At 63.5% G+C, this 47,701-nt stretch carries 41 protein-coding genes and 1 tRNA gene (1 of these 42 only partly in view); 30 read left to right on the top strand and 12 right to left on the bottom strand.

Annotated elements, in window-relative coordinates; all coding sequences use genetic code 11:
* Positions 1-380: 380 nt before the first annotated feature.
* Both AB4Y81_RS08285 and mshA read right to left on the bottom strand, forming a co-directional pair.
* The gene (locus AB4Y81_RS08285) at positions 381-2,069 is read right to left on the bottom strand and encodes a formate--tetrahydrofolate ligase (protein ID WP_441995652.1); all 1,689 of its coding nucleotides are present in this window, start codon (positions 2,067-2,069) and stop codon (positions 381-383) included.
* Positions 2,070-2,172: 103 nt separating this feature from the next.
* The gene (mshA, locus tag AB4Y81_RS08280; RefSeq protein ID WP_018776639.1) at positions 2,173-3,417 is read right to left on the bottom strand and encodes a D-inositol-3-phosphate glycosyltransferase; all 1,245 of its coding nucleotides are present in this window, start codon (positions 3,415-3,417) and stop codon (positions 2,173-2,175) included.
* Between the two features lie 111 nt (positions 3,418-3,528).
* Between mshA and AB4Y81_RS08275 the strand changes: the two genes are divergently transcribed.
* Positions 3,529-4,047, top strand: a complete 519-nt coding sequence (locus tag AB4Y81_RS08275; RefSeq protein WP_039242338.1) for a GNAT family N-acetyltransferase — start codon at positions 3,529-3,531, stop codon at positions 4,045-4,047.
* A gap of 13 nt (positions 4,048-4,060) precedes the next feature.
* On the opposite strand, the gene AB4Y81_RS08270 is transcribed toward AB4Y81_RS08275, so the two are convergent.
* Positions 4,061-5,440, bottom strand: coding sequence for a family 4 glycosyl hydrolase (locus AB4Y81_RS08270; RefSeq protein WP_064721606.1), 1,380 nt, complete (start codon positions 5,438-5,440; stop codon positions 4,061-4,063).
* Positions 5,441-5,487: 47 nt separating this feature from the next.
* On the opposite strand from AB4Y81_RS08270, the gene AB4Y81_RS08265 reads away from it, so the two are divergent.
* Genes AB4Y81_RS08265 through tsaD form a run of 6 tightly spaced genes read left to right on the top strand, consistent with a single transcriptional unit; the run spans position 5,488 to position 10,839 of the window.
* The gene (locus AB4Y81_RS08265; protein ID WP_434327071.1) at positions 5,488-6,582 is read left to right on the top strand and encodes a PfkB family carbohydrate kinase; all 1,095 of its coding nucleotides are present in this window, start codon (positions 5,488-5,490) and stop codon (positions 6,580-6,582) included.
* A 57-nt stretch (positions 6,583-6,639) separates the two neighbouring features.
* Complete coding sequence (alr, locus tag AB4Y81_RS08260) at positions 6,640-7,893, top strand: alanine racemase (protein WP_275775629.1); 1,254 nt, start codon at positions 6,640-6,642, stop codon at positions 7,891-7,893.
* Positions 7,890-8,516, top strand: a complete 627-nt coding sequence (gene tsaE, locus AB4Y81_RS08255; RefSeq protein WP_441995651.1) for a tRNA (adenosine(37)-N6)-threonylcarbamoyltransferase complex ATPase subunit type 1 TsaE — start codon at positions 7,890-7,892, stop codon at positions 8,514-8,516. The genes alr and tsaE overlap by 4 nt, the downstream gene beginning before the upstream one ends.
* Complete coding sequence (gene tsaB, locus AB4Y81_RS08250) at positions 8,497-9,168, top strand: tRNA (adenosine(37)-N6)-threonylcarbamoyltransferase complex dimerization subunit type 1 TsaB (protein ID WP_018776633.1); 672 nt, start codon at positions 8,497-8,499, stop codon at positions 9,166-9,168. The genes tsaE and tsaB overlap by 20 nt, the downstream gene beginning before the upstream one ends.
* Positions 9,169-9,181: 13 nt before the next feature.
* Positions 9,182-9,685, top strand: a complete 504-nt coding sequence (gene rimI, locus AB4Y81_RS08245; protein ID WP_039242331.1) for a ribosomal protein S18-alanine N-acetyltransferase — start codon at positions 9,182-9,184, stop codon at positions 9,683-9,685.
* Positions 9,682-10,839 carry a tRNA (adenosine(37)-N6)-threonylcarbamoyltransferase complex transferase subunit TsaD gene (tsaD, locus tag AB4Y81_RS08240; protein WP_441995650.1) on the top strand — a complete coding sequence of 386 codons (1,158 nt, stop codon included), beginning with the start codon at positions 9,682-9,684 and terminating at the stop codon, positions 10,837-10,839. Before rimI ends, tsaD begins: the two co-directional genes overlap by 4 nt.
* 11 nt (positions 10,840-10,850) lie before the next feature.
* Here tsaD and AB4Y81_RS08235 read toward each other — a convergent pair whose 3' ends face one another.
* Positions 10,851-12,002, bottom strand: a complete 1,152-nt coding sequence (locus AB4Y81_RS08235; protein WP_026266994.1) for a glutamate--cysteine ligase — start codon at positions 12,000-12,002, stop codon at positions 10,851-10,853.
* 200 nt (positions 12,003-12,202) lie between these two features.
* On the opposite strand from AB4Y81_RS08235, the gene AB4Y81_RS08230 reads away from it, so the two are divergent.
* From AB4Y81_RS08230 to AB4Y81_RS08220, 3 genes are read left to right on the top strand one after another with little or no spacing between them, the layout of a single operon-like run.
* Positions 12,203-13,357 carry a GTP-binding protein gene (locus AB4Y81_RS08230; protein WP_110503847.1) on the top strand — a complete coding sequence of 385 codons (1,155 nt, stop codon included), beginning with the start codon at positions 12,203-12,205 and terminating at the stop codon, positions 13,355-13,357.
* A 30-nt stretch (positions 13,358-13,387) separates the two neighbouring features.
* Positions 13,388-13,510 (top strand): type B 50S ribosomal protein L36, encoded by a 123-nt coding sequence (gene ykgO / locus AB4Y81_RS08225; RefSeq protein ID WP_011775528.1) that lies wholly within the window; start codon positions 13,388-13,390, stop codon positions 13,508-13,510.
* A 38-nt stretch (positions 13,511-13,548) separates the two neighbouring features.
* Positions 13,549-14,361 carry a shikimate 5-dehydrogenase gene (locus tag AB4Y81_RS08220; RefSeq protein WP_018776628.1) on the top strand — a complete coding sequence of 271 codons (813 nt, stop codon included), beginning with the start codon at positions 13,549-13,551 and terminating at the stop codon, positions 14,359-14,361.
* A gap of 13 nt (positions 14,362-14,374) precedes the next feature.
* Here the strand turns inward: AB4Y81_RS08220 and AB4Y81_RS08215 are convergent, their stop codons facing one another.
* Positions 14,375-15,610 carry a THUMP-like domain-containing protein gene (locus AB4Y81_RS08215; protein ID WP_441995649.1) on the bottom strand — a complete coding sequence of 412 codons (1,236 nt, stop codon included), beginning with the start codon at positions 15,608-15,610 and terminating at the stop codon, positions 14,375-14,377.
* Between the two features lie 67 nt (positions 15,611-15,677).
* On the opposite strand from AB4Y81_RS08215, the gene AB4Y81_RS08210 reads away from it, so the two are divergent.
* The 7 genes from AB4Y81_RS08210 (at position 15,678) to AB4Y81_RS08180 (ending at position 26,386) form a co-directional block, all read left to right on the top strand.
* Positions 15,678-16,040 carry a hypothetical protein gene (locus AB4Y81_RS08210; protein WP_018776626.1) on the top strand — a complete coding sequence of 121 codons (363 nt, stop codon included), beginning with the start codon at positions 15,678-15,680 and terminating at the stop codon, positions 16,038-16,040.
* Between the two features lie 191 nt (positions 16,041-16,231).
* A complete protein-coding gene (groES, locus tag AB4Y81_RS08205) occupies positions 16,232-16,528 on the top strand; it encodes a co-chaperone GroES (RefSeq protein ID WP_018776625.1) in 297 nt (98 codons plus the stop codon).
* An 84-nt stretch (positions 16,529-16,612) separates the two neighbouring features.
* Positions 16,613-18,226 (top strand): chaperonin GroEL, encoded by a 1,614-nt coding sequence (gene groL / locus AB4Y81_RS08200; protein ID WP_018776624.1) that lies wholly within the window; start codon positions 16,613-16,615, stop codon positions 18,224-18,226.
* Positions 18,227-18,479: 253 nt separating this feature from the next.
* Positions 18,480-20,579 (top strand): acyltransferase family protein, encoded by a 2,100-nt coding sequence (locus tag AB4Y81_RS08195; protein WP_441995658.1) that lies wholly within the window; start codon positions 18,480-18,482, stop codon positions 20,577-20,579.
* The gene (locus AB4Y81_RS08190) at positions 20,576-22,651 is read left to right on the top strand and encodes an acyltransferase family protein (RefSeq protein WP_441995648.1); all 2,076 of its coding nucleotides are present in this window, start codon (positions 20,576-20,578) and stop codon (positions 22,649-22,651) included. The genes AB4Y81_RS08195 and AB4Y81_RS08190 overlap by 4 nt, the downstream gene beginning before the upstream one ends.
* A 210-nt stretch (positions 22,652-22,861) precedes the next feature.
* Entirely contained in the window at positions 22,862-24,373 is a 1,512-nt protein-coding gene (guaB, locus tag AB4Y81_RS08185; protein WP_441995647.1) for an IMP dehydrogenase, read from the top strand.
* Between the two features lie 114 nt (positions 24,374-24,487).
* A complete protein-coding gene (locus AB4Y81_RS08180) occupies positions 24,488-26,386 on the top strand; it encodes an ABC transporter ATP-binding protein (RefSeq protein ID WP_018776620.1) in 1,899 nt (632 codons plus the stop codon).
* On the opposite strand, the gene AB4Y81_RS08175 is transcribed toward AB4Y81_RS08180, so the two are convergent.
* From AB4Y81_RS08175 to AB4Y81_RS08165, 3 genes are read right to left on the bottom strand one after another with little or no spacing between them, the layout of a single operon-like run.
* The gene (locus AB4Y81_RS08175) at positions 26,383-27,033 is read right to left on the bottom strand and encodes a hypothetical protein (protein ID WP_052247246.1); all 651 of its coding nucleotides are present in this window, start codon (positions 27,031-27,033) and stop codon (positions 26,383-26,385) included. The genes AB4Y81_RS08180 and AB4Y81_RS08175 overlap by 4 nt on opposite strands.
* Positions 27,030-27,668: a hypothetical protein gene (locus AB4Y81_RS08170; protein ID WP_018776618.1), complete on the bottom strand. Its 639-nt coding sequence runs from the start codon at positions 27,666-27,668 to the stop codon at positions 27,030-27,032. The genes AB4Y81_RS08175 and AB4Y81_RS08170 overlap by 4 nt, the downstream gene beginning before the upstream one ends.
* A gap of 49 nt (positions 27,669-27,717) precedes the next feature.
* Positions 27,718-28,644 (bottom strand): WXG100 family type VII secretion target, encoded by a 927-nt coding sequence (locus AB4Y81_RS08165; protein WP_441995646.1) that lies wholly within the window; start codon positions 28,642-28,644, stop codon positions 27,718-27,720.
* Between the two features lie 221 nt (positions 28,645-28,865).
* On the opposite strand from AB4Y81_RS08165, the gene AB4Y81_RS08160 reads away from it, so the two are divergent.
* The 7 genes from AB4Y81_RS08160 to AB4Y81_RS08130 all read left to right on the top strand — a co-directional run bounded on the left by AB4Y81_RS08160 (position 28,866) and on the right by AB4Y81_RS08130 (position 39,908).
* Positions 28,866-29,999 carry a GuaB3 family IMP dehydrogenase-related protein gene (locus AB4Y81_RS08160; protein ID WP_018776616.1) on the top strand — a complete coding sequence of 378 codons (1,134 nt, stop codon included), beginning with the start codon at positions 28,866-28,868 and terminating at the stop codon, positions 29,997-29,999.
* A 161-nt stretch (positions 30,000-30,160) separates the two neighbouring features.
* Entirely contained in the window at positions 30,161-31,915 is a 1,755-nt protein-coding gene (locus AB4Y81_RS08155) for a glycerol-3-phosphate dehydrogenase/oxidase (RefSeq protein WP_018776615.1), read from the top strand.
* A 47-nt stretch (positions 31,916-31,962) separates the two neighbouring features.
* On the top strand, positions 31,963-32,451 hold the full coding sequence (locus tag AB4Y81_RS08150) for a PTS sugar transporter subunit IIA (protein ID WP_018776614.1): 489 nt from the start codon (positions 31,963-31,965) through the stop codon (positions 32,449-32,451).
* Positions 32,452-32,523: 72 nt separating this feature from the next.
* Entirely contained in the window at positions 32,524-33,390 is an 867-nt protein-coding gene (locus AB4Y81_RS08145; protein WP_064721616.1) for an SURF1 family protein, read from the top strand.
* Positions 33,387-33,887, top strand: a complete 501-nt coding sequence (locus AB4Y81_RS08140; protein ID WP_018776612.1) for a DUF3817 domain-containing protein — start codon at positions 33,387-33,389, stop codon at positions 33,885-33,887. Before AB4Y81_RS08145 ends, AB4Y81_RS08140 begins: the two co-directional genes overlap by 4 nt.
* Before the next feature lie 109 nt (positions 33,888-33,996).
* A complete protein-coding gene (guaA, locus tag AB4Y81_RS08135) occupies positions 33,997-35,586 on the top strand; it encodes a glutamine-hydrolyzing GMP synthase (RefSeq protein ID WP_441995645.1) in 1,590 nt (529 codons plus the stop codon).
* 161 nt (positions 35,587-35,747) lie between these two features.
* Complete coding sequence (locus AB4Y81_RS08130) at positions 35,748-39,908, top strand: AAA family ATPase (RefSeq protein ID WP_441995644.1); 4,161 nt, start codon at positions 35,748-35,750, stop codon at positions 39,906-39,908.
* A gap of 14 nt (positions 39,909-39,922) precedes the next feature.
* Here the strand turns inward: AB4Y81_RS08130 and AB4Y81_RS08125 are convergent, their stop codons facing one another.
* The 3 genes from AB4Y81_RS08125 to AB4Y81_RS08115 all read right to left on the bottom strand — a co-directional run bounded on the left by AB4Y81_RS08125 (position 39,923) and on the right by AB4Y81_RS08115 (position 41,836).
* Positions 39,923-40,711: an RcpC/CpaB family pilus assembly protein gene (locus AB4Y81_RS08125; RefSeq protein ID WP_441995643.1), complete on the bottom strand. Its 789-nt coding sequence runs from the start codon at positions 40,709-40,711 to the stop codon at positions 39,923-39,925.
* A gap of 70 nt (positions 40,712-40,781) precedes the next feature.
* Positions 40,782-41,054 (bottom strand): FmdB family zinc ribbon protein, encoded by a 273-nt coding sequence (locus tag AB4Y81_RS08120; RefSeq protein WP_018776608.1) that lies wholly within the window; start codon positions 41,052-41,054, stop codon positions 40,782-40,784.
* Between the two features lie 167 nt (positions 41,055-41,221).
* Complete coding sequence (locus AB4Y81_RS08115; RefSeq protein WP_441995642.1) at positions 41,222-41,836, bottom strand: 5-formyltetrahydrofolate cyclo-ligase; 615 nt, start codon at positions 41,834-41,836, stop codon at positions 41,222-41,224.
* Between the two features lie 99 nt (positions 41,837-41,935).
* On the opposite strand from AB4Y81_RS08115, the gene galU reads away from it, so the two are divergent.
* The 5 genes from galU to AB4Y81_RS08090 all read left to right on the top strand — a co-directional run bounded on the left by galU (position 41,936) and on the right by AB4Y81_RS08090 (position 45,425).
* The gene (galU, locus tag AB4Y81_RS08110; RefSeq protein WP_018776606.1) at positions 41,936-42,871 is read left to right on the top strand and encodes a UTP--glucose-1-phosphate uridylyltransferase GalU; all 936 of its coding nucleotides are present in this window, start codon (positions 41,936-41,938) and stop codon (positions 42,869-42,871) included.
* A gap of 5 nt (positions 42,872-42,876) precedes the next feature.
* The gene (locus tag AB4Y81_RS08105; protein WP_441995641.1) at positions 42,877-43,503 is read left to right on the top strand and encodes a GNAT family N-acetyltransferase; all 627 of its coding nucleotides are present in this window, start codon (positions 42,877-42,879) and stop codon (positions 43,501-43,503) included.
* Positions 43,504-43,633: 130 nt separating this feature from the next.
* Entirely contained in the window at positions 43,634-44,509 is an 876-nt protein-coding gene (locus AB4Y81_RS08100; protein ID WP_441995657.1) for a hypothetical protein, read from the top strand.
* Between the two features lie 6 nt (positions 44,510-44,515).
* The gene (locus tag AB4Y81_RS08095; RefSeq protein ID WP_441995640.1) at positions 44,516-45,316 is read left to right on the top strand and encodes an SDR family oxidoreductase; all 801 of its coding nucleotides are present in this window, start codon (positions 44,516-44,518) and stop codon (positions 45,314-45,316) included.
* A gap of 36 nt (positions 45,317-45,352) precedes the next feature.
* Positions 45,353-45,425, top strand: a tRNA-Ala gene (locus tag AB4Y81_RS08090).
* A 132-nt stretch (positions 45,426-45,557) separates the two neighbouring features.
* On the opposite strand, the gene AB4Y81_RS08085 is transcribed toward AB4Y81_RS08090, so the two are convergent.
* A complete protein-coding gene (locus AB4Y81_RS08085) occupies positions 45,558-46,688 on the bottom strand; it encodes an ATP-binding protein (RefSeq protein ID WP_441995639.1) in 1,131 nt (376 codons plus the stop codon).
* A 149-nt stretch (positions 46,689-46,837) separates the two neighbouring features.
* Between AB4Y81_RS08085 and AB4Y81_RS08080 the strand changes: the two genes are divergently transcribed.
* Positions 46,838-47,701 carry the 5' portion of an FG-GAP-like repeat-containing protein gene (locus AB4Y81_RS08080; protein WP_441995638.1) on the top strand. 831 nt of this gene lie beyond the right edge of the window, so the window shows 864 of its 1,695 coding nt (coding positions 1-864); the start codon lies at positions 46,838-46,840; the stop codon falls past the right edge of the window.

Here is a 47,701-nt window from a genome sequence, read left to right as displayed (position 1 = left end):
CTCACATCCCTGGGGTTTCGTGGCGACGCTTACTCACATCCCTGGGGTTTGGTGGCGACGCTTACTCACATCCCTGGGGTTTGGTGGCGACGCTTACTCACATCCCTGGGGTTTGGTGGCGACGCTTACTCACATCCCTAGGGTTTGGTGGCGACGCTTACTCACCCCTTCAAACGCGTGCGGGAGGGTTTGGCTGAAGGGCGTGGGGTGTGCGGGAGGGTTTGGCTGAAGGGCGTGGGGTGTGCGGGAGGGTTTGGCTGAAGGGCGTGGGGTGTGCGGGAGGGTTTGGCTGAACGGCGTGGGGTGTGCGGGAGGGTTTGGTTGAAGGGCGTGGGGTGTGCGGGAGGGTTTGGTTGAAGGGCGTGGAGTGTGAGGAAGGGTTAGAAAAGGCCCGTGGGGTTGCCGTCGGCGTCGACGTCCATGCGCATCGCTGCCGGTTCCTTCGGGAGCCCGGGCATGGTCATGACGGCCCCGGTCAGTGCCACGATGAAACCGGCACCGGTTTTCGGGATGAGGTCGCGAACGTGCACCCGGAAACCCTTGGGTGCCCCGAGCCTGGAGGCGTCGTCAGTGAAGGAGTACTGGGTTTTCGCCATGCAGACGGGAAGGCCGGACCAGCCGTTCTTCTCAATCTCCGCAAGGCGTTTGAGGGCCGGCACGGAGAACTCCACGCCATCGGCCCCGTATATCTCCTGCACGATCGTCCGGATCTTGTCCTCCACAGGCAGCTCCAGCGGGTAGAGGTGATGGAAACCGGACGGCGCATCGAAGGCAGATGCCACCTTGGCGGCCAGTTCGTCCCCGCCATCCCCGCCTCCACCGCGGCCCCAGACGTCTGCGACGGCGGCCTCCACCCCTTCCGCTGCACACCATGCGAGGAGCCAGTCGAGTTCTTCCGCAGTGTCGGTGGCGAACTTGTTGATGGAGACAACCGGAGCGATACCAAATTTGGCCACGTTCCGGACATGCCTCTTGAGGTTCTCCACTCCGGCAGCCATGGCATCCATGTTGGGCTCGCCGAGGTGTTCCTTGGGAACCCCGCCTTGCATCTTGAGGGCCCGGATGGTGGCAACAACCACGACGGCGGATGGCGCCACTGCTGCGATCCGCGCCTTGATGTCCATGTACTTTTCGGCGCCAAGGTCCGCCCCGAAGCCGGCCTCGGTGACCACCACGTCAGCCAGCTGCATGGCCGTCCTGGTGGCGATCAGCGAATTGCATCCATGGGCGATGTTCGCAAACGGACCCCCATGTACCAGCGCCGGAGTTCCTGCGATGGTCTGGACAAGGTTTGGCTTGATGGCGTCCTTCAGGAGCATCGTAAGTGCGCCTTCAACACCGAGATCCGCCACGGTGACCGGTGCCCGCTCATAGGTGTACCCGAAAGTGATCCTGCCCAGGCGGCATCGGAGATCGTCCAGGTCCGTGGCCAAGCAGAAGACGGCCATGATCTCGGACGCCACGGTAATGTCGAATCCATCCTGCCGTGGCACGCCCTGCGCGGGGCCACCAAGGCCGATCACCACTTCCCGCAGGGCACGGTCGTTCATGTCAAGGACGCGTTTGAACGTCATGCGGCGGGGGTCGATTCCCAGCTGGTTCCCTTGGAAGATGTGGTTGTCCACCAAGGCCATGAGGGCATTGTTTGCTGAGGTGATCGCGTGGAAATCCCCGGTGAAGTGCAAGTTGATGTCGTCCATCGGCAGGACCTGGGAGTAGCCACCTCCCGTAGCCCCGCCCTTCATCCCCAGGATCGGCCCCAAGGAAGGTTCCCTAAGCGCGATCATGACTTTGTGTCCGGCGCGGGCCAGGGAATCGGCGAGTCCTACGGTGGTGGTTGATTTGCCTTCTCCGGCGGGAGTGGGGGACATGGCTGAAACAAGAACCACTTTTCCCGGCACCTTGTCGGCAGGGAACGCCAGCTTTCCAGGGTTGATCTTGGCTTTGTAACGCCCGTACAGCTCAAGGGCATCCACGTTGATGCCCGCTCTTTGGGCGATCTCCTCAATGGGGAGCATGGCGGCATTGCGGGCAATCTCAAGATCACTCATGGCCTTGTTTTCAGACATCGTTGTCCTTCGGCTGGATGTTCCCGTGTCACGGCTGACGCTTATGGCGCGCTAACGCTGTGCGCGACAATCTACCAGCCGCGAGGCCCGACGCTGAGGGACCTCAGGTCCTCGGAAGCAACAGGCCCCCGACGGCTTCACGGTAGCTGTCCAAGGTGATCGCAGCTGTGCGCTGCCAGCCGAACGATTCGGCATGGGTGGCCGCGAGCCGGCCCATGTCCTCGCGGGTCTGGACGTCGTCGTAGAGGTCCTCGAGGGCATCGGCCCAGTCCGTGGGGTCGTGTCCGTCCACCAGGATTCCGGTGCGGCCGTCCGAGATTGCCCGGGACAGACCACCGACGTTGGTGGCGACTACGGGTGTACCGCACGCCTGTGCTTCCAAAGCCACCAGGCCAAAGGACTCGCTGAACGATGGCATCACGACGACGTCGGCCGAGCGGAACCACCCGGCGAGTTCGGGCGCCACCACCGGCGGACGGTGGGTGACGACGTCGTCGAGTCCTGCTTCGTGGATGATCTGTTGGAGGTTGAAGTCCTTGGCGCCGCTCAACGAGCCCAGGATGGTCATTTCCAGGTCGATGTCCGGCCTGCGCTTGCGGAGGATTCCGGCGGCCTTGACGAAAATCTGGGGACCTTTGAGCCGCTGGATCCGGCCGGCAAACAGAATGTGGAAGCTCTCCGGCCGCACCTCCAGCCGGGCGCGTGACTTCTTTCGGAACGACGGCGTAAAGACGTTGAGGTCTACGCCGGGCGGAGCGATGTCGATCCGGTCGCGGTCCGCCCCGTAGTGCGACACGAGTTCATCGGCTTCAGCTGGGGTATTGGCTATCAGGCGGGCCGCGCCATCGACGATCCGCTGCTCGCCGTTCTCGCGGCGCCGCGGCTCCGGGTGTTCGCCGGGTTGCAGCACGAGGTTCTTTACCTTCGCCATGGTGTGCATGGTGTGCACCAGAGGAACTCCCCACAATGAGGCCAACTCAAGCCCCGCAACGCCTGAGACCCAATAGTGCGAGTGGATGGCGTCGTAGCGGCCATGCAGTTGCCGGTTCCGGATATTGTCGATCTCCACCACCATGTGGTGCAGGAGTTCGGGCAGTTCTTCCTTGGGTATCTTGCGGCGTGGTCCGGCCTTGACGTTGTGGACGCACACGCCGGGACCGGGATGCTCGACGGCGGGCTGGCTGGCTTTGGTGGCGCGCGTGAAGATCTCCACTTCAACACCCGACTCGGCAAGTGCCATGGCCAAGGCCCGGACGTAGACGTTCATCCCACCGGCGTCACCGGCCCCGGGCTGCTCCATGGGGGAGGTGTGCAGTGACAAGAACGCCACTCGACGGACCATCGGCATCGCACTCCCTCCTGACTTTCACCGCACGTGGCTTTTGCCCTGCAGAAAACACTACTCCTGCCAAACCGTGCCTCAATAAAGCGGCCCCGCTATGTGGACAAGGCTGCTAGCGTGTGGGCTGTGAGCCAAGAACAAAGCTTTGACATCCGCATCGCAACACCGGGCGACTGGGCCGGCATCTGGTCCATCCTGGAACCCGTGATCCGGGAGGGCGAGACCTTCACCTGGGACCGCGGCACACCGGAGGACGAGGCGAAGGCGAAGTGGACCAAGGAAGAGCCCGGCCAGACGTTTGTGGCCGTCGACAGGGAATCCGGCAAGATTCTCGGGACCGGCGAATTCCACCCCAACCAGGGCGGTGGTGGCAGCCATGTCGCCAACGCCGGTTACATGGTGGCGGCCAACCACTCGGGCCAGGGCATTGCGCGGGCGCTCTGCGCGTACTCGCTCCAGGAAGCCAAAGCTGCGGGGTTCTACGCCATGCAGTACAACGCGGTGGTGGAGAGCAACGTCAGGGCCGTGTGGCTGTGGCAGTCCATGGGATTCCGGATCCTTGCCACGGTGCCGGAGGCCTTCAACCATCCGGAGATCGGCTACGTGGGCCTGCACGTGATGTACCGCAAACTCTAGCCTTGTCCCGCCCTTACCCCCAGAGCCCGGCCATCCCGGGGAATGCCTCCTCATAGCCTGCCAGCAGCTGCGTGCCCAGCAGCTCCGATCCCACCAACGGGTGCGACGCAAACGCCTGGACGGCTGCTTCCCGGTCGTGGTCACGGACGGCGCGGATCGTCAGCCGCTCCACCTCCTTGACGCGCTGCATCAAGGTGAGGAACGGGCCCGGCGGCCTTTCCTGCGCGACTGCCACGGCGCCGTCGGGCGTCACCTGGGAGGGGACTTCGACGACGGCGTCCGGCGGCAGCCCGGGAACGGCCACCTCCGCCGGGTGAAGACTGCCGGTGGGCAGCACGGGAGCGTTCGGCACGTTGAGGATGAGCTGGGCGGTCCCGCCGCCCGAGAGGGCCCGCATCACGGACAGAGCCACCCTCTCGTAGCCGCCTCCAGCGAGATCGGACTCGTCGCGCTGTTCCCCGTGGGTGCGGGCTTCGGCGAGGTACCCCTCTTCGCGGGATCGCCGGGCTGCATCCCATAGCGCATAGGCGTCCTCCGCCCGCAGCAGATCGGGGTAGAGCGAATGCTGCTGTTGGTGGATGGACGCCCCACGCGTTTGCCGTTGTCCACGGATAGCCTGGGTGGCCTGCGACGTCTGGTAGTAGTAATAGAGGTACTCGTTGGGCAGACAGCCGAGCTTTTCCAAGGTGTGCTGCCCGAACAGGCGCCCCTCTTCCATCGACTCAAGGGCGGCAGGATCCGCCAGCAGCCCGGGCAGGAGGTCCGCGCCACCTGGTGCAAGCCGGTAGAGCCAGCCGAGGTGGTTCAGCCCGTAGTAGCCCACGCCGTCGAGGTTTCCTTCCTCCAGCGGGACACCGGCTGCCCGGGCCGCCCGCTGGGCCAGGCCCCCAGCGGAATCACAGATCCCAATCACCCGGTTCCCAAGCAGCGGCACCAATGCCTCGGTGACCATTCCGGCGGGGTTGGTGAAGTTGATAAGCCATGCACCGGGGCAGTGACGCCGCATGGCCTGGGCGAGTTCGAGCATCCGGGGGATGGATCGCAGGGCGTAGGAAATCCCGCCTGCTCCGGTGGTCTCCTGGCCCAGCAGCCCCAGATCAAGTGCAACACGCTCATCGGCGATCCGGCCGGCCGTTCCGCCAGGCCGGATGGCCGCGAAAACCACGTCGGTTCCCGTGAGCGCCTGGCCAAGGTCGCTGCAGGCGACGACGGCGGGACCGGAACCGGGGCCTGTGGGCATATCGCGGAGTACGGCCTGGATTGCTTGGAGCCGTTGCCCATCGACGTCGAAAAGCACCAATTCGCTGACCAGGCCGGCGAAGGGGCCAGTACACAACGCCCGGTACACAAGGGGAACCCGGAATCCGCCACCGCCGGCGATCATAAGCCGCATGATCCGAGTCTATGCAGCTCCGCAAGCTGCAGCGTAGTCTGCCGTTCATGGACGCTATGCCGCAGCGACGATTCGACCCCCTTGCCTCCGTAAGGTCAGACGCTGACGCCGGGTGCGACCTTCTCCTGACCGGCACGGTTTTCCAGGACATCATTTTCACCGGCCTTCCCCAGGCGCCGGAACCGGGCACGGAAGTGTGGAGCGAGGGCATGGGAAGCTGCCCGGGAGGGGTGGCCAACCAGGCCATTGCGGCAGCGCGGCTCGGGTTGCGGACCAACCTTGCAGCGACCTTCGGAGACGACGGTTACGGCGACTACAACTGGCAGATCCTGGAGAAGCAGGAGCACGTGGACCTGTCGTTGTCGCAGCGGGTTCCCGGGTGGCACTCACCAGTGACTGTTTCCATGTGCGTGAACCAGGACCGCTCCATGGTCACCCACGGCCATCCCGCCCCGATCTCTGCTTCCCAGCTGATTGGCCAGCCTCCGCGGGCGCTCGCAGCCGTTGCGGACCTGGAGGAGGAGATGGAGCCGTGGATGCTGGCCGCAATGAAATCCGGTACCAAGCTTTTTGGGGTGGTGGGGTGGGACCCTACCGGGAAATGGTCGGAGCGCCGGCTGGACCAGCTGGGAAACTTTTATGCTTTCCTGCCCAACGCTCCCGAGGCCATGGCGTTCACCGGCAAATCCGACCCCTGGGCGGCGCTGTACTCGCTGGCTGACCGCGTGCCGGTAGCCGTCGTGACCTTGGGTCCCCAGGGGGCAGTGGCGGTGGACTCGGAGAGCGGCGAGGAAGAGTGGGTGCCTTCCTTGCCGGTCCCGGCTTCTGATCCAACGGGAGCAGGGGACTGCTTCGGTGCGGCCTTCATCGTGGGGTGCCTCGCAGGATGGCGGCTGGGTGACCGCCTGCGCTTTGCCAACCTGTGCGCTTCGCTTGCCGTCCAGGAGGTTGGCGGGTCCCTGGCCGCACCCGGCTGGGGAGACATCGCGGACTGGTGGCAGCGGGCGAACGCGCGGAAGGAGCGGCAAAGCAGCCAGTGGCTGAGGCGCTTCGCGTTCCTGGAACCGATCGTGAAGGACATCCCCGCTGAAGCCCAACGACGCGCCCGGGCCACCATCGCGCACTTGTCGGATGCCCAGTAGGGGTGAACGACCGTGCGCAGTTAACCCGAATTCGCCGGCACCACTAGAATCTCTAGGGTGACTTATGAAGCAGCAGCAGATATCGGGATCGGCGAAAAGGCCTCAATAGCCAAGTCGGCGGTCCTGGAACGGTCCGCGGTGATCGATCTCGAAGCTGTACGCCACAACGTGCGGCAATTCGTCGCCATCGCCTCTCCTGCCGCGGTCATGGCCGTAGTGAAGGCCGACGCGTATGGTCACGGAGCCGTCCAGGTTGCGCGGGCAGCCCTCGACGCCGGTGCGGCGTGGCTCGGGGTGGCGCACATTTCCGAGGCCCTTGCCTTGCGGGCCGCCGGTATCGACGCTCCGTTGCTTGCCTGGCTGCACACCCGCGAGAGCAACTTCCAGGCAGCCGTCGCCGCGGGCATCGACGTCGGTATCTCCGGCTGGGAGCTGGATGCCGTAGTTGCGGCAGCCCGCGAACAGGAACGGCCTGCACGGGTACACCTCAAGGTGGACACCGGCCTGGGTCGCAACGGCTGCACCATTGCCGACTGGGATCAACTGCTGGGCCAGGCCATGGACTACCAGGACCAGGGCCTGCTGCGCGTGGTGGGGATCTTCTCTCATCTCGCCGTGGCCGATGAACCGCACCGCCCCGAAACCGATGAGCAGCTCGCTGTCTTCCGTGAGGCCATCGCCATGGCTGAAGACGCCGGTGTGGACACGGAGGTCCGGCATATCGCCAACACTCCCGCTGCGTTGTCGCGCCCGGATTCGCACTTCGACCTGGTGCGCGTGGGCCTCGGCGTCTACGGATTGTCGCCCTTCGAAGGCGCGACGTCGGCCGAACTTGGCTTGCACCCCGCCATGACCGTCCGCACGCTCCTGTCCAATTGCAAGCAGGTCCCGGAAGGGCAGGGCGTCTCTTACGGCCTGAACTACCGCACCATCGAAGAAAGCACCTTGGGCCTGGTCCCGTTGGGCTACGCAGACGGGGTTCCGCGGATCGCCACGGGCGGACCGGTCCGCGTCAATGGCGTCAACTACCCGGTAGTGGGCAGGATCGCCATGGACCAGATGGTCATCGACCTGGGCCCTCTGACTCCTGAGGCAGCCGCGGAGCTTCGGGGCGCCGAAGCCGTCATGTTCGGCAATGGCTCCGATCACGGCCCCACGGCCGACGATTGGGCCGCAGCTGCCGGAACCAACAACTACGAAATCGTCACGCGTATCAGCCAGCGGGTGCCTCGCAGCTACGTCAATGAAGTACCCTCCCAGCCGGCATCGCAGACCGACGTTGCCACCGACGCCAAAGCAGCAGCGCTGTGAGCGAACCCCTGTGGGAACGCACGTTGAAGGTCACGACGGCGGAGCAGACACACGCGCTCGCAGCAGCGCTCGGTGAGGTACTTGAGGCCGGCGATCTCCTTGTCCTGACCGGGGAACTGGGAGCTGGAAAGACCACGTTCACCCAGGGGCTGGGGGAGGGCCTGGGTGTAAGGGCCGGCATCATCTCGCCGACCTTTGTGCTGGTCAGGATCCATCCGAACCTCCCTGCCGGTCCCAGGCCGGGTGGGCCTGACTTGGTCCATGTTGACGCGTACAGGCTGGACTCGGCCGCAGAGATCGACGACATCGACCTCGAAAACACCATGGACACCGCCGTCACGGTGGTGGAGTGGGGGCGGGACCGGGTGGAGCATCTCTCGGACAGCCGCCTGGAAGTGGAGCTGCACAGGGCCGTGGGCGGCGGCGCCTCGGCAGGAGCGGTGACGGATGACGTCCTGGACTTTGACAGCGATGACGACGACGAGCCCCGCACCATTGTGTTCCGGGGATTCGGTCCACGGTGGGCGGATGAGCCACGGCTCCTGGCCACCGCAGGGCAAGCGGACACGCAGGAAAAGACACCGCACACGAGGGAGACCACTGATGTTGATCCTGGCCATTGATACTTCCGCCGTTGCCAGCGCAGCCCTGATCTCCGACGACGCCATGGAAGGCGTGGTGGATTCCTTCGCTACGGAAGATACCCGTAGCCACGCCGAAGTGCTTGCCCCTGGTATTGAGAAGCTGTTGACCGGAGCAGGCGTTACCGGCGCGGACATCGATGCGATCGTCACCGGTGTTGGCCCGGGCCCGTTTACCGGGCTCCGCTCCGGTATCGCGACCGCCCGCACCTTGGCCTTCGTGTGGAACAAACCGTTGTACGGACTGATGAGCCTGGACGCCATTGCCCTTGAGGTGGCTGAATCCACAGCAGCAGTTCCCGGGTTCCTGGTGGCAACGGACGCCCGGCGCAAAGAGGTCTACTGGGCCCGGTACTCCCTAAAAGAGGGCCAGCTGCCGGATCTCGTGGATGGACCGCACGTGGGCTTCGCCTCCGAACTGCCCGACTTGCCGGTGTTCGGTGCCGGCGCCGGTCTGTACGCGGATGTGCTCAGGGCCGATGAAGACTTTGCGTCCACGCAGCCCGACGCCGCTTCCCTTGGCCAGTTCGCCCTTGCCCGGCTCGCATCAGGCCGGCCCCTTCTGGATTCGACCCCTCTATACCTGCGGGAATCCGACGCCCAAGTACCGGGACCCCGGAAGCGCGCACTGTGATGGGACGGGAACTGTGAAATTGTCACCCAAACTGGAGCTCGCCGGGGTTTCCCTGCGCGACATGACCGAAGCCGACATCCCGGCCGTAGAGGCTTTGGAGCGCCGTTTGTTCCCCGTGGACGCATGGCCGCTGCAGATGTTCTTCGACGAACTGGCCCAGCCCGAAACCCGCCGTTACGTGGTGGCCGAGGCCGCAGGGGAGATCGTCGCTTATGCGGGATTGATGTGCATCGAGCCCATCGCGGACGTCCAGACGATCGCCGTCGTGCCTGAATTCGAAGGCCGGGGCATCGGCTCCGCGGTCCTTGCGGAGCTCATCGATGAGGCGCGGCGACGCCGCGCGGCAGACGTGTTGCTGGAAGTGCGGGCGGACAATCCCCGCGCGCAGCAACTCTATGTGCGTTTCGGGTTTGAGCAGATCCACGTCCGTCCCCGCTATTACCGCGACGGAACAGACGCCTTGATCATGAGGCTGACCTTGAACGAACAACACCCTTCCGAAGGAGCCCCAGCGTGAGCGGCCTTAATCGACAGCAGCCGCTGGTGCTCGGCATTGAGTCGTCCTGCGACGAGACCGGTGTGGGCATCGTCCGCGGGACAACGTTGCTGACCAACACTGTGTCTTCCTCCATGGACGAGCACGTGCGTTTTGGAGGCGTCATCCCGGAAATCGCTTCGCGGGCGCACCTGGACGCCTTCGTGCCCACGTTGCAGGAGTCGCTGCTTGAAGCCGGGGTCACCCTGGACGATATCGACGCCATTGCCGTGACGTCCGGCCCGGGCCTCGCCGGGGCGCTTATGGTGGGCGTTTGTGCTGCGAAGGCCCTGGCGGTTGCCACGGGGAAGCCGCTCTACGCGATCAACCATTTGGTGGCGCACGTTGGCGTTGGCCTGCTGGATCAAAGGCGAGCCCCGGAAGGAAAGCCCGACGCCGGTGCTGCCGCCGGCCTGGGTGCGGGGCAGTTGCCGGAGAACCTCGGGGCGCTCCTGGTGTCCGGGGGCCACACTGAAATCCTGCGCATCCGGAGTATCACGGACGATGTCGAGCTGCTGGGTTCAACCATCGATGACGCCGCCGGGGAGGCCTACGACAAAGTGGCGCGCATCCTTGGTCTGGGCTATCCGGGCGGACCCGCAATCGACAAACTGGCACGCCAGGGCAACCCCAAATCCATCCGCTTCCCGCGTGGCCTGACGCAACCCAAGTACATGGGGACCGCCGAGGAGAAGGGGCCGCACCGTTATGACTGGTCTTTCAGCGGTCTGAAAACTGCCGTGGCCCGCTGTGTGGAACAGTTCGAGGCCCGCGGCGAGGAAGTGCCGATGGCTGATATCGCTGCCGCGTTCCAGGAAGCCGTAGTGGATGTCATCACCTCAAAGGCCGTTCTGGCCTGCAAAGAGAACGGCATCACGGACCTCCTGCTGGGCGGCGGCGTCGCTGCCAATTCCCGGCTCCGGGAACTGACCGGACAGCGCTGTACCTCGGCCGGGATCAGGCTTCACGTTCCGCCGTTGGATCTGTGCACGGACAACGGGGCCATGGTGGCGGCGCTGGGCGCCCAGCTGATCATGGCCGGCATCGACCCCAGCGGAGTGGAGTTCGCACCGGATTCCTCCATGCCTGTCACCACAGTGTCAGTACCTGCCCAGACCGCCGGCCCGGGCAGGTAAACCGGGAACCGCTAGGCGTCGGGACCTTTTCGCATCTGCTGGACGAGGTCCATGACCACTGCCTGCAGGTCGCCGTTGTGTTCGGCGGCGACGCGGCGCTGCCGCTGGTAGCTGGCACCGCGTTCGACGATCTTCAGGACATCGGCCAGTTCTTCGGAGCAGCCAAGCTTGGCTGCCACAGGCTCAAGCCGCGCGACGGTTTCGGCCAGGTGCTCGGTAACGAGCTGCTCGTTGCCAGCGGCATCGAGGATGATGATGGCTTCCATGCCGTAGCGGGCAGCGCGCCACTTGTTTTCCTGCACGTGCCACGGAGGCATGGTGGGGATGCTGCCCCCGGCATCAAGAATGGAGGAGAATTCGTCCACCAGGCACTGGGTCAGGGCCGCGATGGCACCGACTTCCTCAAGGGTTGCCAGGCCGTCACAGATGCGCATTTCGATGGTGCCAAGGTTGGCAACCGGGCGGATGTCCCAGCGGATTTCGGAGGTTGAGTCGATCACTCCGGTGGTGAACATGTCCTGGACGTAGGACTCGTACGCCTCCCAGGTTTCGAACTGGAACGGCAGGCCGGCTGTCGGAAGCTGCTGGAACATGAGCGCGCGTTGTGATGCGTACCCTGTTTCCTCACCGGCCCAGTAGGGGCTGGAAGCTGACAATGCCTGGAAGTGCGGAAAGTAGTTGACCAGGCCATCCAGGACGGGGAGGACTTTTTCTTTCCTGTCGATGCCCACGTGGACGTGAACGCCGTAGATGACCATTTGGCGTCCCCACCATTGGGTCCGCTCGATCAGTTTGGCGTACCGCTCTTTGTCGGTGACCGGCTGCAGCAGGGGAGGGCTGAAGGGGTGGCTGCCGGCGCAAAACACTTCGACACCCATGGGATCGGTGACTTCGCGCACTGCGGCGAGGGACCGGCTGAGGTCCTCTTTGGCTTCGTTGACGGTCTCGCAGATGCCAGTGACGAGTTCCACCGTGTTGAGGAGCAGTTCGCGCTTGATATGGGGGTGTTCGTCGTCCTCATTGAGGTCCGGGTGGTTTGCCGCAACGCCTTTCAGGACGTCGTTCGCGACGGATACCAGTTCCCCTGTGCGTGCATTGACGAGCGCCAACTCCCATTCCACACCCAGTGTCGATTGCCTGGATGGCGCAAAATCAATCTGCACGTAGTCCCCTCGGTTTGTACTGTCCGGCTATGTGTACTGTCCGGCAATGTGTTGTTTCGGCCGGACACGGTTCCCCGCTGCGGGGCCGCCAGCGGTCGGATCAAGTCTAATGCAGCCGGAACTCGCATGATTGCGGCGGGTGCGCGGGAGAAATTACCCGCCATTTGCTAATGCGAACCATTCGCATTAGAGTGTGTGCCATGCACCTCACGATCGTCAGTTCCCTGGACAGCCAATGCCGTGAGGCAGCCACCGAAAGGCTGGGGCGGACCCATGCCAATTCCGTGGTGGTCCTCCACGATCTCCTGGATGGCTCACTGGTCCTGCGGCGCGTTTACCGCAACGGTCGGTTGTTCGAACGCGGGACGACGGTCCTGGAGCACGGTTGCCTGAGCTGCACCGTCCGGCTTGACGTGGTCCCGACGGCGGAACGGCTCGCCGCATGCGGCTTCGACCACGTCGTCCTGGGCCTGCCGCCAGGCGTCGCAGCCGGAATGGCCGTGGCGGAGCTCCGGAGTGGGCTCAGCCGCCCGGCGGTCATCGACAACGCCGTGCTCGCCTTGGACCCCGCAGAGTTGGACGACCACATCTGGGACCGCCACACCCTGTTTGAGTCCGGCTTCACGTCCATGCCCCAGGACGAGCGGACCAGTGGCGAATTCCTGGTCGGCGAATTCGGGCACGTGGACACTGTGATGGCCTATCCGGGATTGGGTGCCGTGCTGACGGGGGATCCCCGCGAGGGTTCGCCGCAGTGGGTGTCGGGGGTGGAGTTGCTTGGCGAATTGGCACCCCATGCAACCGTTGCCGCAGCGGCCGATGATTTCCGGCCGGGCTGCTTCGACCCCGCCGAAGCAGCTGCCCGCAACCGTCCCGGCGTCGTGCGTGTGCCCCTGGCTGAAACGGAAGGTTCCTTCCGGACCGTGCTCCATCGGGCTGCCCGGCCACTTCATCCGGGCCGTTTCAGGGAGGCGCTTCCGCGCTTGGCTGTCGGCATGCACTGGATGCGGGGCCGCCTGTGGATCGCCTCCGCTCCCACCAAGCGGATAGCTGTCCAAGGCATAGGTCCACGGATCTGGCTCGAAAGCACGGGCAACTGGATGGCCGATTCCACGGAAGCAGCCCCCATGGGAGAAGGCCTGCGCGGAGAAGTGGGTGCCGACGTCGACGCTTTCCTCGACTGGCACCCCAGCCACGGGGACCGCGGAACCGTCCTGGCCATCACTGGGCGGTCCGACGATGTTGACGCCGCGGAAATCCGTGAACTCCTGGAAGGCTGCCAGCTGACGGAGGCCGAAATGGCCATGGATGCCGACGCGTGGGATGACCCCCTGGAACTCAGCGACGCCCTCTAAGCCAAACACCAACAAAAAAGGAGAAACACCATGAAGGTCCGAAACTCGCTGCGTGCACTCAAGAAGATCCCCGGGGCGCAAATCGTCCGCAGGCGTGGCCGCACGTTCGTCATCAACAAGAACAACCCGCGCATGAAGGCCCGCCAGGGCTGACCGCACGGAAGCCTGGAGGGGCGTTGTTTAATGGGTGGATGCCCATCCTGAACAAAGACATGTCATTGTGCATTTCGCTCGCGGCCCGGCCCAGCAACATCGGGACGAGGTTCCATAACTATCTGTACGATCTGCTCGGCCTGAACTTTGTCTACAAGGCATTCGCCCCCGCGGACATCACCCTTGCGGTGGCGGGCATCCGCGGCCTCCCGATCCGGGGTGCCGCGGTGTCCATGCCCTACAAAGAGGCAGTCATTCCGCTGGTTGACGTCATGGATCCGTCGGCCAAAGCCATCGATTCGGTGAACACCATCGTGAACAACGACGGCGTCCTCACCGCCTACAACACCGATTACATCGCGATCGCCAGGCTTCTGAAGGACCATGAAGTCCCCAGCGGCCATACTGTCCTGCTCCGCGGCGCCGGGGGAATGGCCAAAGCTGTTGCGGCCGCCCTGAGGGACGCCGGGTTCACTGCCGTCACCATCGTGGCCCGCAACGAAACCACCGGCCGAGCGCTCGCCGACCTCTACGGCTTCGATTGGCAGGACGACGTCAACGGAGCCACCGCGGACCTCATCATCAACGTCACCCCGCTGGGCATGGCCGGCGCGGACGAAACCGCCCAGTCCTTTGACGACGCCACCATCGCAGCCGCGCAGGTGGTGTTCGATGTGGTGGCCCTTCCCTCCGAAACGCCGCTCATCACCGCCGCGCGCGCTGCGGGCAAGCCGGTCATCACAGGAGCCGAGGTCATCGCCATTCAGGCCGAGGAACAGTTCGTCCTGTACACCGGCGTTCGCCCGACGCCCGGCCAAGTACGGGAGGCCTCGGAATTCTCGCGTCGCTGACGCCGCAGGCCTGCTAAGCCTGGGCGGTCACCGGTTCCACCACGACAGCCACTCTTTCCTCGCCGATCCTGGTGAGGACAAGGGTGGCTGTTTTCGCATCTTTGCCCTTGGCGGGTTTGGCGGGGAGCAGCTGCTTCCGCAGTTCCTCGGGTGTCACTGCCGTGCCGCGCTTCTTGATATCCAGCACGGTGATGCCGTTCGACTTCACCCAGGCCTTGAGGGCCTTGACGTTGTACGGCATGACGTCCAGCACCTTGTAGGCCCGGGCAAACGGAGTGTCGTGGAGTTCCGGGGCGCAGATATACGCGATGTGCTCGTCCACCAGGTGCCCGCCCAGCCGCTCGGCGACGTCGGCCACCAGGCCTGCGCGGATCACCGCACCGTCGGGTTCGTAGAGAAAGCCTTCAACAGGCCCGACGGCGGCTGCCGGGCCACCGCCGAAGTCCTCGCCGCTGGTGATTTCGGCGGCGCCTTGGCTGCCAAGGAGCAATGCGGCGCGGCGGACGCCCGGGCGGGCTACTGCGTTGAACCAGAGAGTGGCCTCGGTGACATCGCCGCCCACGGAAACCCATTGGGCCTCGCAGCCCGAAGGCACCGTGTCGTGGGGGATGCCCGGGCCCATCTTTACCCCTACTGCACGCCCGGTGGCCGCCACGCTCTCCACGAAGGACAACGGGGGCGAGAACGCCTCCGGGTCCCAGATTCTTTTGGTTCCCGACGTGGACGTGGTGCGTCGGGCAGGGTCCATCCACACGCCGTCGATGCCCTCGAGGTCCATTGATTCCGCGTCCGAGTGCACCACCGTTGCATGCGGGAAAGGCATGAGGTTGATCATGGCGCAGGCAGCGGTGGTTTCGTCCATCTCCACAGCGGTGACAGCAATGTCCATGGAAGCCATCGCCATGGAATCGGCGCCGAGGCCGCAGCCGAGATCGGCCACATGGGTGATGCCGGCCTGGGCAAAACGTTCGGCGTGGCGGGCGGCGACGTTCAGCCGGGTTGCCTGCTCCAGGCCCGCCTGGGTGAACAGCATCTGCCGGGCGAATTCGCCGAACTTCGCCTCAGCCCGGGTCCGTAAGCGTGATTGGGTCAGGACGGCGGCCACGAGTTCCGGGGAGTGGCCGGCCTTGCGGAGGCTGGCATTGACGCTGAAGGCATCAGCCTCACGGTAGGGTCCCAGCGAGGCAAGAAGCTCCCAACCTTCAGTGGTCAATAAAGGTGCGATCTGTTCCTGCGGTGCATGAGGCATGGGAACAAGCCTAGCGTCGCGCGTCATGGCTGCGTGACTGGGGAATCAGCCGGATAGGGTTGTTTTCATGGAAGACAACGCAGCACCACAGCCCTCCCGCCTCACCACGTATGCCCGTCCCGCCCTGATCGCGGGCGCTGTCATCGCGGTGGTCTGCATAGGCTTGCTGATCGTTATTTTCGCGCTGGATTCCTTCAACGCAGCGGCCTACTCCGTCAGCGGCAAGAGCGTGAACGATGCGACGGATGAGGCACGCGACATCCGCGACCTCTACGCCGGTGCGCGCCTCGGCGGGATCATCGCGCTGGTGGTTTCCGGCGTCGTGGCGGTGGCTTCGGCGGTGGTGCTTTACCTGAACCGCGGCAGCGCTTCCTTGGATGAGGACGACGACGGCGAAGACTACGACCTTGATGACCTCCGGGACCAGTGACAACGTTCACCGATGACGAAATGCTGGCACTCACCTTGACCGAGTGCTAACGCCTTACATAGAGTCTAGTTAGCACTCTCCCCTTGAGGGTGCTAATCACGCCAGGCGTCCACCGGCACCGCGACGACGGTTGTACGCCACGGCACCCTAGTTCTTAGTCCATGAATCAGCTCATGAAAAGGAGAGTCCGAGTGTCGGTCTCGATTAAGCCTCTTGAGGATCGTATTGTTGTTCGCCCGCTCGAAGCAGAGCAGACCACGGCTTCCGGCCTGGTTATTCCGGACTCCGCGCAGGAGAAGCCGCAGGAAGGCGAAGTTGTTGCAATCGGCCCCGGCCGCTTCGATGACAACGGCAACCGCGTACCGGTTGACGTAGCTGTTGGCGACGTCGTCATCTACTCCAAGTACGGTGGAACCGAAGTCAAGACCGGCGGCAGCGAGTACCTCGTTCTGTCCGCCCGCGACGTCCTTGCGATCGTCGTAAAGTAACTTCCTGGAGCCCCGCACCGCCGTCGCGTTGGAATCATTCCGAGCGTCAGCGGTGCGGGTTTTCTGTCTCGAAAGGACACAACCATGGCAAAGCAGCTTGCTTTTAACGATGCTGCCCGCCGGTCTCTTGAGGCCGGTATCGACAAGCTCGCCAACACTGTCAAGGTGACGCTGGGCCCGCGCGGCCGCAACGTCGTCTTGGACAAGAAGTGGGGCGCCCCCACGATCACCAACGATGGTGTCACCATCGCCCGTGAAGTTGAGCTTGACGACCCCTACGAGAACCTTGGCGCCCAGCTTGCCAAGGAAGTAGCCACCAAGACCAATGACGTTGCCGGTGACGGCACCACTACGGCAACCGTGCTGGCCCAGGCCCTGGTCAAGGAAGGCCTGCGCAACGTTGCTGCCGGCGCAGCTCCCGGCGAGATCAAGCGCGGCATCGAAGTTGCAGTGGAAGCCGTCGCTGCACGCCTCCTGGAGAATGCCCGCGAAGTCGAAGGCACCCAGGTAGCCAACGTCGCAGCCATCTCCGCGCAGAGCGATGAAGTCGGCGAGCTCCTCGCCGAGGCCTTCGGCAAGGTAGGCAAGGATGGTGTCATCACCATCGAAGAGTCCTCCACCACGCAGACCGAGCTGGTCCTGACCGAGGGCATGCAGTTCGACAAGGGCTACCTCTCCCCGTACTTCGTCACCGACGCAGAACGCCAGGAAGCTGTCCTCGAAGACGCCCTCATCCTGATCAACCAGGGCAAGATCTCCTCGCTGCAGGACTTCCTGCCGCTGCTCGAGAAGGCCCTGCAGGCCAACAAGCCCCTCTTCATCATCGCTGAGGACATCGAAGGCGAAGCCCTTTCCACCCTGATCGTCAACCGTATCCGCGGCACGCTCAACGTCGTTGCCGTCAAGGCTCCGGGCTTCGGCGATCGCCGCAAGGCCATGCTCCAGGACATCGCTACGTTGACCGGTGCGCAGGTAGTTTCCCCGGACCTGGGCCTGACGCTGGACTCCGTTGGCCTCGAGGTACTCGGTACCGCCCGCCGCATCACGGTCACCAAGGACAACACCACCATCGTTGACGGTGCCGGTTCGGCCCAGGACGTTGCCGACCGCGTTGCACAGCTCCGCGCTGAGCTGACCCGGACGGATTCCGACTGGGACAAGGAAAAGCTGCAGGAACGCCTGGCCAAGCTCGCTGGCGGCATCGGCGTCATCAAGGTTGGCGCAGCCACTGAGGTTGAGCTGAAGGAAAAGAAGCACCGCATTGAGGACGCCGTTTCCTCGACGCGTGCAGCCCTCGAAGAAGGCATCGTTTCCGGTGGCGGTTCCGCCCTGATCCACGCCCTGAAGGCCCTGGACGAGTCCCAGGCGGTCAAGGACCTCGAAGGTGACGCTGCGGCCGCTGTAGGCATCGTTCGTCGCGCACTGGTCCAGCCGCTGCGCTGGATCGCGCAGAACGCCGGCTTCGACGGTTTCGTGGTCACCGCCAAGGTTTCCGAACTCGAAGCCAACCACGGCTTCAACGCCAAGTCCGGCGAGTACGAGGACCTGATCGCCGCCGGCGTGATCGACCCCGTCAAGGTCACCCGCTCTGCACTCCGCAACGCCGCTTCCATCGCTGCCTTGGTTCTCACCACCGAGACCCTGGTTGCCGAGAAGCCCGCTGAGGAAGAAGACGCGCACGCAGGCCACCAGCACTAAGCGCCTGTCCCGCGGAAACCCCGGTCGCACCTAGTTGTGACCGGGGTTTCTGCTGTTAAGATCCTGTGCGATGCATCACAACTTCCGGGCCGGCGTATCGCTGTGGCCGCAGGGATCCGAATGACGCATCGGCACAGGTCACACACAGGAAGAGCTGCAAGAATGGATGGCTGAACCGGGCCCGGGGGAGGTGCGGAAGGCGGTCAGCAGCATCCTCGAACTGGGGGCGGGTGGGCTGAACCGCGTATTATGGATGCTTTGTGCCAGCCGCTTTAAGGAACTGCCTAACGTGACTACCCCAGCGATTACAGCCCCTGCCCACCGCGGTAGGCGGGCTTCCGGTCCCGTTGGAAAGTCCAAGTTCCGCCCTGAAATCCAAGGTCTCAGGTCACTGGCCGTCCTCATGGTGGTGAGTTATCACATCTGGATCGGCCGGGTTTCCGGAGGGGTGGATGTCTTCCTCCTCATCTCCGCGTTCCTCATGACCCTGCAGTTCACGGGCCGTTATAAACAGGGCCGCCCCATGGACCTCCTGCGGCACTGGCTGCACCTGTTCAGGCGGCTGCTGCCCGCCGTCGTGGTTGTCCTTCTGGGAACGCTGACAGCCACCTTCGTCCTCCTGCCACCTACCCGGTGGGCTGAAATTGTCCAGCAGGCCTGGGCGTCCTTGTTCTACTACGAGAACTGGCTGCTCCAACAGCTTGCGGTGGACTACTACGCCACGGACCACAGCATGGCCAGCCCGGTGCAACACTTCTGGTCACTGTCCATCCAGGGCCAGGTGTTCATCATCTGGCCGGTGATCTTCGCAGCGGTCGCGCTTCTGTGCCGCCGCTTTGCCCTCAGGTACCGGGCGACCCTCGTGTACGTCTTCGCCATAATTTTCCTGGTCTCGTTCGTCTACTCCATCATCTTCACGGCCACGAACCAGGCTGTGGCGTACTTCGATACCTTCGCCCGTCTGTGGGAATTTGCCTTGGGCACCTTGCTGGCCCTGGTGCTGCCGGGCTTGAACTTCTCCAAACCCGTCCGCGTACTGATGGGCTGGATCGGCGTCATTGCCATGCTCACCTGCGGCATCGTGCTGCAGGTCCAGACGGCTTTCCCGGGTTTCGTGGCATTGTGGCCCACCCTGGCAGCCGTCGCCGTCATCGCGGCAGGCCAGACCGGCAGCCGCTTCGGTGTCGACCGGATCCTGAGCTCCAAGTTCCTGGTCCGCCTGGGCGACAACTCCTACGCCTTGTACCTCTGGCACTGGCCCATCCTGGTCATCGCGCTGGGATGGAGCGGCAAAGAGCACGCTGGATGGCTTTCCGGCACGGCCATCATCGCCCTCTCGCTGACGCTGGCGTTCCTCACCACCAAGTACATTGAGAAGCCCTTCCGCCAGTGGAAGTGGCCCGAGATGAAGCGCCGCCGTTCGTTCATCGCGATCGTCGCCTGCCTTGCCGTGGTCACTGCGCCCCTGATGGGCTTTCAATACAGGCAGGACCTTGAACAGCAGGCCGCTGAAGCCCGGATGGTCTTCGACAATCCCGGCGCCAAGGCACTGCTGCCCACGTATGTGAACGAGGTTGCCCCCARCGCCCTCACCCAGCCCACCGCGGAACGGATCGGGCGCGACTGGGCCAAGCTTCCGGACGGTTGCTCCGGTGATACCAAACCGGAGTCGCAGCTGCTGCGCGACAACTGCCAGCAGAACAACGTGGGCTCTGATGCCACCAAGACTGTCCTCGTCCTGGGCAACTCGCATTCCCAGCAATGGCTGGCCGCGCTGGGCCAGATGGCTGAAGAACACCACTGGCGCTTGTATGCCTTGCTGTACGGGGCCTGCCCGTTTGCAACCGACGATTCCGATGTCGAGCCCGAGTGCAATGAGTTCAACAGGGAAGTGCGCAAACACATTGAGGAGCACGCCCCCGACGCCATCTTCACGGTGGGCACCAAGGCCGAACCCTCGGAACCGGACGAGAAGCTGACGCATGGATTCGAGGAACTCGTCTCGGAAGTCACGGCCCGCGGCACTGAGGTCGTCGCAGTACGGGACAATCCCAGGTTCACTTACAGCCTGACGGACTGCACCCTTTCGAAGGGAGTGGACAGCCCGGACTGCCGGCCGCTGAAAGCGGACGTACTGGCAGAGCCGAGCCCCTTTGAGGAAGTCATGGGCAAGTATCAGGACCTGTTCCTGATCGACATGACAGACCTGATCTGCATCGGCCTCTATTGTCCGCCCATCATCGGCAATACCTTCGTCTACCTGGACGACAACCACTTGACCAAGACCTATGTGAAGAGCATGACGGACATGCTTGATGAGAGGTGGTTTGCCGCGACGGGGTGGCAACGATGATGAACACCCGCACCAGCACTCGCAGCGTGGATAAAATCACGACGCCGGAACGCGGCTTCCGTCCGGAAGTCCAGGGCCTGCGCGCCCTGGCTGTGCTCATGGTCGCTGCCTACCACATCTGGCTTGGCCGGGTCTCGGGCGGGGTGGACGTGTTCCTCCTCATCTCGGCTTTCCTTCTGACGTTGTCGTTCACGCGGAAGCTCGAAGCCGGTTCGCCGCTGAAACTGCTGCGGCACTGGCTCCACGTGTTCAAGCGACTCCTGCCCGCCGTCGTCGTGGTTTTGCTGGGTGTTCTGCTGGCGACCTGGGCATTCATTCCGCAGAGCCGTTGGCCGGATGTCCTGGCCGAAGCCTGGGCGTCCCTGTTCTACCGGCAGAACTGGCAGCTAGCGGACAATGCCGTGGATTACTACGCGCAAGACCACTCCGGTGCCAGCCCGCTCCAGCACTTCTGGTCCCTGTCTGTCCAGGGCCAGGTGTTTGTCCTGTGGCCCCTGGTCTTCGCTGCCGTGGCGCTGCTGCAACCAAGTCTGGCCCGGCTTCTCCCGAAGGGGCGGACGCTGAGTCACCGGAGCCTGCTCTTCTTCGCGTTCGGCGCGGTCTTCCTGGCCTCCCTGGTGTTTTCCATCGACCAGACCGCCAACAACCAGGAGTACGCGTACTTCGATACCCGTGCCCGGCTCTGGGAGTTCGCACTGGGTTCCCTGCTCGCCCTGGCACTCCCGTACCTGAAGCCCGGGCGCAGGCTCCGGGTGTTCCTCGGTTGGGCTGGAATCTCCGCCATGCTCGCCTGTGGCCTGGTCCTGACAGTTGACCGGTCCTTCCCGGGATTCATCGCGTTGTGGCCCACGCTTGCCGCCGCCGCTGTCATCGTCGCCGGGCAGAGCGGCAGCCGTTTCGGCGTCGATCGCCTCCTGAGCTCACGGCCGTTGGTCCTGGTGGGTAACAACTCCTACGCCCTTTACCTGTGGCACTGGCCGGTCCTGGTGTTCTTCCTGCTGGTCAGCGGCACCACGGCTCCGAGCCTCTTGCAGGGCCTGGGCATCATGGCGGCGTCCATGCTCCTTGCGATCGGCACCACCAGGTTCGTGGAGGAGCCCATGCGCCGCTGGCAGTGGCCGGACGTGCGCTCCTGGCGCGCCGCCGTCGTGATAGCCGCCTGCGGTGCGTTGCTCGCCATGCCGGTGACTGTTTGGCAGGGTGCCATCGCCGCTGAAGATGCGGCGATTGCCGGCCAGCCCAAGGAACTGACGCCAGGGGCTGCAGCCTTGTCGCCGGAATTCGTCGGGCAGCCGGCCCAGGAGGCCATGATCATTCCGGCCCCTGCGGCCATGAAGGACGAGTGGGCTGACATCGACGGCTTGTGCACCGGAGACAACGGGCCCAGCGACCCCTTGCTGCAGGGCTGCCTCCAGAACGACGAACCCGACGTCGTCACCAAGGAAATAGTGGTCCTCGGTGATTCGCACGCCCAGCAGTACATGGCGGCGCTCGGCCCCATCGCCAAGCAGCACGGCTGGGAAGTGGTGACGTTGCTCAAAGGCAGCTGCCGCTTCGGCGCCGAATCCGTCGAGCGTACCGACGAGTGCAATGAATTCAACAAGGCCAGCGCCAACTACGTGATGGAACACAAGCCTGACGCCGTATTCACAGTGGCGTCGCTGACGCACGCCGATGCCCCGTTCGAGACGGAGGTGCCCGGCTACCTCGAAGGCATCAAACCGTTCACGGACGCGGGGATCGATGTTGTGGGAATCCGCGACAATCCCAGGTTCAGCATCAACATGCCCGAATGCGTGCAGAAAAAGGGCCCCGACTCGCCCGATTGCAAGGCGCCGCTGGAAGAGTCCCTTGCGGAATCTTCACCGTTGGATGATTACGTCGGAAAAGTCGACCGGCTGTACTTGATGGACGTGAGCGACTTCATCTGCGAGCAGGGCACGTGCCCGGCAGTCGTGGGAAATGTCTATGTCTACAAGGACGACAACCACCTCACCAAGACCTACGTGCAAAGCATGATCCCGATGTTCGAGGAGCGGCTCCTGGCGGCCACCGGCTGGTCACGCAGCTGATTTTCGTTCCCCGGGGACTTGAAAACCGGCGACGGCGGCCTGCCGCCAGTGCTGTTGCTCACACTCCGGCGTTACGGAATATGGCGATTGCCGCGGAGGTTCTACTATTTATTCAACACTTATGCACAGGCCAGTCCCGTAATGACGGGCTGGTCATCAGTTGCAACCCCTACCAGTTAAGCCCCCGGAACCAAGGTAAGAGGCGCACTCATGACCCAGCCCGAACACAATCCCTTCGGCCTTATCGGCCTGACCTACGACGACGTCCTGCTGCTTCCCGGACACACGGATGTCATCCCGTCCGAAGCGGACACGTCTTCCCGGATCTCCAAGCGCATCACCGTGCAGACGCCGCTGCTGTCCGCCGCCATGGACACCGTGACCGAATCCCGCATGGCCATCGCCATGGCGCGGCAGGGTGGCTTGGGCGTGGTTCACCGCAACCTCGCCATCGACGACCAGGCGGAGCACGTTGACCGCGTCAAGCGCAGCGAGTCCGGCATGATCACCAATCCGTTGACCATCGGTCCGGAAGCCACCTTGCAGGAACTGGACGAGCTCTGCTCCCGGTACCGCGTGTCCGGCCTGCCGGTTGTTGACACCGACGGCCGCCTCCTGGGCATCGTGACCAACAGGGACACCCGATTCATCCCGGAATCGGACTTCCCGTTCCGTAGTGTCAGCGACACCATGACCAAGATGCCGCTCATCACCGGGCACGTGGGCATCAGTCGCGACGAAGCCTCGCACAAGTTGGCCACCAACAAGATCGAGAAGCTCCCGCTGGTGGACGAACAGGGCCGGTTGAAGGGCCTCATCACCACCAAGGACTTCACGAAGGCCGAGCAGTACCCGCTCGCCACCAAGGACGATGAAGGCCGCCTGCGGGTCGGCGCTGCCATTGGCTTCTTCGGTGACGGCTGGGAGCGCGCCATGAAGCTCATCGACGCCGGCGTTGACGCACTTTTCGTTGACACGGCCAACGGCCACTCCCAGGGCGTCCYGGACATGATCCGCCGCCTGAAGTCCGATCCCGTTGCAGCACACGTTGACGTGATCGGTGGCCAGGCCGCCACCCGTGAAGGTGCGCAGGCTCTGATCGACGCCGGTGCCGATGGCATCAAGGTTGGCGTCGGACCCGGATCCATCTGCACCACCCGCGTTGTTGCAGGCGTGGGCGTTCCGCAGATCACCGCAATCCATGAATCCGCCAAGGCTGCCATCCCGGCAGGCGTCCCGCTGATCGCCGACGGCGGCCTGCAGTACTCGGGCGACATCGGCAAGGCGCTGGTCGCCGGCGCCGACACCGTCATGCTCGGATCCCTCCTGGCAGGTTGTGAGGAGTCCCCGGGCGACCTCATTTTCGTCAACGGCAAGCAGTTCAAGAGCTACCGCGGAATGGGCTCGCTGGGTGCCATGCAGTCCCGTGGCAAGAACACGTCCTACTCCAAGGACCGCTACTTCCAGGCTGATGTTTCCGGCGATGACAAGCTCATTCCGGAAGGCATCGAGGGCCGCGTTGCCTTCCGTGGCCCGCTGGCATCGGTCGCCTACCAGCTGGTTGGCGGTCTCCGCCAGACCATGTTCTACACGGGTGCGCCCACCATCCCCGAACTCAAGGCCCGGGGCAAGTTCGTCCGCATCACCCCGGCAGGCTTGAAGGAATCCCACCCGCACGACATTCAAATGACCGTGGAAGCCCCCAACTACGGCTCCCGCTAAGCACCTCCTGTTCCCCGCGGATTACCGCGGGGAACAGTTGTTTAACCACCCGACTGTGTAACCGCCCGGTATCCGCCCGACGGTAATGTCGGCCCTCGGGAATAGGCTGGGCACATGTCAGAGAAGTCCGCGCAACCGCGGCACCCGGAGTCGATCCCGCTGAATCCGGGCCAACCGGGAAAAGCGCCGCCCCGTAAGCTGGCCCTGCGGCCGTACGCACGCGCCGTCGGGCAGGTCTTGAAGGTGAGCTTCAAGGCCTCACCGGTGGCGGTCATCATGAAAGTCCTTGGCTCGGTGATCTCAGCGACCCTGCCGCTTGTCACCACGTACTTTGCAGCGTTGACCACCACGGCCCTGGCTGCCGGCTACGCAGGGGACCCCGACGCGGGCCCCCGCGCAGTGCTTTACGTCGTCATCACAGCTGCCCTGGGCCTGTTCTGGGGTGCGTTCAGCAGTGTGGACCGCTACATCCAGCAGCTGATGAGCTTCAAGGTGGGCGCCATCGTGGGCGACCTGATGTACCAACGGTTCCTGGCACTGGAATTCTGGCGCTACGACGACAAAGAGACCGTGGATCTCTACGACCGCGCAAAGCGTTTCTCCGACTCCTATGCGCGGGTCCTGGACCGGATTGCGGCCATCTTCACCCAGCTCGTCTCGGTGATTCTAGCCGTCGGCGCGTTGCTGTTGGTGAGTTGGTGGATTGCCGTGATCGTGCTGGTGGCGATCGTGCCCAGCGTCTACCTCCAGTTCAAGCTGTCGCGTGAACAGATCGCCCACTGGAACACCCAGGTGGATTCGCGCAGGCAGCGCCGGATGATCGAGCAGAACCTGCTGCGGCCACAGCACATCGCTGAAATGCGGCTGTACGGCATTGTCGGCTATCTCATGGAACTTCGCTCCAGGTTGAGGGATGCCGACGAACGCAGGCGCCTGGACTTCCAGAAACGGTACATCCCCAAGCAGCTGGCTGCCGACGCCCTGCAATACGGCGCTGAAGTGGTATCGCTGGTGTGGGTTGTGGGGCAGATCATTGCCAGGGCCCAGCCGGTGGGACAGTTCCTCTACGTCCAGCAGATCGTGAGCCGTGCATTGTCAACGGCGAACAACCTGGTGTCCTCGCTCAGTTCCATTGACGAGGACCTGGCCAACCTGAAGGACTACGAGCTTTTCATGGCGTTGCCGGTGCCCAGCGGAAACGAACAGCCCTTGGAAGTGTCGCCCACCACCGTGGAACTGCGTGATATCCGCTTCAGCTATACGGGAAGCGACATCGAGGTCATCAAGGGTATTTCCATGACCATCAAGGCGGGGCAGCACATCGCCATCGTGGGGGAGAACGGCGCCGGGAAATCCACGCTGATCCGGATCCTGGCCGGGCTCTACCGTCCCGACTCCGGCCAGGTCTTGTTGGACGGGAAGGATCTGGCCGGAATTGACGTGACCAGCTGGCACCGGCACCTGGCAGTCCTGAGCCAGGAATTCCTGAAGTACGAGTTCGCCACGGCCGCAGAGAACATCTACCTCGGCGACGTCGACTTGCCCCGGGACGATCTGCGCATCCGGAAGGCGGCATCCGACGCGGAGGCCATGGAGTTCATCGACAAGCTGCCTAACGGGCTGGAAAACCATGTCAGCAACTGGATGGAAGATCCACGCGGGCGGAAGGGAAGCGGGCTCTCYGGCGGCCAGTGGCAGCGGCTGGCAATGGCCCGCAACTTCTACCGTGACGCCTCATTCATGGTGATGGACGAGCCCACCTCAGCCATTGATGCCCTGGCCGAGCACCGGATTTTCACGAGGCTCTTCGCCGATCGCAACAGCACCATCATCGCCATTAGCCACCGCCTTGCCACCATTGAGAAGGCGGACATCGTCTACATGCTGGAGGACGGTCGAATCGCCGAACAAGGTACGCATAGGGAACTGGTGGCCCTGCGCGGACGGTACTTCAGGATGTTCGAGTCCCAGCTTTCGGTGGATGAGGCCAGCCGGGAGAGTCCCGAGGCTTAGAGCGGGCCGTAGCCGGCATTGCCCACGGGATCGCGCCAGGTGGCAAGATCCTGTTCCAAAAGCGCCCGGAAGCGTGGATCACTAGCAGCTTTCCGACGCAGGGATTCCCGTGAACGGCCCATGATGGTGGCGGGGACGAGGATCGCGGCCACCAAAAGGAAGATCATGAACGCAAGAACCGTTGCCAGTGTCAGCAGCGTCCCGGGGTCCTGCCACGTTGAGGGTTTGGCTGTGAAAGCGAACAGTCCCGCGAAGACGACCAGGACAAACGCTACGAAGGAGAGCGCCCCCCGCAGGCTCCCGGGCCCACGATTGACCAGCGCACGGCTTGTCCGCGGCAACCGGTCCCGCACCCGGACGTAGAAGACGCCGCAGAGCACTGCGACTGCCGCGCCGGGAAGGCTGAGGGCGGCAATAGTCGCGAAGGTGCCAAGCCGGACCGCGAGGACGACGCCCAAAAGGACGAGGACTGCTCCGATTCCGGTCCCGGCAGCCCAGGCACCCATGTAGGCGCCGCGCGCGCCGGCGATTTCGCGCAGGCGGGAGCGCGCATTCGCCGGAGTGATGGCGGAGAGCTCAGGGGAAAGCCAATAGTCCAAGGGGCGGTCGGAATGGAAAAGTGGAGCGGGGCCGGACTGGTAGCTCACGCGTTCTGCTGCTCCAGTCCTGCGCGGATCCGGGAATCGAGCTGCTCACTCGCGAGGGCCGACGAGTCGAGGTTTTCGCCCTCGCCTTCAGCGATGGACAGGGAACCGTCGGCCTCCGCTTTGACGTGGACCGCGCGGGAGGTTCCGTCCTTAAAGTGCCGGCGCGTTGTGGCGGCCGCGGGGTATCCGTCCGGTGCTTGCTTCAGGTAGTAATCGGCCATCTGGATGGCCGTGGTGACCATGCCTTCGGAGCCCGTAATGGGGTGCAGCTCGTGAACGCCGTACTTGCTCAGGTTGAGCAGCAGTGCGCCCTGCTCTGCGCCAAACATGAAGGAGACATGTTCCGAGGACGGGGTTACGAGGGCCGTTTCCAGCCACGACGTGGAATCTGCAAGCACTGCTGTCACCGTGGCAGCCGGGCCGACGGGCTGGAGTGCGTCGTTTTCGATCTTCATCAATCCACGCTCCAACAGCGTGGATACCCCTGCCTGTTCCAGGGGAGCCCCGGCTGCGTGGTCGAGGCGGAAGAGGGTCTGGCACCTCAGCGCGCCGTCGGTGCCAGCCAGTGCAATAAGTGCGATGAGCTCATGTTCGGTAATGAGCAATGCCTGGGTTTCTTCGGTCTGCGTGGTCATTTCTGCCTTCTCTTGAGCGGTTCTGTGTCCAGTCTAGGAAGTCGCGGGGTCATGTGAGCCATCCCCAGACTTTCTTGGCGCCGTCGGCTATTGCTCCGGCGGCGTCCTGCGCTCCCTCCCACACATGTTTCGCGCCATCAGCGATCATGGAAGACGCGGAATCGTAACCCATGTTGGTGGCCAATAGACCCAGGCCGCCCCACGCGATACCGGCGATGGCGCAGGCAGGGCCGATAACCGGGACGAAACTGCCCACGGCCAGGGCAGCGGAGATGCCGCCGTCCACGGCCATTCCGGGGTGTCCCGTCTGGATGCCTTGATAGACCTGCAACCCGCCGGTCACGACGCCCAATCCTCCCGAGACACGGCCGAGCATCGAACTGCCGTTGAGCAGTTGGGTGCCCCTGACATACCCGGCGCCGGCAGCCTGTCCGTACTGGGCACTCAGCCACGGCCACCTCGTCAGTTCAGTCACCAATCCGCCCCTGGCCATCTGGGCCAGGATGGAGTCCGCCACCACGCCGTTGGCAGTCACGAGGGCGTTTCCGGCCCACCATCCCTGGCTGCCGCTGACGCCGAGCACGCCTTCCAAGCCAGTGGTGGGGGCGACTTGGCTTCCATTGGTACCGGGTACCTGTGGGACGTTCGGTCCGCCAGACCCACCGGGACCGCCAGATCCGCCCGGTCCGAAGCCGGCAACGCCGCCATCAGCACTGGCCTTCTGCTGTTCATCGGCCTGGGTGCGGAGCATCTTGGACGCGTCATCCAGGGAACGGGAGGCTTTGTGCAACATGGGGCGCAGGGTGCTGCTCCATTCGCGTCGGAAGCGCTCGCCGTCGTTTCCTTTCCACGCCACGCTGGTGATCAGGCTGTTGACCTGGAGTTCCTGGTTCTGGAGCCGGCTCCCGGCTTGTCCCATCTGCTTGGACAACGAGCGGAGCTGTTCGATGTCGGCTCCGTAGAATCCGGGCGCCATGGTTCCCCCTTGCATGGTGTGGTGTGTTTCCGCAGGCTATCGGATTTGTCCGGGATCCTGCCATGGGCACCTCTGCCCATGTGGAAACTGCCAGGCGCGCACGGCAAGTAGCCAGCGCACCCGGAACCGGCCGGGCTTTCAATGTCTTCTTGGCGCATTGTGAAGTGTCCACGCCATTTGCCGAATCGGGGTTCGGCAAGGGGTCCAGTAAAGTAAGAGCCGTGACTTATGAGATTGAGATTGGCCGTGGCAAGCGTGGGCGTCGTGCCTACTCCCTGGACGACATTGCGATCGTCCCCAACCGCCGGACCCGCGATCCCAAGGACGTCTCCGTCTCCTGGCAGATCGACGCCTACAAGTTCGACATTCCGGTGATCGCAGCGCCGATGGACTCGGCCATGTCGCCGGAAACCGCCATCGCCCTGGGCCGTTTGGGCGGCCTCGGCGTCCTGGACCTCGAGGGCCTGTGGACCCGCTACGAAGATCCCCAGTCCGTGCTGGATGAGATCTCAGCGCTCGCCGGCGAAACCGCGAGCCCTGCCGTTACCCGGCGCATGCAGGATCTCTACAAGGCACCCATCCAGCCTGAACTCATTACCAGCCGCCTTGCCGAGATCCGCGCCTCCGGCGTCACGGTGGCAGGCTCCCTGACGCCGCAGCGCACCCAGGAGCACTACAAGACCGTCCTCGCCGCCGGTGTGGACATCTTTGTCATCCGTGGCACCACGGTCTCCGCCGAGCACGTCTCCAAGAACCACGAGCCACTGAACCTGAAGCAGTTCATCTACGAACTCGACGTTCCCGTGATCGTCGGCGGTGCCGCCGGATACACCCCGGCGCTGCACCTCATGCGCACCGGCGCTGCCGGCGTCCTGGTCGGTTTCGGCGGCGGTGCCACCACAACTACGCGCCGCGCCTTGGGCATCCACTCGCCGATGGCGTCGGCCATCAGCGACGTCGCCGCCGCCCGCCGTGATTACCTCGATGAGTCCGGCGGCCGTTACGTGCATGTCATTGCCGACGGCGGCATGGGCGCCTCGGGCGACATCGTCAAGGCAGTTGCCATGGGCGCCGACGCCGTCATGCTGGGCAGCGCACTGGCACGGGCCGAGGAAGCCCCCGGCAAGGGCTGGCACTGGGGCCAGGAAGCCCACCACCTTGAACTCCCGCGCGGCGACAGGGTTAACGTTGGAACTGTTGGCCCCCTGGAAGAAGTTCTCTTCGGTCCCGGACACCACACCAACGGCACCTCCAACCTCATTGGTGCCCTGCGTCGCTCCATGGCGACCACCGGCTATTCGGACCTGAAAGAGTTCCAGCGGGTCGACGTCGTCGTTTCGCCGTACCTCGGCTAGGCCTAAAACAGAAGGAGGCCCCGGGAACAGACCACACGCTGCTCCCGGGGTCTTTTTTTGCCGGATTCTGTCCGGATGCACCTCATCGGCAGCCCTGCCCAAGGCGACGAGCAACAAGTAGGGTAGGGGATTACCAGCTGTTGCGTTTGAGGAGGGGTCCGATGAGCAATGTCGCAGGCGGTCCGCAGGTGAATTCTCCGGGGGCACTGAGCCCGGAATCCCGTGCCGCATCCATTGATGTCCTGAAAGCCACTGCCGAGCCAGGCAAGGAGTTGGACATCCTGATTGTCGGTGGCGGCGTGGTGGGCGCTGGTGCTGCCCTGGACGCGGTCACGCGCGGGCTCACAGTTGGCATCGTCGAAGCCAGGGATTGGGCGTCCGGCACGTCATCCCGCTCCTCAAAGCTCATTCATGGTGGCCTCCGCTATTTGGAGATGCTGGACTTCGGGCTGGTCCAGGAAGCCCTGCAGGAACGCGGATTGCTGATCCAGCAGATCGCACCCCACCTGGTCCGGCCCGTTCCGTTCCTCTACCCGCTGACCCACCGTTTCTGGGAACGCCCCTACGTGGGCGCAGGCATCATGCTGTACGACACCTTGGGTCTGACGTCCGGCCACAGCCGTGGTGTCCCCATGCACAAGCACCTCTTCCGACGCGGCACCCTGCGTGCGGCTCCCAGCCTCAAAGACGATGCCTTCGTGGGATCGATCCGTTACTACGACGCCCAGGTCGATGATGCCCGGCTTGTGGTCAACCTTGTCAGGACAGCGGCGCATTACGGGGCACACGCGGCCAACAGGGTCCGCGTGGTCGACTTCCTCAGGGAGGGCGAACGCGTGGTGGGTGCCAAGGTGGAAAACCAGGAGGACGGCAGCGTCTTCGAGATCCGGGCCAAGCAGGTGGTGAACGCCACCGGCGTGTGGACAGACGAAACGCAGGCCATGGTCACAGACCGTGGCCAGCTCAAGGTCCGTGCCTCCAAGGGAATCCACCTGGTGGTGCCACGGGACCGCTTCCAGTCCACTGTGGGTCTGATCCTTCGTACTGAAAAGTCGGTGCTCTTCGTGATTCCCTGGGGCCGGCACTGGATTATCGGTACTACCGACACGGACTGGACGTTGGATAAGGCCCATCCGGCTGCCTCCAGCAAGGACATTGACTACGTGCTGGAGCACGTCAACAAGGTACTCAAGCGTCCCCTGACCCGTGAAGATGTTGAAGGTGTCTATGCGGGACTCCGTCCGCTTCTGGCAGGTGACAATGACTCCACCGCCAAGCTGTCCCGCGAGCACGTAGTGGCCCACCCCGTCCCCGGTCTGGTGGTGGTGGCCGGTGGGAAGTACACGACCTACCGTGTCATGGCCAAGGATGCCGTGGACGAAGCAACGAGGGCCATGGACGAGCGTGTCCCTTCCAGCTGCACCGACACCATTCCTTTGCTGGGAGCGGAGGGATTCAAAGCGGCCTGGAACCGGCGGGGGAGGTCCGCCGAGCAAGCAGGTGTGCACGTGGCACGCGTGGAGCACCTGCTCAACCGCTTTGGGTCCATGGCATCGGAAGTCCTCGCCACGATCTCCGACAGGCCAGAACTGGGCGAGCCGCTTCCGGGCGCCGACGACTACCTGGCAGCCGAAGTCGTCTACGCAACAACCCATGAAGGCGCTCGGCACGTCGACGATGTTTTGACCCGCCGTACCCGGATCTCCATTGAAGCGTGGGACCGGGGTGTGTCTGCGGCGCCCGTAGTGGCTAAGCTGATGGGAGAAATCCTGGGCTGGAGCGATGCTCAGCGTGAAAGCGAGATCAAGCACTACCTTGCACGTGTGGAGGCTGAACGACTCAGCCAGCAGCAACCCGATGACGAATCGGCGGATGCCGCACGCATGGGAGTGGATGACATCGTTCCCCTCCGCTGACAGGCGCAGGGAGTTGAGGCCGGGAGGCCACATGGAGGGAACACGACTTGGCTGAACCACTGGACCGATATGATGCGGAACTGACCACCCCGGACACGGTCATTCTTGAACTTGTTGCCGAGGACAAGATCGACGCCGCAGCACAGTTGGCTCAAAAGCTCCATCAGGCCGGACGGATCTCGGACCTTGATGGTTTCCTGGAGCAGGTACATTCGCGAGAACACCAGCTGGCCACCGGGCTTCCCGGCGGAATCGGTCTTCCGCATGCCCGCAGCGAATTCGTGGACCGGATCTCCATCGCCGTAGGCGTCACCAAGTTTGGCCATGCGCTGGACTTCGGGGCTGCAGACGGCCCTGCCACACTGATCCTCCTCATCGCCACACCGGCCAGCTCCTTCTCGGACCATCTTGAAGTTCTGGCCACGCTTGCGCGTTCCCTCTCCAAGGAATCATTCAGGGAGTCCCTGCGCCGTGCGCACGATCCCGAAGTGATTTCCGAGCTCATCAACTCCAGCCTGGTCTTCTTCGACCACTAAGGATTGGTGCCCCTCCAGGCGGCCCCAGCCCTCGTTTCGTTGTTCTACAGCCGGACGAAGTACGGTTAAGGGGTGTTGAAAACCGCTCTGAAACCCCGCTGGATCGCAGGACTGGTCTTTGCGCTTCTGTTGTCCGGGGTGTTCGTGCTGCTTAGCCAGTGGCAGCTCAGCCGGTCCACCCAGCACGAGAGCCCTGCTGCTTCCACCACTGAAGAAGTCAAACCCCTGGTCGACGTCCTGAAGCCGGGCCAGTTCTTTCCCGGCTCTGTTTCCGACCAGATGGTCACCGCCACCGGCTCCTACGATCCAGGCAAGCAGGTCCTGGTCGAGGGCAGGCTTTACAACAACCAAAAAGGTTTCTGGATCGTCACGGCCTTCGAGGTCAACGGCGCTCCTACGCTGAAGGGTGTCGCCGCCTCGCCGCAGACCTGGATTCCCGTAGCACGCGGCTGGGTGGCTGATGCCGCCCAAGCGGGCCCGCCGCCGTCGGGCACTCTTACGCTGACCGGTCGCCTGATACCGTCCGAAGCGCCCGTACCAAATGTCGACGCCGGCCCGGGCCGCGCGTCGGCGGTCTCCACCGCGGAACTCATCAACAGCTGGGATGTTTCAAGCTACCCCGGTTTCATTGCGGCCACATCCGAGGTGGCTGGCGGTGTGAGCGTCCCACTGGGCGACAACGTCAAAGCCCTCAATATTCCACCCCAGCCACCGGCAGAGCAGATCAACTGGCTGAACCTCTTCTACGCCGTGGAATGGGTGGTGTTCGCCGGATTCTCCGTCTTTATCTGGTGGCGGCTGGTGCGTGATGACTACCGCCGGGACCTCGAGGACGACGAGGACGACGACTACTACGATGAGGTCCCTGAAGACCCCCATGCCTTGCCCGCAACTACCGAACCTTCAAGTCCCGACCCAGAACATAAGGTGCAGCAATGATTGAGCCCAAACCTGCCATCCAGCCTGAGCAGTCAGGACCGAAGCCCAAAAAGCGGCGGTTCGGCGGGACGGAAGCGCAGATCCGTTCGGCCTTGAAGTTCTACAAAGTCATGGCCTACCTGACTGGTGCCATGCTGCTCCTGCTGTGCGCTGAACTGATCGCTCGGTACGTTTTCGGTGTTTCACTCTTCGCCGGCGGAACCAACGCCGTGACGGGCCAGCCCTTTGGCTTTGGCTTTGCCGAATCCGAGCCCAAGGGCGTCATTGGTGGATTCAACATCTCCACCACGGTGCTGATCGTGCACGGCTGGATGTACGTGGTTTACCTCGTCTCCAACTTCCGCTTGTGGTCGTTGATGCGGTGGCCGTTCTCCAAGATGGTCCTGCTGGCATTGGGCGGCGTGATTCCGCTGTTGTCCTTCATTGTGGAGAAGAAGTTCCACGCACAGGTGGAAGCAGAACTGGCAGCCAATCCCCAGGCTTCCAAGCGCTACTAGGCGCCACTGGCCGTTCCCGATGTGAGATGCCTAACGGGAGTGCCCGTTTTGGCCTCCGGCCGCCCTTGTCAACGTGCGCGGGGGCGGTCCGGCAAAGTAGTCTTGGTTGGTGACTACTCCCACCGCACCCCAGACTTCCCAGAAGCCGGTGCTGGTTGTTGACTACGGTGCCCAGTACGCGCAGCTGATTGCCCGCCGCGTCCGTGAAGCAAATGTGTATTCGGAAATTGTTCCGCACACCTTCACCACCGAGCAGCTTCTGGCCAAAGACCCGGCAGCCATCATCCTTTCCGGCGGGCCCTCCAGCGTCTACGCTGAGGGCGCACCGTTCGTAGGCGCCGACCTCTTCGAGGCCGGGGTTCCCGTTTTCGGTATCTGCTACGGATTCCAGGCCATGGCAAACGCCTTGGGTGGCAAAGTGGCCCAGACCGGGCTGCGTGAGTACGGCGCAACCGAGGCGCTCCTGGTGGGCGATGCACGTTCCATTCTCGACGGCGTCCCGKCGTCCCAGAACACCTGGATGAGCCACGGCGACTCCGTCCACGAGGCACCTGAGGGCTTCGAAGTACTGGCAACGACGGCCGGCGCCCCCGTGGCTGCCTTCGCCAACGATGAGAAGCGCCTCTACGGTGTGCAGTGGCACCCGGAAGTCAAGCACTCCGTTCTGGGCCAGCATGTCCTGGAGAACTTCCTGTTCAAGGGCGCCGGTCTGAGCCCCAACTGGACCACCGGCAACATCCTTGAAGAGCAGGTGGAGCGCATCCGCCAGCAGATTGGCGACTCCAAGGTCATTTGCGGCCTTTCCGGTGGCGTCGACTCCGCAGTTGCCGCTGCCCTTGTCCAGCGTGCTGTCGGCGACCAGCTCACCTGTGTCTTCGTAGACCACGGTTTGCTCCGTGAAGGCGAAGCGGAACAGGTCGAACGTGACTTCGTGGCCGCCACGGGTGTCAACCTGTACGTTGCCAACGAGCAGGAACGCTTCCTGTCGGCTCTTGCCGGCGTCAGCGATCCCGAAACCAAGCGCAAGATCATCGGCCGCGAATTCATCCGCGCCTTCGAGGAAGCAGAGCGGGCCATCATCGCCCAGGCTGCTGCCGAAGGCGAGAAGATCAAGTTCCTGGTCCAGGGGACGCTGTACCCGGACGTCGTCGAGTCCGGTGGTGGCGAGGGTGCTGCAAACATCAAGAGCCACCACAACGTCGGTGGGCTCCCCGACGACCTGCAGTTTGAGCTGGTTGAGCCGCTTCGCGCCCTGTTCAAGGACGAGGTTCGTGCCGTAGGCGCGCAGCTGGGTCTGCCGCAGGAAATCGTAGGCCGCCAGCCGTTCCCCGGCCCCGGCCTGGGTATCCGCATCGTGGGCGAAGTGACCAAGGAACGGCTCGATCTGTTGCGCAAAGCCGATGCCATCGCTCGCGCCGAACTGACGGCCGCTGGCCTCGACAACGACGTCTGGCAGATGCCTGTTGTCCTCCTGGCCGATGTCCGCAGCGTTGGCGTGCAGGGCGACGGCCGTACGTACGGCCACCCGATCGTGCTGCGTCCGGTGTCTTCCGAAGACGCCATGACGGCGGACTGGTCGCGTTTGCCCTACGACCTCCTGGCGCGCATCTCCAACCGCATCACCAACGAGGTCGATGGGGTCAACCGCGTGGTGCTGGACGTCACCAGCAAGCCACCGGGAACCATCGAGTGGGAATAGCATTCTGAGTGGCCGGCTTCCATCGGGAAGCCGGCCACTGTGCTTTTCCGGCAGTTCCCTGCCGGTGAGCGATTGACATGTTGCAGTGAAAACCGGGCAATTTCGCGTCGGAACAGCGTTGCGGAGCGGGCTCGCCGTGGATTCCCGCTACCCTCGAAAGTATGCCGGTATGGTCCAAGGCGTCTAAAGCTAGTACAGAAAAGAAGGCAGAAGTTGTGTCAGTAGGTCAAGGCCAGGAAGAGGGCTCCGAAGAGCTCCGCAAATGGCTGTCTGGTCTCAAACCCGTCACCGGGGCAGACACTATGCTGCGTTTCGTCAAGACGCCCGAAGGCGCCATTGACCTCAGCAACGCGCACCCTTCTGGGCTGGCGCAGTTGCTGGCAGGGCGTCGGACGCGCCTGTCGACGCTCATCAGAGACCGCCAGCAGTACTTGGTCGCGGCACGTGCGGCGCGCAATATCCGATCCAAGATTTTCGAACTCAGCAACGATCGCGGTATCGAAGCCGGGTATCTTTCTGCCGGCACCGTGGTGTGGACCTCTGCGGTGGGCGGCAAGCCACAGCGCGTCTCCGCACCCGTGATGCTCACGTCCATCGTCCTGACGGTCCGGCCGGGGGAGGACGACTTCGAACTTCAGCTCACTGAGCAAGCCCGGATGAACCCCGCCCTGGTGCGTCACCTCAAGACCGTCCATGGCATCGTCTTTGACGTCAATGCCGTGGCGCGAATGGCTTACAACACCGCACGTTTGGATCCGCAACCCGTCCTGGATCGCCTGTCCACGCTGGTTCAGCCGATCCATGGCGCTGAGGTTGAGTTCAATCTCCTGGTGACAACCCTGGCCGATCTGTCGGGCAACCTGGATGATCCTTGGATCAATCTGAACAACCCCACCGTGGCGGCCTTGGCGACGGCGGCCAACGGTGGCGACATCGAGCCGGAACCCATCAAGGCAGGCAGGTTCCCCAGCTTGGACCTCCGTGACCCGGCCGAAGAGTTGCTCCTGCTCGACGCCGACACGGACCAGCAGTACGTGGTTGACGCCGTTCGGGCTGGAGACTCCCTGGTGGTCAGCACACCCCCGGGCAGCGGACAAACGCAGACTGCCATCAACGCCATTGGCGCACTGGTGTGCGAAGGAAAGTCGGTCCTGGTGGTGGGGGACAGGCAGTCCAGCCTTGCCGGGCTTTCCGCGCACCTGGAATCACTGGGGCTGGATTCGCTTCTGTTCCGGCCAGGCAATGGAACCACCCCCCAGCAGCTCAAGGGCCAGCTGGTCCGGGCCATCATGCGCAACGAGAAGGCTCTTGAGCCCCAGCTCGGCAACCTTCACCAGACACTGACCGGGCATCGGCACGCCCTCATGGACCATGTCGCCTCCCTGCATAACGTGCGCGAACGATGGGGATGCTCGCCGTATCAGGCCATGCAGTCACTTGCTGAACTGACTTCGATCCATCCGGCACCCTCCACGACAGTTCGTTTGAAGCGCAGTGTCCTGGACAACATCAAGGACCGGGAAGAGCTGGCGGCCCGGCTCCGTCGCGCTGCCGAACTTGGCAGTTTCAGCCGGGCTTCGACCAACAGCCCTTGGTACGGTGCCCGATTGGTCACCCGCAAGGAAACCGAGGAAGCGCAGCAACTTGCCCGCTTGGCGGCTGAGAAGCTTCCTGTCCTGCGTGACCGCATGAAACAGGTGTCCGATCACGCTGAGATCCGCCTGGGAGAAACCTTTACTGAGTGGGGCGCGCAGCTCGAACTCCTGATTGCCGTGCGCGAGAGCCTGGACAAGTTCACGCCGGACATCTTTGACCGTCCGGTTCACGATCTGATCTCCGCGACGGCCAGTTCTGCGTGGCGCCGCGAGCGGAACATCGAGATGCCTTCCATGCAGCGGTCCCGGCTGCGGCGGGTCGCCAAGGAGTATGTGCGGCCCGGTGTTCATATCGCCGATCTCCACAGCTCGCTGGTCCTTGTCCAGGAGCAGCGTGCGTTGTGGGCCGGTTACGCCACTACGCAGCGGCACCCGGCCGTTCCTTCCGGCCTGGCCGACCTCGGCGCACTGTACCGGGAGCTGGACGCTGAGCTGCGGCGCCTCGGTGAGGCGCTCAAACACACGTCGGCCGGAGGCTCGCTCCACGGTACGCCTTACGCGGAGCTGATGGAACGCTTGGAACAGCTCGTAGCTGACACCGCCACGCTGGAAACCTTGCCCGAACGCACGCTCCTCATTGAAGAAATGCGCGAGCACGGCCTCGGGGAGCTTTTGGCGGATCTGGCGGAGCGGGAGGTACCTGCGTCCTCGGTGGCCGCGGAGCTGGACCTGGCTTGGTGGCAGTCCGCGCTGGAGGCAATGATCAGCGGCGACGACTATCTTGCGATGTCCGACGGCGACTCCCTGAGGCGCCTCGAAGCTGAGTTCCGGCTTGCTGACCAAGCCCACATCGCCAGCGGTGCTGCGCGGCTCCGATGGCAGCTTGCCCAAAGGTGGCGCCAGGGATTGGTGGAGCACCCTCGCCAGGCTGAACTGCTGCGGGCCTTGCTGAAAGACGGCCGGGTTACCCTGCCTGCGCTGAGCGCCCAAGCCCCGGACCTCGTGCCGTTGCTTGTCCCGGTGTGGTCGGTCAGCCCGTACCTGCTGACCGGCGTCCTGCCGGCTGAGCAGAAGTTTGATGCCGTTGTGGTCATCGACGCTGAGTCCACCTCGTTGCAAGCGGTCCTTCCCGCGATCGCCCGTGCACGGCAGGTAGTTGCTTTCGGCGACGCGAAGATTGCCAATGCGCGGACCTTCAGCGTGGCCGTCGAACCCCCGGTTGCCGGAGTCGCGAGCCACGAGACTGTGGAGAGTGCCTTCAAGGCCTTGGCCAGGGTCCTGCCATCGTGGCAGTTGAATTGGGTGTATCGGGCAGTGGATGAAGACTTGATCCTGCAGCTGAGCAAGAACTACTACGACGGCGGCCTGAAGCGGCTGCCCGACGGCAACTCGGTTACGGGATTGGATCGCTCGATCCTTGTGGAGTACATCCCTGACGGCACCGGCCTTCCGGGCGCCGATCACGAGGGGGTCGAGTCCGTCACTGCCGAGGTCAACCGGGTGGTGGATCTTGTCTTTGAACATGCCACGCTGCGTCCCCGCACCAGCTTGGCTGTGGTGACGGCAAGCCTGCGCCACGCTGCCAGGATCGGCGAGGCCATCAGGCTCCAACTGCCGAACCATCCATTGCTGTCTTCCTTCTTCGCCGCCGGCCCCGAATCCTTCCGCGTGGTGGATCTGGAACGCGCGCAGGGCTTGGTGCGGGACCATGTGATCTTCTCCCTCGGGTATGGACGCACCCCGCATGGCCGGGCGCTCCACTCCTTTGGACCGCTGTCCACTGAGGGTGGGCGTAACCGCTTTGCCTTGGCCATGACCAGGGCCCGGCGCTCCATGCACGTCCTGAGCTGCTTCCGGCCCGAGGACCTCGACCTCGATCGCCTGGCGCACGGCGCAGTGGACTTCTACGAGTTGCTGGACAGGGAGCTCTCGGGGAACAGCAATCTCGGAACCCCGGCATCCCGTGCCGTTGCCAGCGAGCAAGCACTTGGCGAGGACCCGTTGGTGGCGGATCTTGGCGAACGACTGCGTGCCCGCGGCGCCCGTGTCTGGCACCTTTACGACGGTGTGCTGGACATAGCCGCAGCCGCTGATCCTGTGCACACCATTGGCAGGGAAGGTGCTGAAATTCCCACGCCCGTCGCCATCGAGTCCGATGGCACGGAACGATACCGGCGCATGAGTGTCCGTGAACGCAGCCGGCTGCGGCCTCAACTGCTGGAGCGCATGGGGTGGCGTTACATGTCGCTGTGGACGATCGAAGTCTTCACGGACCCGTCCTCCTGCGCCGATCGCATCGGTTCCTACCTTGGACTGGAAAACCACATTCCGAAGGCTGCCGAGCCGTCTCAACATGGCTTCCTGGACATGGATGTTGAACAATTGAATCTGGACAAGGCTCAGCCTGTGTTCACCCGTTCCCCGGCCACCGGACCGGATCACCAACCCGAGGAGGATGCGGAGGGGACGCGGGACCAGACAGGGGACAGGAAAGAAGCACCAATGACGGAACAAGGAAATGGTTCCACCGACGGCTCTGCCGGGGAGAACAGTGGATCGGACAACACGGCAGCTGAAAACGCCGCCGAGCCGACGGCTGCCAAGCACAGCTCGGGCGGCATCCTCCCCACCAAGGCCGCGGAGGACGATCCCCGCAGATGGGGCGATGAAGCAGGCTATGACCACGAGCAGTGGTTGAAGGAACAGAAGCCCCCGCACTGGGGATGAGCGATTGAGCAGCTTCATGGGCTGACCAGAACAAAGAAAAGCTTGCCTTGCGTGGATGCGCCGGCAAGCTTTTCTGCTTGTTGGGGGTTGGCAGCGACCACCACCAGCCCTTCTGTATCGCTGGTGCCAAGCCATTCGCCGGCCTTGCCGCCCTGGGCCGAAGTCCAGAGAACAGGAACAGGGCCAGCCAAAACCTGGCTCTGGCGGGATTCGTCATAACTGCCGGACGCCGTGAGGACAACGGTCACCAGCTGCCCCGGCGACAGAAGCTGGATGGAAGAAGGATCTGCCATGCGCAGGGGGACGGCAGCGGAACCTGCAGGAGTGCCCGCGAGCAAGCCAGGGCCCAGGAGGCTTGAGTCCGTGGGTGTTTGTCCCTTGCCCAAAGGAGAGGCCAGCTGGCGCCCAACCAGGGTCGCGACATCATCCACCCACGCGGAGATGGCCAGTTCGGCTGCGACATCGACCCTGGTGAAATCTGACTCCTTCAGGCTCGCGCCGGCCGGTAGATCACGGGCTGCGACCAGGACGCTGACCCGGGCGGCCGACGCAGGAGTCAGCTGCTGTACCGCCAGACCGGCAGCAAGGCATAGAAGCAGCGCGACGCAAAGCCGCCGGTTGCGGGAAAGCCACGCCCTGAGTGTGGGCTTTCGCTTTGGAGGTCCGTTGCGCCGCGCACGGCCGAACCCCCGTGGAAAGCGCCTGGGGGAGGGCGAGGGGTGGTACGGCAACCGTTCATGTCCAGCTGTTCCAGCTGGACGCTCGGCATGGGCAAGGAAGGCGCTACGGGCGGAGTGTGACATGCCGCCACGGTAGCCAGCAGCCCCGGCCGCCTAACAGGGGCCGGGTTGCCTATGTGGAAAAGTTCCGGGGCTAGCTCGCCGCGGCGGCCGGTGCGGGAGCGGGCGTGGCCGCAGCTGCGGGTGCAGCCGGTGACGTGGGCGCAGCGGATACTGTGCTGCCCTTGGCGTCACGGGAGTCAGTGCGGTAGAAACCAGAGCCCTTGAACACGACGCCCACGCTGTTGAACTTCTTGCGCAGCGTGCCTTTGCATTCAGGGCACTCTGTCAGGGAGCTGTCTGAGAAGGACTGGACGATGTCGAAGGCATGGTCACAGTCTTTGCAGGCGTATGCGTATGTGGGCACTGAGTTCCTCCTTTAGGACAAAGTTCAGGTCCTGCTCCGCCGTGCCGAATAATTTCCGCATTAGCAGTCCCAGGGCCTGAGTGCCAATTCTATCATCCGTCCCCCTGAGGTGTGCCAGCACTTGTGCCGGAGCTCACCAACCGGAACCCGCCGGAAATGACCGGGAGTCAGACGGGCTCCGCTGCGTTGTCGAGAACCACAACGCCCGAAGGTGTCAGCACTTCCCGCACCGGGCGATCGAAGGCCTCGGCGGGTATGGAGCCTGAAGGCAACAGATCGTCGTCGTACACCACCGCGATGGTGGGCGGCCGCCGGCCGGACGCGTCCAGGCCCTGCAGGAGCCGGTCGTAATAACCGCCGCCTTGGCCAATCCTGTTCCCGTCCCGGTCCACTGCGGTGGCCGGCATGAAGATTCCGGCCGTCGAAGCGACGACTGAACTGTCCAGGCGCTCACCGGTGGGTTCGTCGATGGGAGCGTAGGCGGACCTTGTGAAGACCGTGGACGGCGTCCAATACACCCAACTCAGTTGCCGTTCCGGTTCGCAGACGGGGAGCAGGACTTCATGGCCCGCTTCGTGGAGGGCTTCAAGCAGTGGCATGGTGGGTGGCTCGAAGGCGACTCCCACGTACACCGCGAACGACGACGGTGTTCCGGACGTGACGGAGCTGGCCCACGAGGAACCGTGCCTGGCTATCGCTTCGCCCGCAACAGCGATTTGCCCTGGTGTCAGGGCCCTTCTGTACAGCCGCCGGTTGCGGCGGATGTCTTCTTTCGACGCCATCTGTATCCAATCCTGGGGGTTCGTCGGGTCCGGTTAAAGTGTTTCCTTGTGTGTTGCCGGCAATAAAATGTGCGGCCCGCGCGGCGGGGGGTTTAGCTGATGCTCTCTTCCTTCCGTTACATTAGTCCGGTGACTCTCGATAACAACGCTGTCCGTAAGGCCGTCATCCCCGCAGCGGGTCTTGGTACCCGGTTCCTTCCCGCCACCAAGGCGATGCCGAAGGAAATGCTGCCTGTGGTCGATAAGCCCGCCATCCAGTACGTCGTCGAAGAAGCGGTGAAGGTTGGCCTGCACGACGTCCTCATGATCACAGGACGCAGCAAGCGCGCCCTGGAAGACCACTTTGACCGTGTTCCGGCGCTTGAAGCGACCCTGGCTGAGAAGGGCGACACCGCCAAGCTGGAAGCGATTCAGTCGGCTACCAACCTGGGCGACATCCACTATGTCCGCCAAGGCGACCCGAACGGCCTCGGCCACGCAGTCCTTCGTGCAAAGCAGCACGTCGGCTACGAGCCTTTTGCCGTCCTGCTGGGCGATGACCTCATCGACGCCCGCGACGACCTCCTGAGCGAAATGATTGCGGTCCAGCAGAAGACCGGCGGTTCCGTGGTAGCCCTGATCGAGGTCGAGCCTTCCAAGATCAGCGCTTACGGTTGCGCCGACGTCGAGGATATCGGCGAGGACGGTTACGTCCGCATCAAGCAGTTGGTGGAAAAGCCGTCGCCGGAAGAGGCGCCGTCAAACCTCGCCGTGATTGGCCGCTACGTGCTGCACCCGGCCGTCTTCGAAGTCCTGGAGCAGACCGGCCCCGGCCGCGGTGGCGAAATCCAGCTGACCGATGCGCTTGAGGTCCTGGCTGCCGGCGAAGGCGAAGGCTATGGCGTGTACGGCGTGGTGTTCCGCGGCCGCCGCTATGACACCGGCGACAAGCTCAGCTACCTGAAGGCGTGCATCGAGCTCGCGTGCGAACGCGAAGACCTTGGTCCTGAGCTGCGTGAGTGGCTGCCGAACTTCACCGCCACGCTTCCCCAGTAACACGGATGTACGGGTCTGCGATCTGGCCGGTAACGCTGGAGTGCGGAGACCTGGCCCTTCGGCCCATCCGCTATCGCGACAAGCGGGAATGGTCCGAGGTCCGTTCCCGGAACAGTGATTGGCTGGCACCGTGGGAGGCGTCCAACCCGGCTCCGGGTGGCCGCCTCCCCAGCTACCGCCAAATGGTTTCGTCCCTGAACGAGCAGGCCCGTCAGTCCACCGGATTGCCGTTCGTAATCGTTGAACGCACGGCAGGCGCGCGGGAGCCCGCCATCGTTGGCCAATTGACGGTCTCGTCGATTGTGTGGGGATCGGCCATGATGGCCACGCTTGGCTATTGGGTGGACAAAGACCGGGCCGGGCGCGGGATCGCTCCCACAGCTGTAGCCATGGCCACCGACCACTGCTTTACTGTGTTGGGTCTGCACCGGATGGAAATCAATATCCGCCCCGAAAACGGGCCCAGCCTGCGCGTGGTGGAAAAGCTCGGATTCCGCGACGAAGGGTACCGGGAAAGGTATCTGCACATCAACGGACAGTGGGCTGACCATCGCTCCTTCGCGTTGACCTCCGAAGAAGTCCCGGAGGGTCTCTTGCGCAGATGGCTCAAAGGACAAACGGGCAGGTCATAGGGCTTTTCAGCTTTATCTCCAGTCATTTGCGGACTCGACCACGACACACCGGCCGCAATGCCGCCACCCCCGGTGATTTGCTTCTACGGTTTTGAATGTGGACTTCCCTCTCAGCAGCTCAGTGATACTCGTGGTCACTGTCGCGCTGTGGATGGTCTGGGTGGCGCCGTACGTTCTTCGGAACAGGCGGCAACAAGTCCAAGCGGCCGCTGTTCCAGCAGAGGCTTTCGACGACGAACCAGACGAACCGCAGGCAGGGGTGGTACTGACTTTGGCACCTCAGCAGGAGAAACCGATGGAGACCATGCACAGCAAAGCACAGGCGTCCCGCGCGTCAGAGCCGTCCCTGGGGAAGTCGTCCAGCACTCCGTTCACCATCCGCTACGCGCGGCTCACACTGGCGGTGTCCGGACTTGCCTTGCTCGTGACGGCAATCGTTTCCGGCATACTCCGTCTTTTCGGCACGGGCTCTGTCTGGTTGCCCCTGGTCTCGTTCATCGGTGCGGTGGTCGCCGTCGTCGTTTTGCGTAAGCTCGCCCTTCGGGATCTTCGTGAACGACGCGCACGCCGTGCAGCGCAGGCGTCGCCCATTCCGACACCAGCACGCTACTTGCCGAAGGAGCCGGTTGTAGAGGCGAAGGAAACCACAGTTTTCGACGCCGAAGCCACCAGTCGTGAGGCCGCCCGCCTGTCGGCGGTCGAACTTCGCCAAGCGGCGTTGGCCGTCGCAGTTGCGGCCGGCGACGAGTCGGCGCAGGCCGCCGTTGACTCCAAAGGTGCGAGCTGGAAGCCCGTAGAGGTTCCCAAGCCCACGTATGTCGACGCTGCCAAGGCGCCCCGTCCGGCGCCGGAGCCCCTTGACCTTCCGGAGGCCCCGAAACCTGTCGGCAAGCCCGTCCTGAAGCAGGCCGCCGGGCAAACTGACGCTGCTACCGCAGTCGCTTCAGCCAAGGCCCCGAGTGCCCTGAGCAACCTGGACGATGTCCTGCAACGACGCCGCGCGTAACGAACCATGAGTTCCATCTGCGTCGCTGGTGGCACCGGACAGGTGGGCCGCGAGGTTGTCCGGCTCGCTTTGGCGGCAGGGCATAAGGTTTCAGTCCTCAGCCGGCACGTTCCGCCGGTCGGTTCGGCAAGTCATCACGACGGCGCCACTTACTTCGCCGGCGACGTCACCACAGGTGAAGGCCTGGCGGCCGCTATGGCGGGTGCCGACGTCGTTATTGACTGCCTCGAAGGCCAGTTCGGCAAGGCGCAAAAACAATTCGCCGACGGCGGCGCGAGGCTTCTGGCTGCCGCCCACACCAGCGGCGTCCCAAGAGCCGTGATGCTCTCCATCATCAATTGTGATATCAGCAGCTTTCCCTATTACGTGTCCAAAGCCGATAAGGAACGAAAGTATGCCGGGGCGCCGCTGGAAACCGTGGTGGTCAGGGCGACCCAGTTCCACAGTCTGGTTGCTGGGGTCTTCGCTGCGGGTTCCCGGGTCGGGCTGATCCCAGTGTTCAAAGGCGTGGATTTCCAGACGATTTCTCCGGCGGATGTTGCAGCAGTTCTGTTGGAAGAAGCGTTGTCGGATTCTCTTCCTTCGCTGCACCACCTGCGGACGGTAGGCGGTCCGGAGGTTCTCTCCATGCGCGCCCTGGCCGGGTCCTGGAAGGCTGTGACCGGCGCGCGGGGTTTGATTCTCACCGTTCCGTTGCCCGGCAGCATGGGGGCCTTCCTGCGCTCCGGACACAACCTCGCACCGGAGAAAGCGCTTGGCGCGGAGACGTTCGTGTCGTGGTTGGAAAAGCGCCGGGAAAGTTTGTAGCCTAGGGACACTGGTCTGGCGGAAACGTCTGGTCCGGGGGCTATAGCTCAGTTGGTAGAGCGCTTCGTTCGCATCGAAGAGGTCAGGAGTTCGAATCTCCTTAGCTCCACACTTTGCAAGGAATTTGAGCCGTCGGACCTGACGGAATAAACACATACGTAACGCTTTGGCTTGGATAGGGTCATATAGGCACCAGTGAAACGGCTGACCCCCTCCGGAGCAGAGCGCTACAGCGTGGCTCTCAGTGTTTTGGGTGCTGCAACCGAAGTCCATAAGCGGGTGTGTCGCGGAGGAATTCGCGGAATGTCGGGACAGCGAAGTCCACGTACCCCCTGCTTGTTGTTTCAATGACCCCTGCGGCCAGAAGTCGGAGCCGGTATTGGCCGCCGTATACGGCGTTCACACCCAAACGCTCCGCGATTGCCGTTGTGCTGGATGGGCCATCGTCTTCAGCCATGGCCAGCAGGTACGACTGATCGACATCGGATAGAGCCGAGTAGGCAGACTGCAGGACGGTGGCACCCATACGGCGGCGGGCTTTCTGTACACCGGCAGCCAGCGCCTCGTCGGTGACTACGGCTCCTGATTTTCTCGCTTGACTCCACACGTGGTAGCCGACGAGCTGGATCAGGAATGGGTAGCCGCCCGTCGCTTCGGCCAGCTGCCGGAGATGTTCGTCGCTGATGCTCACGCCGCTTTCGGAGAAAGTATCTCTAAAGGCTTCGGCGACCTCGTCTATCGAGGTCCTGTGCAGGTCGTACTTTTCGGCGCGGCGAAGGAAGGTGGAGACGCCTTCGTTGAGCAGGTCTTCGACAGATTTAGGCAGACCAGCAAGGACCAGGCCAATGGGAAGGCTCTCCCGGATCAGATGTTGGACGACCGCTGCGATTTCGGAGAGCTCCGTCCGGTCCACGGCATGAATCTCGTCGATGCTGATCAGCAACCCGGTGTCCTGCTCGCTCAACTTTTCCAGCAGTTCGGTAATCTGCCGCCGCCAGAGAACCTCACGCACAGCCGGAAGCTGGGTATCCACGCGGAGGATTCCGAGCGTCACGCCGGTAATCCGGCGGCCGGCAGGGCCGTCCCCGAGCTCTTCAGCCGCGGCGCGGACGGCGCTGCCGATGCGGTCCACGAGTCCGGCCGTGGCGGTTTCCGAGATGACAATCCAGCCGTGCTCGATGGCTTCGTCTTCAATTTCCCCCAGCATGACGGTCTTGCCGATGCCGCGGGGTCCGGTGAAGATGGAGAGCAACCCGGGGGCTCCGGGCCCATTCTCGATGCTCTCGGCGAAATCTTGGCGCATGTCGTCCCGGCCGATAAGAAGCGGTGGGCGGGCACCAGCTGTCGGTTTGAACGGGTTTTTCGCGGCCACTTTTACACTCCTATAAATTCTTTAAAGTCTTTATATTTCTTATAGTAGTGCGTAATAGGAGACGGGTCGAGAGCGGCTGCAACGGCACGTTCACGCCCGATCGTCGGGATAACCCCGTGAGGCTCATGACTGACGGTAGGGTGAGCCGCATGCGCAGTTACCTGGCTCGAATCGTCAGCGTTGTGGTCCTGGCTCTCGTTTCCGCCGTTGCCGTTCAGAGTGGTAACCCTGCGGTGGCGGCTCCTGAAGTGAGCGATTCCTATGAGGGCTCCGGCACGTTCACGTCCGTTGCCTATGATCCCGCGACGGGACTGTTTTACGCTGCCGATTTGTTAGGCGATACCGTCTCAGTGTTCAGGAACGGAGTGTTGACAACGAAGGTAGTCGTCGGGCAACACCCGGCCGCAATGGCACTGGATCCGCTGACGCACTCCGTGTATGTGGTCAATTCGGCAAGCGACTCGGTGTCGATCATCAATGGCACAACGGTGACAGCGACCATTCCGGTGGAGCACCAGCCGATGGATGTTGCCGTGGACCCTGGCACCGGGAAGATCTACGTTGCCAACGGGATGACGGGCCTGACTGTCATCGAGGGCGATCAGGTGACCGGCACGATACCCATCGATGGCGGCTATGTGTGGGCGGTTGCACTGGATACCTCCACCCACACCGTCTACGCGGCCAACTATTCCAACAGCAAAGTTTCGGTCATCAACGATGGCGTGGTCACACAGACCATTCCCACGACGAGCGGCGGTCCTTTGTCGATCGCGGTGGATTCGGTCACCCACGACGTCTACGTTCCGGGAGTCTTCGCCGGGACCATCTCGGTGATCAACGGGGACCGGGTCGTCAGGACCATCAAATTCGACCTGTACATGGATTTTCCGCGCTTCGTGGCGGTAGATTCCGCAACCCATACGCTATACGTAACTCACATCGGACTAAACACGGTGTCAGTGATCCATGGCAGCACCACCACACAGACTCTTTATGTCACGGATCCGGGC

Origin of the sequence: Paenarthrobacter sp. TAF1 (assembly GCF_052113825.1) — a bacterium.
Lineage (GTDB): Bacteria > Actinomycetota > Actinomycetes > Actinomycetales > Micrococcaceae > Arthrobacter > Arthrobacter nicotinovorans.
This window is presented reverse-complemented; position numbering and strand designations above follow the sequence as displayed.

What these genes read in the sequence shown, in the direction of transcription:
- tsaB (WP_018776633.1), top strand. Translation starts at nt 8,497, where the DNA reads ATGTTGATCCTGGCCATTGATACTTCCGCCGTTGCCAGCGCAGCCCTG.
- AB4Y81_RS08140 (WP_018776612.1), top strand. Translation starts at nt 33,387, where the DNA reads ATGATTGAGCCCAAACCTGCCATCCAGCCTGAGCAGTCAGGACCGAAG.
- AB4Y81_RS08130 (WP_441995644.1), top strand. Translation starts at nt 35,748, where the DNA reads ATGCCGGTATGGTCCAAGGCGTCTAAAGCTAGTACAGAAAAGAAGGCA.
- AB4Y81_RS08230 (WP_110503847.1), top strand. Translation starts at nt 12,203, where the DNA reads ATGCACCTCACGATCGTCAGTTCCCTGGACAGCCAATGCCGTGAGGCA.
- ykgO (WP_011775528.1), top strand. Translation starts at nt 13,388, where the DNA reads ATGAAGGTCCGAAACTCGCTGCGTGCACTCAAGAAGATCCCCGGGGCG.
- galU (WP_018776606.1), top strand. Translation starts at nt 41,936, where the DNA reads ATGCTCTCTTCCTTCCGTTACATTAGTCCGGTGACTCTCGATAACAAC.
- AB4Y81_RS08215 (WP_441995649.1), bottom strand. Translation starts at nt 15,610, where the DNA reads ATGCCTCATGCACCGCAGGAACAGATCGCACCTTTATTGACCACTGAA.
- AB4Y81_RS08285 (WP_441995652.1), bottom strand. Translation starts at nt 2,069, where the DNA reads ATGTCTGAAAACAAGGCCATGAGTGATCTTGAGATTGCCCGCAATGCC.
- AB4Y81_RS08095 (WP_441995640.1), top strand. Translation starts at nt 44,516, where the DNA reads ATGAGTTCCATCTGCGTCGCTGGTGGCACCGGACAGGTGGGCCGCGAG.
- AB4Y81_RS08210 (WP_018776626.1), top strand. Translation starts at nt 15,678, where the DNA reads ATGGAAGACAACGCAGCACCACAGCCCTCCCGCCTCACCACGTATGCC.
- AB4Y81_RS08155 (WP_018776615.1), top strand. Translation starts at nt 30,161, where the DNA reads ATGAGCAATGTCGCAGGCGGTCCGCAGGTGAATTCTCCGGGGGCACTG.
- AB4Y81_RS08165 (WP_441995646.1), bottom strand. Translation starts at nt 28,644, where the DNA reads ATGGCGCCCGGATTCTACGGAGCCGACATCGAACAGCTCCGCTCGTTG.
- AB4Y81_RS08125 (WP_441995643.1), bottom strand. Translation starts at nt 40,711, where the DNA reads ATGTCACACTCCGCCCGTAGCGCCTTCCTTGCCCATGCCGAGCGTCCA.
- AB4Y81_RS08190 (WP_441995648.1), top strand. Translation starts at nt 20,576, where the DNA reads ATGATGAACACCCGCACCAGCACTCGCAGCGTGGATAAAATCACGACG.
- AB4Y81_RS08265 (WP_434327071.1), top strand. Translation starts at nt 5,488, where the DNA reads ATGGACGCTATGCCGCAGCGACGATTCGACCCCCTTGCCTCCGTAAGG.
- groL (WP_018776624.1), top strand. Translation starts at nt 16,613, where the DNA reads ATGGCAAAGCAGCTTGCTTTTAACGATGCTGCCCGCCGGTCTCTTGAG.
- mshA (WP_018776639.1), bottom strand. Translation starts at nt 3,417, where the DNA reads ATGCCGATGGTCCGTCGAGTGGCGTTCTTGTCACTGCACACCTCCCCC.
- AB4Y81_RS08170 (WP_018776618.1), bottom strand. Translation starts at nt 27,668, where the DNA reads ATGACCACGCAGACCGAAGAAACCCAGGCATTGCTCATTACCGAACAT.
- AB4Y81_RS08105 (WP_441995641.1), top strand. Translation starts at nt 42,877, where the DNA reads ATGTACGGGTCTGCGATCTGGCCGGTAACGCTGGAGTGCGGAGACCTG.
- AB4Y81_RS08270 (WP_064721606.1), bottom strand. Translation starts at nt 5,440, where the DNA reads ATGCGGCTTATGATCGCCGGCGGTGGCGGATTCCGGGTTCCCCTTGTG.
- AB4Y81_RS08115 (WP_441995642.1), bottom strand. Translation starts at nt 41,836, where the DNA reads ATGGCGTCGAAAGAAGACATCCGCCGCAACCGGCGGCTGTACAGAAGG.
- AB4Y81_RS08220 (WP_018776628.1), top strand. Translation starts at nt 13,549, where the DNA reads ATGCCCATCCTGAACAAAGACATGTCATTGTGCATTTCGCTCGCGGCC.